Annotated in this window: 52 protein-coding genes, 1 rRNA gene, 3 pseudogenes and 2 riboswitches; of the genes and pseudogenes, 53 read left to right on the top strand and 3 right to left on the bottom strand. The window is 46.3% G+C overall.

Annotated features, from left to right (window positions below; translation table 11 throughout):
- Window positions 1-179: 179 nt before the first annotated feature.
- From pth to urtE, 10 genes and pseudogenes are all read left to right on the top strand, one after another.
- Entirely contained in the window at window positions 180-740 is a 561-nt protein-coding gene (gene pth, locus AC1DM9_RS30785; RefSeq protein WP_076271325.1) for an aminoacyl-tRNA hydrolase, read from the top strand.
- 63 nt (window positions 741-803) lie between these two features.
- Complete coding sequence (locus tag AC1DM9_RS30780) at window positions 804-1,034, top strand: anti-sigma-F factor Fin family protein (protein WP_339205871.1); 231 nt, start codon at window positions 804-806, stop codon at window positions 1,032-1,034.
- Window positions 1,035-1,143: 109 nt separating this feature from the next.
- Complete coding sequence (gene mfd, locus AC1DM9_RS30775) at window positions 1,144-4,671, top strand: transcription-repair coupling factor (protein ID WP_477583884.1); 3,528 nt, start codon at window positions 1,144-1,146, stop codon at window positions 4,669-4,671.
- Window positions 4,672-4,742: 71 nt separating this feature from the next.
- Window positions 4,743-5,798: a peptidylprolyl isomerase gene (locus AC1DM9_RS30770; RefSeq protein ID WP_477511753.1), complete on the top strand. Its 1,056-nt coding sequence runs from the start codon at window positions 4,743-4,745 to the stop codon at window positions 5,796-5,798.
- 116 nt (window positions 5,799-5,914) lie between these two features.
- A pseudogene (locus AC1DM9_RS30765) lies at window positions 5,915-6,373 on the top strand (TroA family protein); the annotation flags it as partial.
- Between the two features lie 326 nt (window positions 6,374-6,699).
- Entirely contained in the window at window positions 6,700-7,974 is a 1,275-nt protein-coding gene (urtA, locus tag AC1DM9_RS30760) for an urea ABC transporter substrate-binding protein (protein ID WP_076271283.1), read from the top strand.
- 129 nt (window positions 7,975-8,103) lie between these two features.
- Window positions 8,104-9,009, top strand: coding sequence for an urea ABC transporter permease subunit UrtB (gene urtB / locus AC1DM9_RS30755; RefSeq protein ID WP_339205875.1), 906 nt, complete (start codon window positions 8,104-8,106; stop codon window positions 9,007-9,009).
- 22 nt (window positions 9,010-9,031) lie between these two features.
- The gene (gene urtC / locus AC1DM9_RS30750; RefSeq protein WP_477583881.1) at window positions 9,032-10,114 is read left to right on the top strand and encodes an urea ABC transporter permease subunit UrtC; all 1,083 of its coding nucleotides are present in this window, start codon (window positions 9,032-9,034) and stop codon (window positions 10,112-10,114) included.
- The gene (gene urtD, locus AC1DM9_RS30745) at window positions 10,086-10,859 is read left to right on the top strand and encodes an urea ABC transporter ATP-binding protein UrtD (protein WP_339205878.1); all 774 of its coding nucleotides are present in this window, start codon (window positions 10,086-10,088) and stop codon (window positions 10,857-10,859) included. Before urtC ends, urtD begins: the two co-directional genes overlap by 29 nt.
- Window positions 10,837-11,532, top strand: a complete 696-nt coding sequence (urtE, locus tag AC1DM9_RS30740) for an urea ABC transporter ATP-binding subunit UrtE (RefSeq protein ID WP_477583878.1) — start codon at window positions 10,837-10,839, stop codon at window positions 11,530-11,532. The genes urtD and urtE overlap by 23 nt, the downstream gene beginning before the upstream one ends.
- 86 nt (window positions 11,533-11,618) lie before the next feature.
- Here urtE and AC1DM9_RS30735 read toward each other — a convergent pair whose 3' ends face one another.
- Both AC1DM9_RS30735 and AC1DM9_RS30730 read right to left on the bottom strand, forming a co-directional pair.
- Window positions 11,619-12,491, bottom strand: coding sequence for a phosphotransferase (locus AC1DM9_RS30735; protein ID WP_477583876.1), 873 nt, complete (start codon window positions 12,489-12,491; stop codon window positions 11,619-11,621).
- A 26-nt stretch (window positions 12,492-12,517) separates the two neighbouring features.
- Window positions 12,518-13,009: a hypothetical protein gene (locus tag AC1DM9_RS30730; protein WP_477583874.1), complete on the bottom strand. Its 492-nt coding sequence runs from the start codon at window positions 13,007-13,009 to the stop codon at window positions 12,518-12,520.
- 155 nt (window positions 13,010-13,164) lie between these two features.
- Here AC1DM9_RS30730 and AC1DM9_RS30725 point away from each other — a divergent pair, with 155 nt between their 5' ends.
- From AC1DM9_RS30725 to AC1DM9_RS30705, 5 genes and pseudogenes are all read left to right on the top strand, one after another.
- Window positions 13,165-14,037 (top strand): SPFH domain-containing protein, encoded by an 873-nt coding sequence (locus AC1DM9_RS30725; RefSeq protein WP_339205884.1) that lies wholly within the window; start codon window positions 13,165-13,167, stop codon window positions 14,035-14,037.
- 12 nt (window positions 14,038-14,049) lie between these two features.
- Window positions 14,050-14,235, top strand: a complete 186-nt coding sequence (locus AC1DM9_RS30720; RefSeq protein WP_076271291.1) for a type II toxin-antitoxin system antitoxin — start codon at window positions 14,050-14,052, stop codon at window positions 14,233-14,235.
- 343 nt (window positions 14,236-14,578) lie between these two features.
- Complete coding sequence (spoVT, locus tag AC1DM9_RS30715) at window positions 14,579-15,121, top strand: stage V sporulation protein T (RefSeq protein WP_054025813.1); 543 nt, start codon at window positions 14,579-14,581, stop codon at window positions 15,119-15,121.
- A 127-nt stretch (window positions 15,122-15,248) separates the two neighbouring features.
- Window positions 15,249-17,582, top strand: coding sequence for a polysaccharide biosynthesis protein (locus AC1DM9_RS30710; protein WP_477583871.1), 2,334 nt, complete (start codon window positions 15,249-15,251; stop codon window positions 17,580-17,582).
- Window positions 17,583-18,007: 425 nt separating this feature from the next.
- Window positions 18,008-19,206, top strand: a pseudogene (locus AC1DM9_RS30705) (IS256 family transposase).
- 20 nt (window positions 19,207-19,226) lie between these two features.
- Here AC1DM9_RS30705 and AC1DM9_RS30700 read toward each other — a convergent pair.
- The gene (locus AC1DM9_RS30700; RefSeq protein WP_477583869.1) at window positions 19,227-19,439 is read right to left on the bottom strand and encodes a hypothetical protein; all 213 of its coding nucleotides are present in this window, start codon (window positions 19,437-19,439) and stop codon (window positions 19,227-19,229) included.
- Window positions 19,440-20,456: 1,017 nt separating this feature from the next.
- Here AC1DM9_RS30700 and yabN point away from each other — a divergent pair.
- From yabN to AC1DM9_RS30510, 38 genes and pseudogenes are all read left to right on the top strand, one after another.
- A complete protein-coding gene (gene yabN, locus AC1DM9_RS30695) occupies window positions 20,457-21,953 on the top strand; it encodes a bifunctional methyltransferase/pyrophosphohydrolase YabN (protein WP_441885247.1) in 1,497 nt (498 codons plus the stop codon).
- A gap of 180 nt (window positions 21,954-22,133) precedes the next feature.
- Entirely contained in the window at window positions 22,134-22,406 is a 273-nt protein-coding gene (locus tag AC1DM9_RS30690; RefSeq protein ID WP_053373361.1) for an HU family DNA-binding protein, read from the top strand.
- A 3-nt stretch (window positions 22,407-22,409) separates the two neighbouring features.
- Window positions 22,410-22,700 (top strand): RNA-binding S4 domain-containing protein, encoded by a 291-nt coding sequence (locus AC1DM9_RS30685; protein ID WP_076271293.1) that lies wholly within the window; start codon window positions 22,410-22,412, stop codon window positions 22,698-22,700.
- A 130-nt stretch (window positions 22,701-22,830) separates the two neighbouring features.
- On the top strand, window positions 22,831-23,574 hold the full coding sequence (locus AC1DM9_RS30680) for a DUF7847 domain-containing protein (protein WP_477583867.1): 744 nt from the start codon (window positions 22,831-22,833) through the stop codon (window positions 23,572-23,574).
- 166 nt (window positions 23,575-23,740) lie between these two features.
- Complete coding sequence (yabP, locus tag AC1DM9_RS30675) at window positions 23,741-24,028, top strand: sporulation protein YabP (RefSeq protein WP_076271295.1); 288 nt, start codon at window positions 23,741-23,743, stop codon at window positions 24,026-24,028.
- Window positions 24,025-24,633, top strand: a complete 609-nt coding sequence (gene yabQ / locus AC1DM9_RS30670) for a spore cortex biosynthesis protein YabQ (protein WP_477583865.1) — start codon at window positions 24,025-24,027, stop codon at window positions 24,631-24,633. Before yabP ends, yabQ begins: the two co-directional genes overlap by 4 nt.
- An 8-nt stretch (window positions 24,634-24,641) precedes the next feature.
- Window positions 24,642-24,950, top strand: coding sequence for an FtsB family cell division protein (locus tag AC1DM9_RS30665; protein ID WP_076271297.1), 309 nt, complete (start codon window positions 24,642-24,644; stop codon window positions 24,948-24,950).
- A gap of 148 nt (window positions 24,951-25,098) precedes the next feature.
- Entirely contained in the window at window positions 25,099-25,617 is a 519-nt protein-coding gene (locus AC1DM9_RS30660) for a S1 domain-containing RNA-binding protein (protein WP_076271298.1), read from the top strand.
- A gap of 503 nt (window positions 25,618-26,120) precedes the next feature.
- A complete protein-coding gene (gene spoIIE, locus AC1DM9_RS30655) occupies window positions 26,121-28,613 on the top strand; it encodes a stage II sporulation protein E (protein ID WP_477583863.1) in 2,493 nt (830 codons plus the stop codon).
- Window positions 28,614-29,367: 754 nt separating this feature from the next.
- On the top strand, window positions 29,368-30,093 hold the full coding sequence (locus AC1DM9_RS30650; RefSeq protein ID WP_477551992.1) for a vWA domain-containing protein: 726 nt from the start codon (window positions 29,368-29,370) through the stop codon (window positions 30,091-30,093).
- A complete protein-coding gene (locus AC1DM9_RS30645) occupies window positions 30,077-31,000 on the top strand; it encodes a protein kinase domain-containing protein (RefSeq protein ID WP_477583861.1) in 924 nt (307 codons plus the stop codon). Before AC1DM9_RS30650 ends, AC1DM9_RS30645 begins: the two co-directional genes overlap by 17 nt.
- A gap of 39 nt (window positions 31,001-31,039) precedes the next feature.
- Entirely contained in the window at window positions 31,040-32,452 is a 1,413-nt protein-coding gene (tilS, locus tag AC1DM9_RS30640; RefSeq protein WP_477583859.1) for a tRNA lysidine(34) synthetase TilS, read from the top strand.
- A 49-nt stretch (window positions 32,453-32,501) separates the two neighbouring features.
- Window positions 32,502-33,041 carry a hypoxanthine phosphoribosyltransferase gene (gene hpt / locus AC1DM9_RS30635; protein WP_339205901.1) on the top strand — a complete coding sequence of 180 codons (540 nt, stop codon included), beginning with the start codon at window positions 32,502-32,504 and terminating at the stop codon, window positions 33,039-33,041.
- 98 nt (window positions 33,042-33,139) lie between these two features.
- A complete protein-coding gene (ftsH, locus tag AC1DM9_RS30630; protein ID WP_441912652.1) occupies window positions 33,140-35,137 on the top strand; it encodes an ATP-dependent zinc metalloprotease FtsH in 1,998 nt (665 codons plus the stop codon).
- Between the two features lie 345 nt (window positions 35,138-35,482).
- Window positions 35,483-36,538 (top strand): BMP family lipoprotein, encoded by a 1,056-nt coding sequence (locus AC1DM9_RS30625; RefSeq protein ID WP_441885233.1) that lies wholly within the window; start codon window positions 35,483-35,485, stop codon window positions 36,536-36,538.
- Window positions 36,539-36,700: 162 nt separating this feature from the next.
- Entirely contained in the window at window positions 36,701-38,245 is a 1,545-nt protein-coding gene (locus tag AC1DM9_RS30620; RefSeq protein ID WP_477583856.1) for an ABC transporter ATP-binding protein, read from the top strand.
- Between the two features lie 5 nt (window positions 38,246-38,250).
- Window positions 38,251-39,333 (top strand): ABC transporter permease, encoded by a 1,083-nt coding sequence (locus AC1DM9_RS30615; RefSeq protein ID WP_477583854.1) that lies wholly within the window; start codon window positions 38,251-38,253, stop codon window positions 39,331-39,333.
- 1 nt (window position 39,334) lies between these two features.
- Window positions 39,335-40,297 carry an ABC transporter permease gene (locus AC1DM9_RS30610; protein WP_076271308.1) on the top strand — a complete coding sequence of 321 codons (963 nt, stop codon included), beginning with the start codon at window positions 39,335-39,337 and terminating at the stop codon, window positions 40,295-40,297.
- A gap of 350 nt (window positions 40,298-40,647) precedes the next feature.
- Window positions 40,648-41,586, top strand: coding sequence for a quinolinate synthase NadA (nadA, locus tag AC1DM9_RS30605; protein ID WP_054025832.1), 939 nt, complete (start codon window positions 40,648-40,650; stop codon window positions 41,584-41,586).
- A 33-nt stretch (window positions 41,587-41,619) separates the two neighbouring features.
- Window positions 41,620-43,233 (top strand): L-aspartate oxidase, encoded by a 1,614-nt coding sequence (gene nadB, locus AC1DM9_RS30600; protein ID WP_477511780.1) that lies wholly within the window; start codon window positions 41,620-41,622, stop codon window positions 43,231-43,233.
- Window positions 43,226-44,110: a carboxylating nicotinate-nucleotide diphosphorylase gene (gene nadC / locus AC1DM9_RS30595; RefSeq protein ID WP_477511770.1), complete on the top strand. Its 885-nt coding sequence runs from the start codon at window positions 43,226-43,228 to the stop codon at window positions 44,108-44,110. Before nadB ends, nadC begins: the two co-directional genes overlap by 8 nt.
- On the top strand, window positions 44,107-44,880 hold the full coding sequence (locus AC1DM9_RS30590) for a type III pantothenate kinase (RefSeq protein WP_076271311.1): 774 nt from the start codon (window positions 44,107-44,109) through the stop codon (window positions 44,878-44,880). Before nadC ends, AC1DM9_RS30590 begins: the two co-directional genes overlap by 4 nt.
- On the top strand, window positions 44,880-45,788 hold the full coding sequence (gene hslO / locus AC1DM9_RS30585) for an Hsp33 family molecular chaperone HslO (RefSeq protein ID WP_477583852.1): 909 nt from the start codon (window positions 44,880-44,882) through the stop codon (window positions 45,786-45,788). Before AC1DM9_RS30590 ends, hslO begins: the two co-directional genes overlap by 1 nt.
- Before the next feature lie 17 nt (window positions 45,789-45,805).
- Window positions 45,806-46,798: a peptidylprolyl isomerase gene (locus AC1DM9_RS30580; RefSeq protein WP_477583850.1), complete on the top strand. Its 993-nt coding sequence runs from the start codon at window positions 45,806-45,808 to the stop codon at window positions 46,796-46,798.
- Window positions 46,799-46,925: 127 nt separating this feature from the next.
- Entirely contained in the window at window positions 46,926-47,864 is a 939-nt protein-coding gene (gene cysK, locus AC1DM9_RS30575) for a cysteine synthase A (protein WP_054025838.1), read from the top strand.
- A gap of 113 nt (window positions 47,865-47,977) precedes the next feature.
- Complete coding sequence (locus AC1DM9_RS30570; protein ID WP_477583847.1) at window positions 47,978-49,582, top strand: anthranilate synthase component I family protein; 1,605 nt, start codon at window positions 47,978-47,980, stop codon at window positions 49,580-49,582.
- Window positions 49,579-50,160 carry an aminodeoxychorismate/anthranilate synthase component II gene (gene pabA / locus AC1DM9_RS30565; protein ID WP_076271315.1) on the top strand — a complete coding sequence of 194 codons (582 nt, stop codon included), beginning with the start codon at window positions 49,579-49,581 and terminating at the stop codon, window positions 50,158-50,160. Before AC1DM9_RS30570 ends, pabA begins: the two co-directional genes overlap by 4 nt.
- The gene (pabC, locus tag AC1DM9_RS30560; RefSeq protein ID WP_477583845.1) at window positions 50,157-51,047 is read left to right on the top strand and encodes an aminodeoxychorismate lyase; all 891 of its coding nucleotides are present in this window, start codon (window positions 50,157-50,159) and stop codon (window positions 51,045-51,047) included. Before pabA ends, pabC begins: the two co-directional genes overlap by 4 nt.
- A 45-nt stretch (window positions 51,048-51,092) precedes the next feature.
- Complete coding sequence (gene folP, locus AC1DM9_RS30555) at window positions 51,093-51,941, top strand: dihydropteroate synthase (protein WP_441885219.1); 849 nt, start codon at window positions 51,093-51,095, stop codon at window positions 51,939-51,941.
- A 61-nt stretch (window positions 51,942-52,002) separates the two neighbouring features.
- Entirely contained in the window at window positions 52,003-52,389 is a 387-nt protein-coding gene (gene folB, locus AC1DM9_RS30550) for a dihydroneopterin aldolase (protein WP_339205914.1), read from the top strand.
- Complete coding sequence (gene folK, locus AC1DM9_RS30545; RefSeq protein ID WP_477551999.1) at window positions 52,364-52,921, top strand: 2-amino-4-hydroxy-6-hydroxymethyldihydropteridine diphosphokinase; 558 nt, start codon at window positions 52,364-52,366, stop codon at window positions 52,919-52,921. Before folB ends, folK begins: the two co-directional genes overlap by 26 nt.
- The gene (locus tag AC1DM9_RS30540) at window positions 52,873-53,085 is read left to right on the top strand and encodes a helix-turn-helix domain-containing protein (protein WP_054025845.1); all 213 of its coding nucleotides are present in this window, start codon (window positions 52,873-52,875) and stop codon (window positions 53,083-53,085) included. The genes folK and AC1DM9_RS30540 overlap by 49 nt, the downstream gene beginning before the upstream one ends.
- A 58-nt stretch (window positions 53,086-53,143) precedes the next feature.
- Window positions 53,144-53,310: pseudogene (locus tag AC1DM9_RS30535) on the top strand (tRNA-dihydrouridine synthase); the annotation flags it as partial.
- A gap of 11 nt (window positions 53,311-53,321) precedes the next feature.
- Window positions 53,322-53,531: a tRNA-dihydrouridine synthase gene (locus tag AC1DM9_RS30530; protein WP_477583895.1), complete on the top strand. Its 210-nt coding sequence runs from the start codon at window positions 53,322-53,324 to the stop codon at window positions 53,529-53,531.
- A gap of 314 nt (window positions 53,532-53,845) precedes the next feature.
- A complete protein-coding gene (gene greA / locus AC1DM9_RS30525; protein ID WP_076271320.1) occupies window positions 53,846-54,322 on the top strand; it encodes a transcription elongation factor GreA in 477 nt (158 codons plus the stop codon).
- A gap of 168 nt (window positions 54,323-54,490) precedes the next feature.
- Window positions 54,491-56,011 (top strand): lysine--tRNA ligase, encoded by a 1,521-nt coding sequence (gene lysS, locus AC1DM9_RS30520; RefSeq protein WP_477583893.1) that lies wholly within the window; start codon window positions 54,491-54,493, stop codon window positions 56,009-56,011.
- A 167-nt stretch (window positions 56,012-56,178) separates the two neighbouring features.
- Window positions 56,179-56,257: riboswitch (cyclic di-GMP riboswitch) on the top strand.
- 51 nt (window positions 56,258-56,308) lie between these two features.
- A riboswitch (cyclic di-GMP riboswitch) is annotated at window positions 56,309-56,387 on the top strand.
- Window positions 56,388-56,399: 12 nt separating this feature from the next.
- Window positions 56,400-57,209 carry a transglutaminase-like domain-containing protein gene (locus AC1DM9_RS30515; RefSeq protein WP_477511779.1) on the top strand — a complete coding sequence of 270 codons (810 nt, stop codon included), beginning with the start codon at window positions 56,400-56,402 and terminating at the stop codon, window positions 57,207-57,209.
- 316 nt (window positions 57,210-57,525) lie between these two features.
- Window positions 57,526-57,671, top strand: a 16S ribosomal RNA gene (locus tag AC1DM9_RS30510); the annotation flags it as partial.

Raw genomic sequence — 57,671 nt, 5'->3', positions numbered from 1 at the left:
CTTTTGAAAAATTACGTATACTACGCAGTACCGAGCATATTCAGGCGCCGTCCTTCATCAGGGCGGCGTTGTTTGCTTTTTAGGAAAAATAGAATGAAAGTTCTGACGCAGAACGGCTTCCGATGTTTACGCTTGTAATAGATTATGTTACATTTGTCCGTAAAGGAGTGGAGTGAGCAATGAGGTGGATTGCAGGACTTGGCAATCCCGGTGCTGCTTATCAAGGCACCCGGCATAATGTCGGATTTATGGTTATTGATGAGCTTGCAAGGCGCTGGGGCATTAGTGTAACGCAAAATAAATGCAAAGCATTAATCGGAGAAGGCAACGTACAAGGCACGAAGGTTGTCCTTATTAAGCCGATGACATATATGAATTTGTCTGGAGAGTCAGTAAGATCATTTCTAGATTACTTTAAGGCTGAGGTCCAGGATGGCTTAATCGTTTATGATGATTTGGATACGGAGATCGGCAAGCTTCGCCTTCGCTATCAAGGAAGTGCGGGCGGGCATAACGGAATCAAATCATTGATTCAGCATTTGGGCACGCAAACTTTTGACCGCGTTCGGATGGGCATTTCGCGCCCTCAGCCAGGCATGAACATTGCGGACTATGTGCTCTCCACTTTTCCGAAGAGCGAGCATGAGAAATTGTCTGCTATGGTTGCTGACGCATGTGATGCTATTGAATTTAGATTGAAGGCGCCTTTCGAGGAGACAATGGCAAAGTTTAACCGATAATCTGTTAGAAATTGATTATGAGGGCATACTGAAGGATATAACTACCCTTCAGGAGGCATACATATGGCAGTAAACTATATTTGTCGGCACTGCAGAACATCGATGGGGTCGCTTAGCGGGTCAAATATAACGGAGCATCAACTGGGCTTCCATTTCTTGACCCCCGAAGAACGCAGCGATATAATAGCGTATGACCCAAATGGGGATGTAACGGTAAAAGTGGTCTGTGATTATTGCCGCGAGGCGATTGATGCGAACCCAGAGCTTCATTTGGTAACTAGTCCTCTTCAATGACGGAAAGTGAATAGTATGAGCCTTAGCAGATGGCTGAGGCTTATTTTCAATGTACAGGGAGCGATCGTATCACTCTCCGATTGTGTAAAGAAACGGGGTGTCGCAAAAGTTGAAAGCTTTAATTAATGCTTTTGCCGCGGATACGGACGTTCAGTCCGTTATATCCGGTATTCGTAAAGGCATGCGTGAGCAGATGATATCTGGCCTCGCAGGCTCTTCCAGACAAGTGCTCATTGCAGCGCTGCGGGAGGATGTAGAGCGTCCTATGCTTGTTGTGACGCATAACATGTTCTCTGCGCAGAAGATTGCGGAGGACCTGCAGGAATGTCTTTCGTCAGAAAATGTATTATTATATCCCGCAAATGAGCTGGTAGCTGCAGAAGCGGCGATCTCGAGTCCTGAGACGCTTGCGCAGCGAATGGATGTGCTGATCAAGCTGTCCCAAGGCTATCGCGGGATTGTTGTCGTGCCCTTCTCCGGCGTTCGGCGCTATTTGCCTATAAGCAGTGTTATGGCTGAAGCGCAAGTTGAGGTTCAAGTTGGCCAGTCACTGCCGATAGATGCTTTTCTGCGGCAAATGACCGCTCTTGGCTATACACGGGCTGACCGTGTAGAATTGCGCGGCGATATGAGCGTGCGCGGCGGGATTGTTGACTTCTATCCGCTTACGGCTTCACAAGCGTACCGGATCGAGTGGTTTGGCGATGACGTTGATTCCATACGTACCTTCGATCCAGCGGATCAACGTTCTTTGGACCGCTTGGAATCTTATGTGGTTCCGCCATGCCAAGAGCTGCTCGCAGACGGATACCGTATGGAGACTGCGGCTAATCATGCGCAACGGCTGCTAGAGAAGCAGCTCGATAAGATGACGGATCGCACGGCTAAGGATCGACTTCGCACGGAGCTGGGCGGAGAGATTGAAAGGCTGCGTGAGCATGTTTATTTTCCGGAAATTTATAAATATATTTCGTTGTTATACCCAGAGCGTCAAACGATTCTTGACTATATGCCAGCTGACACGCTGCTCATACTAGACGAGCCAACGCGTTTAATAGAGACAGCGAAGCAATTGGAGCGGGATGAAGCGGAATGGTCCATGCATTTGCTGCAAAACGGCAAGTCGCTTCCGGATCTTGCTCTTGCCCGCGATACAGAGGAGATTTTGCATCACCGTCCGTTTCCAACGCTGTTCTTGTCCTTATTCTTAAGGCAAATCCCGCATTCGCAGCCGCAAAATATATTGAACATGACAAGCCGCTCGATGCAAAATTTTCATGGACAAATGAATGTGCTGAAGGCAGAAATGGAACGTTGGCGCAAGACGGGTGCCACAGTAATGATGCTTGCCGGCAATGCAGAGCGCATGGAACGCATGCGCCGAGTTCTTGACGACTATAGCATTGAGACGCCTACTCTGCTAGAAGGTAATTTGCAGTCCGGTTTTGAGCTGCCATCCTCTCACCTTGTCATTATTACTGAAGGCGAGATGTTCTCCCAAAAGCAGCGCAAAGCCCGGAAAATGGATAAAAAAGTTGATAATGCCGAGCGTATTAAGAGCTATACAGAGCTTAAGGTCGGCGACTATGTGGTTCACCATAACCATGGTATTGGCAAGTATGTTGGTATAGGTACGCTTGAAATAGCAGGTATTCATAAAGATTATTTGCATATTCTCTATGCTGGCGGCGATAAGCTGTCTGTTCCAATCGAGCAAGTGGATATGATTCAGAAGTACGTCGGCAATGAAGATAAAGAGCCTAAGGTCAATAAACTCGGCGGTAGTGAATGGACACGGGCGAAGAGCAAGGTAAAAGCATCCGTTCAGGATATTGCTGATGATTTGATCAAGCTGTATGCAGAGCGGCAGACGGCACCGGGGTACGCTTTTGGACAAGATACGTCGTATCAGAATGAGTTCGAAGCGATGTTCCCTTATGACGAGACGCGTGACCAGCTCAGAGCGATCGAAGAGATTAAGAAGGATATGGAGAAAACCCAGCCGATGGATAGGCTGTTATGCGGAGACGTCGGTTACGGAAAAACAGAGGTCGCCATTCGTGCTGCCTTCAAATCAGCAATGGACAGCAAACAGGTAGCGGTGCTAGTTCCGACGACTATTTTGGCGCAGCAGCATTATGAGACATTCCGCGAGCGTTTTGCGGGTTATCCGATTAACGTTCAGGTGCTCAGCCGTTTCCGTTCACGCAAGGAACAGAATGAAACGATGAAGGGCCTGAAGGCGGGAACGGTAGATGTCGTTATTGGGACGCATCGCCTGCTGTCGCAGGATATTATTTTCAAATCGCTCGGCCTTCTGATCGTGGATGAGGAACAACGTTTTGGCGTATCGCATAAGGAAAAGCTGAAGAAGCTTAAAACTAATGTCGACGTGCTTACGCTGACTGCGACACCGATTCCAAGAACGCTTCATATGTCGATGCTTGGCGTGCGGGACTTGTCTGTTATTGAAACGCCGCCGGAAAATCGTTTCCCTGTGCAAACCTATGTGGTGGAATACAGCCCGTCCCTCGTACGGGAGTCGATAGAGCGCGAGCTGGCACGTGGAGGCCAAGTCTATTACTTGTATAACCGTGTACAAGGCATCTACCAAATGGCGGAGCAAATCAATGCGCTTGTACCAGGTGCTAGAGTTGCGGTCGGCCATGGGCAAATGTCAGAGCAGGAGCTGGAGAAGACCATCCTTGATTTCCTCGATGGCGAATCCGATGTTCTGGTAAGCACCAGCATTATTGAGACAGGCGTCGATATTCCGAACGTGAATACGCTTATTGTGCATGATGCTGACAAAATGGGACTCTCTCAGCTGTATCAGCTGCGCGGACGCGTTGGTCGTTCGAATCGTATTGCATACGCGTATTTCACGTATCAACGGGATAAGGTGCTTACGGAGGTTGCGGAGAAGCGTCTGCAATCCATCAAAGAATTTACTGAGCTCGGATCAGGCTTCAAAATCGCAATGCGCGATCTATCGATTCGTGGAGCGGGCAACCTGCTTGGGGCGGAGCAGCATGGCTTTATTGCCTCGGTAGGCTTCGACATGTATTCGCAGATGCTGGCTGATGAGATCGCGAAGCGCAAAGCGGAGATGAGCGGCGAAGAAATCAAAGAAGAGAAGCCAGTTAGCATGCTTATTGATATTAGCGTAGATGCTTATTTGCCTTCGGATTACATTTATGACAGCATCCAAAAAATTGAGATCTATAAAAAAGTAGCTGCTATCCGAACGTTCGAAGAGGCAGATGATGTGATTGATGAGCTTGTGGATCGTTTTGGCGATTTACCGCAAGCGGTAAGCAATTTGCTCGCAGTGGCTAGATTAAAAGTATATGGCACGATGTATGGCATTGAACAGCTCAGCGGCAAAGGTGATGATCTGCTGCTTCGTTACGCAGCTAGCGAGAAGCTGAGGATTGACCGTAAGAAGGTGGATCAGCTTTGTCTGAAGCATGAGAACCGCTTTAAGCAGGGCAGCGAGCAGGAGCCAAACCCAAGTATTTTGCTGCGCGGCAAGGGATTGAATATGGAGCAGAAAATTCATATGATTGAACAATTTTTGCAAGCGTACAAGGATGTTCTCCTTTATAAAGACGAATTGCAAGATGCGACAACATAGACAAGATTCGCTTTATACGCCCCTTTTCTGATACAATACTATCAAGTTCTCAATATGAAAGGGGATTCAACATGTTACACAGTTCACGCAAATCGGCATGGCGCAAAGGCGCGCTGCTTATCGTGGCAGTCGTGCTGGTCTTGACGATGGCGGCATGCGGCGGCGCGAAGGAAACAGAAGTTGCAACCTATAAAGGCGGCAATGTGACAGACAAGGAATTCAACAAGTATTTGGATGTATTTACGGTTATGCAGCCAGCGTATGCGCAAGTTATTGAAATTCCGCAATTTAAGGAGCAGCTGCTCCAGCAGTATATTTCCTACAAAATTTTAAGCGGCCAGGCTTCTAAGGAAGACGTTAAAAAGGCTGAAACAGAAGTAAAAGAACAAATGAAGCAGTATAAAACGGCGCTTTCCCAAGATGCCGAATTGAAAGCTGCTGTAGATGCTAAGAAATTGAAAGACAAAGATATGGAAAACTATTTGCTTATGACTTCCAAGCTTGTAGCTCATATGAACGCTCAAGTAACTGAGGAAGAAATGAAAGCAGAATATGAAAAGAACGGTATTAACTATGCAACCGTTTCTGTTCGCCACATCTTGGTATCAACCAAAACAACGGATCCAACTACACAAGAAGAAAAAGAGATTCGCACGGATGCAGAAGCATTGGCTCGTGCTAAAGAAGTGAAAGACAAGCTAGCAGCAGGCGGAGACTGGGCTGCTCTTGCCAAACAATACTCCGACGATCCAGGCTCGAAGGACGCAGGCGGTCTATATGCGGACAAGAAGAATGGTCAATGGGTAGAAGAATTTAAACAAGCTGCTTATAAACAAGAGATTGGCGTTATTGGCGAGCCTGTGAAAACAGATTTTGGCTACCATGTTATCCTTGTTGAGAAACGTGATACGCCAGCATTTGATAAATTAACTGATGCAGATAAAGAATCAGTAAAAGGTACAGTTGCTTCTGAGAAAATGAACAAATATATGACAGACGAGCTTCCTAAGCAAGAAATCGTCATTAAGCTTCCAAAAGCAAGTGATACTCCTGCTAGCGATGCTCCTGCTGGTGAAGAAACGCCGGCTACGGATGCTCCAGCTACAGAAGCACCTGCAACGAAATAAGTGCAAAACAAACATGTCAGACCCTTTAACCATTCACCGGTTAAGGGGTCTTTTTCTGAAACTATGCTGAGTAAGGATGGATTGTATGCTGAACACAAATCAATATTTGCTGCGTGAAGCCAAAAGCGGGCCGCGAGAAGCTGAAAGGTGTTGTCGATGAAAATACGACAGTCGGCATTTTTGAGCTTACAGATAAAGGCGAAATATGGATGTTTGGCGAAAATTCGGGCAGATCGGGTCAAGCGGTATATAATGCACTGGGTCTAAAAATTCCTGAATCGATTAAAAAGCAAGTGGATGCCAACGACGGCTTTTTCCAGCTGTCTAAAGAAGCACTTCCTGAGTATTCGGCAGATTATATGTTTATGACCGTCTATGACCCGGAGAAGAAGGGTGAGGCGATTAAGCAGCTGACAGACTTAGCGGTTTGGAAAAGCTTAGACGCCGTGAAAAACAATCAATATTTTGAAAATGATTTTAATACATTCTATCGTTATGATCCCATTGCTATAAGCGGACAAGTCGATCTTATTGTAGACATGCTTATTGCAAGAGCAGAAGAAAATAAAAAATAATATATGAATTTAAACAAGTTAACCCAACTTGAGGCATTTGCCTTAGGTTGGGTTTTTTATGTGAATAAAAATGTCATACAATCAACCTTTCGCACATAAAAAAAGTAAATCGACAAACAAGTGTCATTATACCTAACATAAATGCGAATAAATTGCCCCTAATTGACCATTTTTAAGTATGAATGTATCCCTTGAAAAAATTAGTGTTAACTATATTGACATTAACTTAATTCCCAATCTATAATAAAAGCACGAACAATGGAAGTTAAATCCATGTAAATGTTCGGAAATATAGAGACAAATATGAAGCGATGGGGAGTGGGAAGATGAAAAAGAGAATGTTTTATTCATTTGGCCTTATGTTTGTAGCTTTAACGATCGTATTGACAGGTTGTGGCGCAAACAACAACAAACCAGCATCTACGAATGGGGAAACAGATAAACCTACGAATGCTGCCAATGCCGGATCGGGAGCAGACGGGGAAATAAAAGTGGGAATATTGCACTCACAGAGCGGCACCATGGCAATTAGCGAGGTATCGGTTATCGATGCTGAAATGATGGCTATCGATGAAATTAATGCTGCAGGCGGTGTTTTAGGTAAAAAGATTGTACCTGTACTTGAAGACGGCGCTTCCGATTGGCCGACCTTCGCTGAGAAGGCGCGCAAGCTTATTTCTGAAGATAAAGTGGCTACCGTATTTGGTGGATGGACTTCCGCAAGCCGGAAAGCAATGAAGCCGGTATTCGAAGAGTTAAATGGCCTGCTGTGGTATCCGGTGCAATATGAAGGTCTTGAATCTTCTCCGAATATTTTTTATACAGGCGCTACGACAAACCAACAAATCGTTCCATCTGTTTCGTGGCTGCTTGAAAACCGCGGCAAGAAATTTTACTTACTCGGATCGGACTATGTATTCCCTCGTACCGCAAACCTCGTAATAAAAGAACAGTTGAAGGCTGAAGGCGGCGAACTGGTTGGAGAAGAATACACGCCGCTAGGCCATACAGATTACAGCACGCTAATCAGCAAGATCAAAGAAGCTAAACCAGATGTCGTATACAACACGCTTAACGGCGACAGCAACGTTGCGTTCTTCAAGCAATTGAAGGATGCAGGCATTACAGCTAAAGATTTGACTACTTTGTCAGTATCGGTTGCAGAAGAAGAGATCCGCGGTATTGGCGTCGATGTGCTGGAAGGCCATTTGGCGGCGTGGAACTATTATCAAACAACGGATACGCCAGCTAACAAAACGTTCGTCGAAAACTACAAAAAGAAATACGGTGATGAGCGTGTAACGGCGGACCCTATCGAAGCCGGCTATACAGCGGTCTACTTGTGGGCAAAGGCGGTCGAGAAAGCAGGCTCCACGGACGTAGACAAAGTAAAGGAAGCAGCCAAAGAGCTGGAGTGGGATGCTCCAGAAGGAAAAGTGAAAATCGACGGCGCTACTCAGCATATTTATAAAACGGTTCGTATTGGCGAAGTGCAAGCGGACGGCCAATTCAAGGAGCTGTGGAACTCAGGTGAAGCGGTTAAGCCGGATCCGTATCTCAAAGGCTACGACTGGGCAGCTAGCATTCAACCAACGCAATAATCCATAAGCAAACAATGGTCTAATACACAGCAATTAATGGGGGAGTATTCGATCGCTTCGAATGCTCCCTTCTGCTTTTTTTGTGACAGAGGAAGGCGACAGCCGTTTACGCTAGAGAGGAGCGGTCATATGGAAGTGTTTCTGCTGCAGCTATTTAATGGTTTAAGCATCAGCTCCATTTTATTGCTGGTTGCTTTGGGGCTTGCGATTACGTTTGGCTTGATGAAGGTCATCAATATGGCGCATGGTGAGTTAATTATGATCGGTGCGTACTCCACGTATTTGACGCAAAATGTGTTTCATGATTATTTGCCGAAATCGATGTTTGATTGGTATTTTGTATTGGCTATTCCGGTCAGCTTTATCGTTGCATTTATCATTGGTCTCATTCTCGAGATGTCGCTGATTCGCTTTCTATATGGACGGCCGCTTGATAGCTTGCTCGCCACTTGGGGTGTGGGTCTCGTGCTGCAGCAGCTAGCAAGATCTATTTTTGGGGCGCCAAACGTTGCAGTCACAAGCCCGGCATGGCTAAATGGCGGCTTGAAGATTATGGATGGAACATTGCTTCCTTACAAAAGGTTATTCATCATCGGACTCGTCATCGCTTGTTTAGTTGCTATGTATTTTTATATTTACCGCAGCCATGAAGGCAGAAGGATGCGGGCAGTGATGCAAAATCGCGATATGGCTGCATGCCTTGGCGTTTCGACAAGACGAGTGGATGCGATGACCTTCGCTATCGGCTCGGGTATTGCCGGCATTGCCGGCTGTGCGTTAACGCTGCTTGGTCCTATCGGTCCGTCCCTTGGCACTTATTATATCGTTGATGCCTTTATGGTCGTCGTGCTTGGCGGAGTCGGCAAGCTGGTTGGGACGGTGCTCGGGGCAACAGGGATTGGAATGTTTAATACGTTGTTTGAGTATTGGACGAATGCTTCGCTTGGCAAGGTGCTAGTGTTTGTCTGTATAGTTGCTTTCCTCCAATGGAAGCCTATGGGACTCGTTGCCATGCGTTCGCGGTCGCTTGACTAGGGAAAAGAAAGGTGGAACGCTTATGCGCTTGCAAAAGTTTACTCCTGCGCGGATATGGATCTTAATTGGCTATGCGGCAGCAGCGGCAGCACTCTTCTCCGCTCCGCTATTTGTAAGTGATTTTCGGCTCAATTTGTTAGCGAAATTTCTAGCCTTTGCCATAGTAGCATTAGGGCTTGATCTGATATGGGGCTACACTGGCATTTTAAGTTTAGGGCATGGCATTTTCTTTGGCTTAGGCGCCTACGCTATGGCGATGTATTTGAAGCTGGAGGCAAGCGGAGGAAGGCCGCCGGATTTCATGGGCTGGAGCGGTCTTAAGGAGCTTCCTCTTTTCTGGCAGCCATTTCAGAGCTTCTGGTTTGCGGTAGCGATGGGAATTGCCATACCTGCGCTGCTCGCGCTTGTGCTTGGTTACGTCACGTTCCGCAACCGAATTCGCGGCGTTTACTTCACGATCTTGACGCAAGCGCTCGTTATTATTACGACGACACTGCTCATTGGTCAGCAAGCTTTTACAGGCGGTACAAATGGGATAACAGGCTACTCCACCGTACTGGGCTTCTCTATAGGTTCTCCTGAGACGAAGCGCGTGCTTTACTATATTACCGTCATTGCTCTCATTGCTATCTTCGTCTTTTGCCGCTACGTTATCGGCAGCCGCTTCGGAAAGGTGCTTCGCGCGATTCGCGATGGCGAGAACCGGGTACGGTTCATCGGCTACAATCCGGCAATTTATCAAATGGTCGTATTTACGATTTCTGCTGGCATTGCAGGTATAGCGGGCATGCTGTTTGTACTCCACGTCGGTATTATTTCACCGTCGATGCTCGGAATTGTGCCTTCGATTGAAATGGTTCTTTGGGTAGCGATTGGCGGACGTGGAACGCTGGTTGGAGCCGCACTCGGCGCTATCCTCATGAACTGGGCTAAAAGTGAGTTCAGTACCGCTTATCCGCAGGGCTGGTTATTCTTTATGGGGCTGCTGTTTGTGGTCGTGGTCGTATTTATGCCTAAAGGTGTTGCTGGCTTAGTTGGCCAATTGAAATTACGCAAAAAAAGGAGGGAGCCGAAGCATGAAGGAGTCCGCAATCCTGCTGTGTGATGATGTGACTGTTGAGTTCGATGGCTTTAAAGCGGTCCAAGGCATGAACCTAAAGCTTGAGAAAGGGGAGCTTCGTTTCCTCATTGGGCCAAATGGAGCCGGCAAAACGACAATTCTGGATGTGATTTGTGGGAAAGTAAGGCCTACAGCGGGACGTGTCACATTCGGGAAGGTAGATATAACGAAAAAGAAAGAGCATCAAATTGCTGAGCTTGGCATCGGTCGTAAATTTCAAGCTCCTTCGATATTCCCTTCGATGACGGTTGCTGAGAATTTGGAAATCGCGATGCGTCAGAAACGTACCGTGTTCGCGACGTTGTTTGCAAAGATGGTCGAGGATGAGCGGGCTAAAATTGACGGGCAGCTCGTTATGATTGGTTTGCAGAAAAAATCGAGCTGGCGGGCAGGCGGTCTGTCGCATGGAGAGAAGCAGTGGCTCGAAATTGGCATGATGCTGCTCCAAGAGCCGGAAATATTGCTGCTCGATGAGCCGGTGGCGGGGATGACCGATAAGGAGACGGATAAAACGGGTGAGCTTCTCCACCAGATAGCCCGTATGCGGTCGATTGTAGTCGTGGAGCATGATATGGAGTTTGTTCGTAATTTTGCGAGCAAGGTTACCGTTATGCATGAAGGGAAGCTGCTAAAAGAAGGCTCGATGGATGAAATTCAACGAGATGACCGCGTGGCGGAAGTGTACTTGGGGAAAAGGCGGGATGCCGATGTTAGCCGTTCAACAGCTTGAGGCTGGTTATGGTGAAAGCATTATTTTACGTGATGTGTCGCTGAAAGTGAAGCAAGGGCAGGTTGTATGTCTGCTCGGGCGGAATGGCGTAGGCAAAACAACGCTTATGAAAAGCATTATGGGGCTGCTGAAGGCGCGAGAGGGTTCTGTTACTTATAATGGCTCGGATTTAACGAAGAAAGCGCCGGGACTTCGGGCTAAAAGCGGAATCGGCTATGTACCGCAAGGACGCGAAATATTTGCTCAGCTATCCGTTTATGAAAATTTGCTGCTTGGCCTTGAGGCTTCAAAGTCGAAATTATCTTCTGTTCCAGAAGAGGCTATTGCAAAGTTTCCTGTGCTGCCGGCAATGTATACGCGCCGCGGCGGCGATCTCAGCGGCGGACAGCAGCAGCAGCTTGCCTTCGCGAGGGCGTTAGCTTCAAGGCCTCAAGTATTGCTGCTTGATGAGCCTTGTGAGGGGATTCAGCCCTCCATTGTCGATGATATTAGGGATGTTATTCGCTCAATTAAAGCGGATGGCAAGACGGCTATTTTGCTGGTGGAGCAAAGCCTGGATTTCGTGAAGAGTGTAGGAGACTACTTCTACGTGCTGGAAAAAGGGGCGATTGCGTGGGAGGGCGGCTTGGAGTCGCTGGATGATGAGGTCATACGCAAATATTTGACGGTATAAAGCGAATGATGAGCAAAAAGCGCCTTTATGAGAGGCGCTTTTTGCTTTGTGTTGTTAGAGCTGTTTTTGAGCTGTGATGTAGTGGTTTATTCATTGCTTATTAAGGACTGCCAGTAACGCCATGCTTGTAAGTAATCGTCTATATCGTGAGGGTGATGCTTGAGGCAAATGCCTAAGCGGTAATAGAGCTGAATGATCACTTCTTCAATTAGCCTTGGTTGATCCGCATCCGATTGATTAAGCATAACGAATGCAGGCATTAACGTCTCTATGCTCAAGTCATCAGGTGAGGAACAGAATGCATAAAGCAAGTCATAGAGCGGAGGTCCGATTATTGGTGAAGGATCGATAACGCCAATTAACTCGTTATGACTAAAGATGAAGTTGTGAACACCGCAGTCGCCGTGAAGCAAAAATTTCCCCTGAGATTCGCTCATCGTTGCTTTCTTTAAAAGTGATTTTACAAGGGTATGATCCTCTAATGGCAAGCGGTCGCCGATATAACTTCGAGCGTAATCGACTTTCTCCTCCATAAATTCTCGCCAAGTATTGTGGGGATTCTCCAGCCAATCTCCCCATTTCTGTGAGGGTGAGCAGCTTATGTAATGCTGAATAAGTCCGTTCACTAAAGCCTTCAACCATTGCTCCTTAGAGCCGCCAATATAATCGGTTGAACCCTTGAGAAATGTATAAACGATATATGTTTTATCTGGAGCGGTGTAAGTAAGCTTAGGCAACAGAGGAGCATCTGGATATGTTTTTTTATATTGTTCAACTAAAGAAAGTGCATCTGGCTGATCAAGCTTTAGCACATATTTGGGTGATTCATCAACTTTAATGAGATATACAAGACCTTCCGTCGTTCCGTCCATTTGTTTATGGATTTCGGACTGTTTTTCAATGGCACCTATATGCCGAAGAGTTTCGATGATTTCCTGCACGCCGTTCTTTATTTTCATGTAAATCCCCCTGTATATGGAATGCTTTATGCTTCATCTGGTGAAGTGCTTTTATATTTCTCAGTCCAGCTTTTACGCCACTCTTGATAAGACATTCCTTGAATATCTTCTAAACTTTTGCCGTCTATAGACCAATACCCGCCGTCTGTAGTGTCTCCGTATGGAAATGAAGTTCCTCCTATAGGCTGACCATCAGCCAAATAAACAAAAACATCTACTTTCCCTTTGCTCAGCGGATGGTTCGTTACGGTAAATTTCTGTATATGAATCGTTTTTCCAATATAATCGGAGGGGTTCACGCGCTGCGACCCCCAGTACATCATATAGGGCAATACTGATAATTTCTGTTCGGTAAGCTCATAGCTCTCAACTTGCCCTTCTTTTGAGCTGATTCGATATCCTTTTTCTTCAAGATAGCTTTGAGAAATGGATTGCTCTGACGTTGTTTTGGTTTCTCCTGTACAACCGATCGACAAGGAAAGCAGAAATAGGATTAATAAATATTTCAATGTATTCATCCCTTCTTAATCTCTTTGCTTTTTGTGACGAAGCGGCAGCTCCCTTTGTTGCAAAAAGATGTTGGATGTAAAAAGAAATAATTGCTTATATATGTAAAAAGTGATATCATATTTATATCAAAACAATATAGAAAAAGATGAAGGAGTGGGGTTTAATGAACGAGAAGAAAGCCTGGTATGTTAGCGGATACATGGCATTGCTGTTTTCGGTAGTTGCTGCTGCTGGCGGTATTTTTCTAACGATATCGGAAGCATCCAAGGACAGCGGGTCTGGGGTAATTATTGGTGTTGGCGCTTTTTTAATTTTGCTGTCCGTCATTTGTTTATCCTCTCTTACGATCGTGCAGCCGAATGAGGCGAAGGTGGTTACGTTTTTTGGAACGTATATGGGCTCTGTGCTGGAAAGCGGCTTATGGATGGTTCTTCCACTTACGAACAAGGTTAATATTTCACTTAAAGTACGCAATTTCAATAGCCAAACACTAAAGGTGAATGATGCGGAAGGAAATCCGGTGGAGATTGGTGCGGTTGTTGTATTTAAAGTAATGGATACGGCAAGAGCGAGCTTCGACGTTGATAATTATGAGCGTTTTGTAGAAATTCAAAGCGAGACGGCGATACGTCACATTGCCGCGCAATATCCTTACGATGTTTTCTCTTCAGACGCGGCTTCCTCACTTAGAGGCAATGCGGATGAGGTAGCGGCGGAGCTAGGCAACGAGCTGCAAAACCGTCTTGCAGTTGCCGGCGTAAAGGTGCTTGAGACTCGCTTGACTCATTTGGCGTATGCTCAAGAAATCGCTAGTGCAATGCTTCAAAGGCAGCAGGCGATTGCGATTGTAGCGGCACGTTCCAAAATTGTTGAAGGTGCAGTTGGTATGGTAGATATGGCACTGCGGCAGTTGGAGGAAAACGGGATTAGCTTGGATGCCGAACGGAGAGCGGCGATGGTGAACAATTTAATGGTGGCGATTGTATCTGATCGCGCTGCAACTCCAGTCATTAATACAGGAACTCTTTACGGCTAGAGGCTGATTATTATGGCTAAAGAAAAGAAAGCATTTCCGCTTCGTTTGGATCCCGATATCCATCGTGCTCTTGAGCAATGGGCCGCAGACGAATTCCGCAGCGTCAACGGGCACATTGAGTTTTTGCTCAGAGAAGCGCTTGGCAAAGCAGGCAGGCTCAAAAAAACGAATCAGATGGACAATAATGAAGGTAAATAATATTGAGGAAAAGGGCGGTTATCGATTCAAATCGATAACTGCCTTTTTTAATCCATAAACAATTAAAAAGCATTTGCTTCTCATGCAAGCAAAAGGGATAAATGGGGAATGCTGAAAACGAGCTCGGGGAAGCGTAAAACGAAGGCTGGACGATACGTCGACGGCCTTTTTCACAAAGAGATGGAACGTTTGGCTTGAACTGTAGTCCGTGCATAAGAAATTGGGAGCGGATGAATACTATGGTCAGATTCAAAATCTTTTGAAGGAAGTTTCTTCTTCGTTATAAACAAGCTGCAAGAATCCAGTCGATTCAAAATCCTCTAGGAAAGCGGGGCAACAAGAAATGAAAGCAACTGGAATTGTACGTCGCATCGATGATCTCGGGCGTGTCGTCATTCCGAAGGAGATCCGCCGTACACTGCGTATTCGCGAGGGAGACCCTCTAGAAATATTTGTAGATCGTGATGGCGAAGTTATTTTGAAAAAATATTCTCCTATCGGTGAGCTTGGCGACTTCGCTAAGGAATATGCGGAATCGTTATTTGAGGGAACAAATCATGTTACATTGATCACGGACCGGGATACCATAATTGCTGTAGCTGGAGCTTCCAAGAAAGAACTGCTTGATAAGCAGGTAGGCACTGTTCTGGAGAGCTGTATGGAAAATCGCAAGACGCTTGCTGAAGCAAATGGCGGTGCCTTTGAAATTGTGAAGGATACGCAGGAAACTTACAGCTCCTTCGTTATTGCACCGATCATTGCGGGTGGCGACCCCATTGGAACAGTCGTGCTGCTTAGCAAGGATGAATCAGTAAAAATGTCTACTATGGAAACAAAAATGGCTGAGACGGCAGCGGGCTTTTTGGCAAAACAGATGGAGCAATAGTAAGAAATGTGGCTATAACAGCTTCTTTGATCGAGAAACACTCGATTGGGGAAGCTTTTTCCACGTTTACGATTGTGAGGTATAATAGATACCAATATAAATCGTGCGATAGGCAGGAGTGAACGGGATGAACCGCAAGCCGGGGGAAAATGGGCAATCGGCGGAAATGCTGGGGCAGGCGGGTAAGCGAAAAACAAGCGTGGGAGTGGTCGAAGCAGGCCAAGCTGAGGCTGAACTTACGGAGAGCCAAGAGCGACCTTTTGCCGGCGAACAGTCGGTAGCTAAAGCAGCAGAAACTGCAGTTGAAGGACGGGTTCAAGTAGAACGAAGCTCGAAGCAGCATCTCATGAATGGTGTTGCGCTCATGGCGGGTGCGGCGCTGCTGTCAAAGTTGATTGGTGTTTTTCAAAAAATACCGCTGCAAAATCTAGCTGGGGACCGCGTGTTTGGCATTTACAACGCCGTGTATCCGTTTTATCAGCTGGCAGCTGTTCTAGCAACTGCGGGATTGCCAACGGCCGTTTCGCTTCTCATTGCAGAGAGGCTGCGCAAGGGAGATGATGCAGAAGGCGTCAGGCGAACGTTATACGCTGCGCTTTTGCTGCTAGGTGTGACGGGTATTATTTCGTTTGGCTTGATGTGGGGTGGAGCGAATCAAGTAGCAGGTTGGATTGGCGATGCGGAGACGGCTGGTGCAGTGCGCTCGGTCTCGTTTGCGCTGCTGCTTGCTCCATTCGTTGCTGCGTTAAGAGGATATGTGCAGGGAATCGGACAAATGGGATTGTCTGCCGCCTCACAAGTTGTTGAGCAAATGATTCGTGTAGGCGTAATGCTGCTAGTGCTTGCATTAAGCTGGTCCGCTGGATGGGCAGATGCATCTGTAGCGTCTGGTGTGATGAGCGGTTCGGCATTCGGAGCTTGCGCATCGCTTTTGCTGCTGGCTATATATTTATGGCGCAGACGCAGCGGGGAGCGGCTTAATCGAATGGCAGGGGCAATACGAGCAGAGATGAGAAAGCTTGCCGTTATTGCACTGCCTGTCGCGCTTGGCGCGGTGGTTGTTCCTGTTCTTGGCGTTGTGGATGCCTTTATGGTTCCTCGCTTATTGCAGGAAGGAGGGGCTTCGGAAGCGGCGGCAATGACATCGTTTGGCGTGTACAGCCGAGCGCAGCCGCTTGTGCAGCTTGTTGTTATGGTAGCTGGAGCGGCGGCAGCGGCACTCGTACCAAGCATTGCGTTAGCACGTATGCGGGGTGCATACGGACAGCTTCGAGTACAGCTCTCGCTTGCAGAGCGGGCGGCTTGGGCAATCGGCGCTGCAGCAGCCATCGGCTTGGCGCTGCTCGCGGAACCGCTCAATATGATGCTGTATTCGGATACTCAAGGCACATTTGCTTTCGCTTTGGTTGGCTGCACTGCTCTTGCGGGCAGTGTGAATGCGGTGACGGCACCTGTGCTTCAAGGATTGGGCGCTGTACGTATTCCAGCTATTCTGCTGCTGGTTGCAGCGCTGCTTAAAGGCGTTATTAACGCTGTGCTTGTACCTACGTATGGCATTGAAGGCGCAGCCATCGCAGGCGTCGCGGCGCTAAGCGTGGCGGCTTTGCTTGGGATTATTGCAGTGCGGTATGCAGCGGCGGGTTCTGGAGCGTCGCTAGCTGGCGGACGAGCGGGAGTGGAAGGGCGTGTGAAGCCGCGCGAGCGAGTGGTTGGTGAGAGGGTAGTGCGAGAGCGGGTGTCTGAGGAAGAGCAGGGACGAGTGCAAGAGCAGGAGCGAGTGCAAGGGCGAGAGCAAGAGCAAGGGCAGGAGCGAGTTCATGGGCGAGTGCTCGAGGATGAGGGAGAGAACGGGCAGGAGCAAATGCTGAAGGAAGAGCAGGGCCGAGTGCAAGTGCAAGAGCAAGGGCAGGAGCAAGTGCATTGGCAAGTGCAAGAACGAGTGCTCGAGGAAGAGGGAGAGCACGGGCAGGAGCAATTGCTGAAGGAAGAGCAGGGCCGAGTGCGAGAGCAGGGGCAGGGGCGAGTGCAGGGCCGAGTGCAAGAGCAAGGGCAAGAGCAAGGGCAAGGGCAGGAGCAAGAGCAAGAGCAAGAGCAGGAGCAAGAGTGGGAGCAGGAGCGAGTGCATGGGCGAGAGCAAGAACGAGTGCTCGAGGAAGAGGGACGTCAGCCGTCGCATGGGCGTGCGGCGGCGGGCACGGTCTTTGCGCTCGCGGTCATGGCCGCGGCGCTTGTTATCGCCGAGCGAGCGCTGAGCGCAGCGCTTGGCGGGCTGCCGCCTAGGGCGGCAGCAACTGCGCTTGCGCTGACGTGCGTTGCCGTCGGCGCTTGCGCCTTTGGCGTCGCAGCTTTGCGTGGCGGCGCTATCAGCGCGCGCGAATTGCGCGCGTTGCCGGGCGGCGCGGTGCTGGCCGCCCGTTTGCAGCGCTGGCGGCTTATTCCGCCAGCGAAAGATGAGCGCTAGCGCCGCAAGTTGGCGGCGGTGAGCGCTTGTAAAGCAAGTGTTTTTCATGGAGTAATATGTAAAACGCCAGTTGTCTGAGCTGCACAGGTTATCTCGTGTAGATTATTAGGGTTTTCTCTAAAGTTGAGAAAACCTAAGCATCTTTTCAGCACAATCATTGCTGTGCGGCATCGCTTGCCTCGATTGAACATGTAATCTCTCAACGTGATGAATCCACAGATCTGTTTCTGAACATTCCGCACTTCTGCTGCCCAATGGCAGAAAGCGCTACAAGATAAGACTAATATCTAAGCTTATTTGTGCAATATTGAACATTCCGAGGTGACGTACAATAGTTTGTGTACCAAGTTTTGGAGTCTATTCAAAACACAAAAAAGTAGGGTATCCTCGGGATTGCTGAGATCACCAAGAAGGAGCCCTACTCGATGAATACTATACCCGAAAATGCATTCAATGATCTACTTGAAAATACTGTTACAAAACTGCTACAAGAAAAACTAGAGCTGCTTTTGCGAGAAGAGATTAAAAATTACATGAAAGTGGAGCAGCCCCACTTGCGCAATACTCGTAATGGTAACTACAAACGAACGTTCCAAACGAGATACGGAATAATCAACGAACTTCATGTGCCACGAGATCGCAAAGGATCATTTCAAACACGTTTATTTCAGCCCTATCAGCGTAGGGAAGGCTGGCTAGAGGAAGCCATTATTCACATGTACAAAGGCGGAATGAGCACAAGAGAAGTCGCTAAATTCGTAGAGAGCATGTTTGGAACACACTACTCGCCGACAACCATTAGTAATATTACTCAAACGGTTATGGAAGACATCGAACAGTGGCAGAATCGTCCGCTAGAGAAGCGTTACTCCGTTATCTATTTAGATGGTCTCTATGTCAAACTCAAGCGCAACACGGTCAGCAGTGAGGCCGTTTATTTAGTCATGGGAATTGACGAGAACGGAACTCGCCAAATTCTAGGCTTTTATGTCGGTGGACACGAAAGCTCTAATGGCTGGCGAGAGGTGCTTAAAGACCTGAAGCAACGTGGTGCAACGGATGTGCTCTCGGGGTCTTTGACGGTTTACCAGGCTTGGAAGAAGCGTTTCGCGAAATTTACCCTAAAGCCGACGTCCAGCATTGCGTCGTTCATAAGGTACGAGCTACTTTTCCAAAAATTCGTGTGTCGGATAAAACCGAGTTTCTGGAAGATTTAAAGCAAGTATACACGGCAATCGATGGAGACGTCGCACGCGCTGTATTTGAGAATTTTAAAGAGAAATGGAGCAAGCAGTACCCTAAAGAGGTGAAATCCTGGGAAGTGCAGCTCCCAACGCTTTTAACTTTTTACAAATACCCAACGTTGACATGGCCCGCCATCTACACAACCAATCCCATTGAACGTATGAATAAGGAACTTCGTAAACGGTTGAAACCTATGAATAGCCTAACGAATATTGAAGCTGCGGAGAAGATTATTTACTTACAAGCACTCGACTACAATGAAAAATGGTGTGGCAGAGCCATACGCGGGTTTGTAGATGCCGATACAAAGGCTTCATTTGAAGAGATGTACACCAAGCGATATGGAAAGGCCTTACCCGAACAACCAATAATGGTCTAATGTTCCGATGGATAATCTTACTACACAAACTTCTTGACGCTACCCATTCCGAAGTAAATAGAACTAAATTCTATTCCTATTTCCGACCATTCCGCACTTCTGCTGCCCATTGGCAGAAAGCGCTGCAAAATAAGACTAATATCTAGGCTTATTTGTGGAATATTGATCATTCTGAAGCAAATAGAACTAAATTCTAGTCCTATTTCCGACCATTCCGCACTTCTGCTGCCCATTGGCAGAAAGCGCTGCGAAATAAGACTAATATCTAAGCTTATTTGTGGGATATTGATTATTCTGAAGCAAATAGAACTAAATTTTAGTCCTATTTTCGACCCTTCCGCACTTCTGCTGCCCATTGGCAGAAAGCGCAACAAGATAAGACTAATATCTAGACTTATTTGTGGAATATTGATCATTCCGAAGCAAATAGAACTAAATTCTAGTCCTATTTCCGATCATTCCGCACTTCTGCTGCCCAATGGCAGAAAGCGCTACAAGATAAGACTAATATCTAGGCTTATTTGTGGAATATTGATCATTCTGAAGCAAATAGAACTAAATTCTAGTCCTATCTACGACCATTCCGCACCTCTGATGCCCGTTGGCAGAAAGCGTCGCAAAATAAGACTAATATCTGGACTTACTTGTGCAATTTTGGTCATTTTGAAGAAAATAGATCTAGTTTCTAGATCTATAACAATCTCTAGGAATCTAGCAATTATGAGCAGAATTAGTAGAGGTTATTGCATAATCATTACATATTTTTATAAATAATTCTGTTAAATAGGTTAGTTCCACAGGTAATAAACCTGGTCACCAGCTCATTTATTCTGATCAACAACTCTCTCAATTGATGAACTATTTTTGATAGATATATGTCATTGAGATTAAACTATCCGCTATACCMATATCCCATATTGTTTCCTACGAATTGACTATTTCAACTATGAACATCCAGTGTGATATGCTAATCGCAAGCATTTTTTACGGCTATATTGAAGTTTATGTCAAATTGGTTCATTATTGATTTTTGAGCAAAAATAAACGATGATTAGTCGTGTTTTTATGTATGTGCGCTCGTTTTCGAACTTATTTTCGAATGCATACGAGCTCTTTACCGAACACACTTCCGAGCTCGTTTCAATCCCTATAAACGACCCCAAAAGTCTTTTTGCAAGCCGCGGGCATTATAGCTACTCCATCAAATTTCGACCATAATACGAATGAATAGTTAAGGAGGCTTTACCACTATGGCAACCCCATATCTTACTGTTGTTGGGCTCGGCTCAGGTGATCCTGACCAAATGACGCTTGGCGTATGGCGCAGGCTGCAAGCAGCGAAGAAAATTTTTGTCCGTACGGCTGAGCATCCTGCAATGTCGATGCTTCTGGAAATCGGTATGGAATATACCTCATTTGATACTTTGTATGAGCAGCATGACTCCTTTCCGGATGTGTACAAGGCAATAGCGGAGGCGCTTATTTCCGAAGCGAAAAGCATGAGCACAAGCGTGGACGAGCCTATTATTTATGCGGTTCCCGGGCACCCAATGGTGGCTGAACGCACGGTTCAGCTGCTGCGTGAGCAATGTCCGGAAGCGGGTATTGAGCTGCAAATTATCGGCGGTGAAAGCTTCCTTGATCAAGCTTTTATTAGTCTTGGAATCGATCCAATAGAAGGTTTTGCGCTGCTTGATGCTGCTGAATTACAGCCGTCTTTGTTGCAGCCGCAGTTGCATACTCTGATTGGACAGGTGTATGATGCCTTCACGGCATCTGATGTTAAGCTTGCGCTTATGGAGCGTTATCCCGATGACTACGAGGTTGTGGTAGGGCATGCTCTTGGTGTTGCTTCCCAGCAGCAGATCATTCGCGTTCCGCTATACGAGCTTGATCGCACACCTGGTTACGGTAATTTATCGTTGATTTGGGTACCGCGCTCTGATGATGCAGCGCTTCGCAATCGTTCCTTTGAGCGATTGCATGAGATTGTATCTATTCTTCGCAGCCCTGAAGGTTGTCCTTGGGATCAGGAGCAGACGCATCAGTCTATCCGTAAAAATTTTATCGAAGAGCTGTATGAAGCGCTTGAAGCCATCGATAATGATGATCCGGATGCCATGCAGGAGGAATTTGGCGATGTTATCCTGCAAGTGATGCTTCATAGCCAAATGGAAGAAGAGACTGGCGCATTTTCCGTCTATGATGTGATACAATCACTTAACGAGAAGCTTATTTTCCGCCATCCGCATGTATTTGGGGACGTTGATGCGAGCAATTCGGAAGAGGCGCTGGTTAACTGGGAACAAATGAAGGCTGAGGAAAAACGGATTAAAGGAACCGATGTTTCGCGTACATCGGTGCTGGATGGCATTCCGCCAGATCTGCCAGCACTCATGAAAGCCTACAAGCTTCAGAAAAAAGCGGCTAAGGTAGGTTTTGATTGGGACGAGCTTGGTCCAGTGCTTGCCAAGATTGAAGAGGAGCTTGCAGAGCTGCGCGCAGCGATAACCTCGCAATCGGAAGAGGAGCAGGCATCTGAGCTTGGAGATTTGCTGTTTGCAGTCGTCAATGCCTCGCGCTTCATCCACGCTGATCCGGAAGAGGCGCTTTCCCGCACGAACAAAAAATTCCGCAGTAGATTTGAGTATATTGAGGAACAGCTTCGTATAAGCGGTAAAAATTTTGACCAGACTGATTTAACAGAAATGGATCGTTGGTGGGAAGAGGCAAAACGTCAATCCTAGCTTGCAATTCGTCATGAATCGCCTTTATTCCGCAACAAACGCAAAAAAATTTCAAATAGCGGCAGGATTTATTTGCTACAAGGCAGAATAAGTATTCTTCGTGAGAGTAAAAATGGGAAGCAAAGGCGGCGCCACAAGCGTCGACCACAAATAATGGTTAAAAATTAGGAGGATTTTATAATGAACAAAACAGACTTGATCAACAACATTGCAGAAAAAAGCGGTTTGACTAAACGTGACGTAGAAGCAGTACTTAACGGCTTCTTGGGCGAAGTAACAGATGCACTTGCTGGTGGCGATAAAGTACAATTGATCGGCTTCGGTACTTTTGAAACTCGCAAACGTGCTGGACGCACTGGCCGCAACCCGCAAACAGGTGCTCCAATCGAAATTTCTGAAGCAAAAGTTCCTGCATTCAAAGCAGGCAACAAGTTGAAAGAAGCTATCCAATAATCTATGCGATTAGATAAATTTCTTAAGGTATCCCGGCTGATCAAACGCCGTACCGTTGCGAAGGATGTATCCGAGCAAGGTCGCGTATGGATCAACGGCCGCGAAGCGAAAGCTAGCAGCGCCGTCAAAGTCGGTGATGAGCTCCAAATCCAGTTCGGTCAAAAAATCGTAACCGTTCGCGTTGAGCGAATTGCGGAGACGACCCGTAAGGATGAAGCCGGAGAGCTGTATACCTTGGTGAAAGAAGAGCAACGCCAGCGCGAGAATACGCTCGACTGGGAAGTACCGCAATAACAACAAGGCTGCCTACAAGCATAATACTTGCAGGCAGTCTTTTTTTATGCCCAATAAGTAGCTTCTAAATTTTACGAGATTCCCTGTTTCAACATCATAAATTATGTTTATATACTCGGAGGACTATTCGATGAATCATCTGCAGCTGCCCATTCCCGAGTATCGGCGAAAGGGTTTTTCATTGCTTGCGCATGCTTGTGCTCTCTATTTCAAAAACATTGTACCCATTCTATTTTTAACAGCGATAATTACGATTCCGGTTGAGGCTATTAAAAATTATTACTATTTTGAACCGGAAGACGGCTTTATTTATATGCCCGCCAACAGCATGGACAGTGTGACCAGTTTATTTTTCCTATGTGTCATCACGCCGATGATTATCTATTACATACTTGGTAAAATGACGGGGAATAGCAGTGGCATTGTGCAGCCCATTCTGTGGGGGCTTCGCAAATGGCTGCGCATGATTGTGTATACTTTTCTACACGGCGTCATTGTAATTGCGGGATTTATCGTATTTATTGTTCCGGGTTTCTTGTTTGCTGTATGGCTGATGCTGATGCCTATAATTGTTTCTATTGCTGATACATCGCGGATAAATCCGATGACAGTTAGCCGTGATTTGGCACGCGGGCGTTATTTCAAGCTTGTAGGCTATGCGATTGGCGGATACGTTATGGTCATAGTGCTTACCAGCATTATCGTTTTTATTTTCTCTCTCTTTGTGAATCAATCATGGATAACCGCGACGATATTTGATTTATGCTATAGCCTATTCAACCAGTTGGTAACCATTGTACTATTGCTAGTTTTTCTACAGGTATATACAGAAAGAAACGACGACGCGCTGAATGCTATGAATCAAGCAGATTAGGTTCTAATTCTCGTCCACGCCCCATAAGCTAGTCTTAACATATAAGACAGGATAAGCTTTACGCCTATGCCCTTCTTATATTTGAACGCGAAACGTATGCTGCGCCGCACTAGCTCGGCTGTAGCCGTTTACGCCAAGACATGTTAACGAAGCGGAGGACGAGTCTATGGTTGACCAAGGCAAGGGGCAGAAGCGTCAGGAAGTCAAAATGCTAAATCGCAAGCTGCTGGAGCTTACCGGAGTCGTAAACGTAGAGAGCTTTGACAGCGAAGAGTTTTTACTCGAAACAGAGCTTGGCTTCTTGGAGGTTAAGGGCCAAAATTTGCATATGAAGCTTCTTAGCCTTGAACAGGGAATGGTAACTATTGAAGGACTCGTCCATTCGCTCGCCTATATGGACAGCAACAATTCCTCCTCTAAATCCAAAGGGTTGTTCGGGAAGCTATTTAAGTGACGCTTAATATGCAATGGTTAACAATGGCGGTCATGCTATTATCAGGCCTTGGCATGGGAACAGTATTCGACGGCTACCGAGTCGTGACGAATGAGCTCAAGCTTCCGCGCTGGTGGCTTCCGGTGCTTGATATCGTTTACTGGATGGCAGCGGCATTGATCGTCTTTCGGGTACTGTACGCTAGCAACAATGGCGAGGTGCGAGCGTACGTTTTTATCGGACTGGCTATTGGGATGGTCATCTATTATTTCTTTTTTAGCAGAATCGTTATTCAAGTCGTAAAATGGATCATCGGAGCCGTTCGCAAACTAATCCAAATTTTTCTAAAATGCCTGGATATTCTTATCGTTAAGCCGATTTTACTGCTCTATAAGTTGGTAAAGGTAATTTTGGCATTTGGGTCTGCGCTCACTATTTTCACTCTAAAAATTGTGATACAATTAGTCCGTCCATTTTGGAAATTGTTTGTTTGGATGGCAGGTCCAGTCATTCGTCCGCTTGGACGGTGGCTATCGCGCTACGCTGCCAAATGGCAATTAGTTGGCAAGCTGAGAGGATTTGGACAACGAATAGCTCGATTGTGGAGCAAATGGTTTAGGAGGTAACACCGCTCATGGCAAAAGCAGCTGAGAATAAAACGCCAGGGAATGCTGGCACAAAACGCCGGTTCAAACTATGGATGATGTTCATCGTGCTATTTATGGGCTGGGCGGGGTATACAATTTTTGGCCAAATGCAGCAGAAGAACGCAACAGGTTTGAAGCTGACTACAATTCAAGATAAGCTTGATGTTACCACCAAAGAAACCGAGGAGCTTAAACGTCAAATTGAACGATTAAACGACCCAGAATATATCGAACAGCTAGCAACAAAAGAGCAGGGCATGGTAAAGAAGGGCGAGCAGCAAATTTTCAGTGACTAATTAGGGCGTCAATTCGGGTGAACGTCTGTTGACCTTACTTGAACGGTTCGGTTATAATCACGTTAATAGCGTTTTCGCAAAACTTTTAGCATATGCTTATGAATTCAGTTTTGCTTCGCATAACTTTTAGGGAGGAACATTTTATTTTATGGCAATTGAAGTGGGCGCTAAGTTAGAAGGAAAAGTGACAGGCATTACGCATTTTGGGGCATTTGTCGACTTGTCGGGAGGTGTCACGGGTCTTGTTCACATTTCGGAAATTGCTGATAATTACGTCAAAGACGTGAAGGATCACCTGAAGATCGACGATGTCGTGAAAGTCAAAGTGATCAACGTGGACAAAGACGGAAAGATCGGGCTTTCCATTAAGCAAGCCATTGACCGGCCAGAAGGCCAACCAGCGCCACAACAACGCGAGCGTCACAGCGGAGGCGGCGGTGGAAGCACTGGCGGTAGTGGTGGTGGTGGCGAACGTTTCAACCGCGGTGGCGGTGGTGGTGGCGGCGGACGTCCCTTCAACAAGCAATCGGCTGGCAGACCGGCATACGGTAAACCGTCATTCGAGGATAAAGTGTCACGGTTCCTGAAAGACAGCGAAGAGCGCATCTCCTCTTTGAAGAAGAATACGGAGGGCAAACGCGGCGGACGCGGTGCCAAGCGAGTATAAGCTGAATCGTCATAACATTATACATGAAGCAGAACCTAACCGGTTCTGCTTTTTTTGCGTCCAGCTGCTCAATATTCCCCGCGATAATGAGTAAGCGTATACAGGTTGCTGTCGAAGCAGGACAATAAGACTGCGTATATGCTGGTGAATGTTTGGACGAGCCTCTAATTGTCACGGTCAATGTCGTTTGTAAAGCGCGCAGAATCGTAAAAAAAATACTTTTCTCTAATCCTCCATCATTCCCGACACATTACAACCTCGATTCGCCATCATTTCGAAAGGACACAACACATATTTTGTTGTCGGACCTGTGTGATTTGGTTGGGCAGGAGGCATTGAAATCCCATACGGGATATATGTTTGACATTGAAATGACAATGACCGCAATGCCATTTATTTTTGTCGGAAAAAATTTACAATTCAGTTGCTTTAACTGACAAACTTTATGCGGACAACCTCCTATAATGAAAAACACATTACATTCGGAATGGTGGTGTCTGCTCATGGAAAAGGAAAACGCGGTTGTGCTTCCAGGTATGAAACGGTTAGGACTAGCTCAGACGATGTTGCAGAAAGGTCGGGAATGGGCGGCTGCAAGGCGGTTCATTCAAGTCATTTTAGCAAAAAAGTGGACGTTTCTACTCGTAGGTGTAGCTTTCTTGCTCGGAAGAGCGGTTATACTCGAATCGCTGATGCCGTTTGCCATTGCTTATTTCGCCGTTATTTACTTTATGAGAAGGGATATTTACCCGTGGGTAGCGATATCCTTAGTAGCCGGGAGCTGGTTTGCAGCTGATCCTGCCCCGATGTGGATTGCGATGGAGATTGCTGTACTCTTTCTTTTCCTAAAGGGATTAGAAACCTACGAGAAGGCAGAACTGTCGTCGGCGCCCATTCTAGTGTTCGCATCAACGTTAATGGTGCAAATGTTCAGCGTGTTTATAGGGGACGAGCTGAGCTGGTACAATTTCATGCTCGTTGTGGTGGAGGCAGCACTTGGTTTTGTGCTCACATTAGTATTCATACAAGCGATACCAGTGCTTACGATGACCAAAAAATCAGCTTCTCTCAAAAACGAGGAAATCATTTGTTTAATGATTTTGCTTGCGTCGGTTATGACGGGGGCGGTTGGATGGGTGTTTTACGGAATGTCGGTAGAGCATGTGATGTCACGTTATATGCTGCTCCTCTTTGCTTTAGCAGGGGGTGCGCCGCTTGGCGCTTCGGTCGGTGTAGTTGCAGGACTCATTCTAAGCTTGGCTGATTTTGGTGCAGTCGTTCAAATGAGCTTACTCGCTTTTGCGGGCTTGCTGGCTGGTCTGCTGCGTGATGGCGGCAAAATGGCAGCGGCATTCGGAATGTTGCTTGGAACATCGATTTTATCCATATATGTAGGAAGTCAGGCTGATGTTATGAGCTCAACCTGGGAGTCGGTAGCAGCCGCAACGCTGCTTATGCTGACGCCGCGTATTATGGTCCGCACGATATCACGGTATGTGCCGGGTACGAATGAGCATGCCAAATCGCAGCATGATTACGCCAAGCGGGTACGTGAGGTGACTGCGGACCGCGTATCACAGTACTCAGAAGTGTTCCGTCAGCTGTCAAAGAGCTTTGGCCAACTCAATAGCAGCGTTACGACGGTTAAAAGGGAGGATGAGATCAGCCATTTTATGAATGCGGTTGCTGAGCGCAGCTGTGCCAGCTGCCATCGGCAAAATGCTTGTTGGGAGGACAAGTTCTTTCATACGTACAAAATGATGACCGATATGATGACGGTTGTAGAGGAGAAACGGATTCCGTCCCCTAAGGAAATACCGCGGGCTTGGTCGGCGCATTGCGTGAAATCGTCACAGGTTCTTGTGGATATGAGCCAGCAGTACGAGCTATATCAAAATAATATGCACTGGAAGAAGCAAATATGCGACTCCCGTCAGCTTGTAGCGGATCAATTGCAGGGTGTATCGCAGGTAATGGAGGATTTGGCGAAAGAAATTAAAAGGGAGGGACAAACGCTTCATCTGCAGGAGGAGCAAATTCGAGAGGCGGTGGAAGGACTCGGTTTATCCGTACAGGGGATTGATATTGTGAGCTTAGAGGAGGGGAATGTGGATATAGAGGTGTATCATACGTTTGGACAAGGCTATGATGAGTGCCGAAAAATAATCGCACCGCTGCTTAGTGATATTTTGGGAGAGCATATTGCAGTGAAGTCGGAGCACTCCCCAACGAGAAGCGGTGAGCCGTCCCTGGTCGCGTTTGGTTCAGCCAAGCAGTACGAGGTGGAGACGGGCATAGCTGGTGCAGCTAAAGGAGGAGATCTGCTGTCTGGCGACAGCTTTAGTATGGTGGAGCTTGGAAATGGCAAGTTTGCAGTTGCGATCAGCGATGGTATGGGCAATGGTGAGCGTGCGCGTCAGGAAAGCAGCGCGGCATTGTCGATTCTGCAGCAGCTGCTGCAGTCAGGCATGGATGAGAAGCTGGCCGTGAAGTCAGTTAACTCGGTGCTCTTATTGCGCTCATCTGATGAAGTATTTGCTACCGTCGATTTAGCGATCGTTGATTTGTATACGGCGCAAACGACGTTTATGAAAATAGGATCAACGCCAAGCTTTATTAAACGAGGAAATGAGGTTATTCCGATAACAGCGAACAATTTGCCGATTGGCATTCTTCAAGATATTGACGTCGACTTCGTGTCGATGCAAATGCAATCGGGCGACACGCTAGTCATGATGAGTGACGGCATTTATGATGCGCCGGGCCTTGCGGTTAATAAAGAGCTCTGGATGAAGCGAATTATTAGCGAGCTGGCGACAGATGATCCGCAGGAAATGGCGGATGCGCTGCTTGAGAAGGTGGTTCGTCATCATAATGGAGAGATTATTGATGATATGACCGTGCTTGTAGCGCGTATCGATAAGCATTTGCCGGAATGGGCATCTTTCCGTTTTCCGGGTGTGACGCGTATGGAGCGTCCAAGGACGGTGAGCTGAGTATAGAAATAAAATATGGACTGTGAAATCATTTATAAATTTAAAACAATGATGAATGGATACTTGAACGGTGAGCTTGTATCTATGATATTCATTGGGCAAGCAGTAGCCTATTTTGTTGTCGGCTGACTCACGCTGACAGGAAATGGGCTATTGTTATTGTTTGTTACATAATAGCGAGCGTATAGTACATAAAAGCTTTAACGTAACAAAGACATGACATGCTCTGTTGAATTGACCCGCGAAGCGGAATTCACACTAATATTAATACATACACGTAGATTTTATTTTTGAAACATCAATTTGTTGCTGCATTCATTTATCACTCAATTACGACCGATGAAAGATAAAGGGGCATATGAAGTTTAGTAATTCTCAACTGTGGTACATAGTAAATGCTCAAATAAAATAGTTATACATATTGCTATGAATATCAAACCTATTTTCAATGAGTGGACAGATGTGCCTTATTAATACAAGTAATATTGGTTTGTTATATGTGTAAATATCAATTTTTAACTAGTCTAGCTGTTTATCCCTCTCAAAAAAGGCAAAGCTAATAGAAAGGCAAAGGGCCAAGCCTATGCTTACGAAGCTGCGTTTGATTCTCAAACGCTAAGCCTATGCATACGATGCCGTGTTTGTTTCTCAAACACTTGGCTCATGCTTACGATGCCGTGTTTGTTTCTCAAACACTTGGCTCGTGCTTACGATGCTGTGTTTGTTTCTCAAACACTTGAGGAGGGTAATCATTATGAAGCAAATATTGTTGATTACAGATGGATGCTCTAATGTGGGTCTAAGTCCAGTCATAGCGGCTGCACATGCACAATCGGAAGGAATTTCAGTAAATGTAGTAGGCGTACTCGATCATGGCGATGTAGGTGAGCTTGGCGCGGCTGAGATTGATGAGATTGCGCGTGCGGGCGGCGGTCTAAGCAGGATGGTAAATATGCGTCAGCTGTCGCAGACGGTACAGATGATGACTCGGAAGACTGTTGTGCAGACGATTCAATTAGCAGTTCAGAAGGAATTGAAGCAGGTGCTTGGCAACGGCTCAATCGAAGCATTGTCACCGGAGAAGCGTGGCGATGTTGTACGTGTTATCGACGAGCTGGGGGAGACATCAAATTTACGAGTGGCGCTTCTTATTGATGCCAGCGCCAGCATGAAGCCAAAGCTGGCGGCTGTGGAGGAGGCTATACGCGATTTAATGCTCAGCCTGCAAGCGAGACAAGGAAAAAGTGAAATCTCGGTATTTCATTTCCCAGGCTCAAGACATGGGGATGACTGTTTGATGGATTTGAGCTGGACGAGTCACTTGAATGGTGTTCACGCCATCTTTCCGAAACTGCAAATGGGCGGAACCACGCCGACGGGCCCTGCGATTATGCATGTCATTGATTTTTATCGCCAGGGCGATTATGGTAGACAGAGCAGAGACGAAACGGATGGGATGATGAGTGACTACGTCGTTTAAAGTTGATCTTCGCCGTGGCATGGTGGTGGTTGGCAAGTGGAAACAAGGGCGTTACCGGATAGAGAGGTTGCTTGGAGAGGGCGCAAACGGTAAAGTATATCTCGTACAGCGTGATCGCAGCTGGTATGCGATGAAGCTCGGTTTAGATGCACTCGATCTGCAATCGGAGATCAATGTGCTGCAGTCGATCGCCAAGCAGAAGCAATACGGGCAGGAATCCTTTTTGTTCGACGTAGATGATTTGTACGGTCCGGATGGAAAGGAATATCCTTTTTATATTATGCGCTATGTACTGGGATCTAAGCTGGACGATTACCTAAAGCAGCACGGCTCGGAGTGGTTTCCGTTAGTTGGCTTGAATCTGCTGGGCAAGCTGACGAAGCTGCACCAAGCAGGATGGGTGTTCGGCGACTTAAAGGTGGAAAATGTGCTCGTTGCCGATTATGGTCATGTTGAGCTGGTTGATTTCGGCGGGGTGACTGCAGCAGGCAAAGCCGTTCGCCAATTTACTGAAATTTATGATCGGGGCTACTGGAATGAAGGCTCGCGATCTGCTGATCCGAGTTACGATTTGTTCTCGTTTGGTGTGCTTTGCATACAGCTGCATGAACCAAAACGGCTTCATCAGTTGACGGTGGAGCTATTGCCGCAAAATCGCTCAGCTGTGGAGCTCATCCAGATAGCTCAATCCAGTTCGGTATTAAAGCCAGTTGCCGGATGGCTGCGTAAAGCTTTTGCAGGACAGTATTCGGATGCGGGTGAGGCTTCAGCGGCTTGGCGTTTACTGATGCATAGACGAGACACGCATAGACCCTCTGCTACACCAGGGTGGTTAAAGGGGCTTGCTGCCCTTTCAGCGGTCTTGCTTGGAACGTCGGTTTACTGGCTCATACGCAATGTGCTGTAGCGGCAGCACGCAACGGGAAATGAAGGTGAGGTACAACCTATGAATCTGCGAAACGAGCTTGAGAAAACAGCTGCAGACCGCAGGCTTTGGTCGAGAGGGGATTGTATTGTTGTAGCAGTGTCCGGAGGTCCGGATTCAATGGCGCTGCTGCATATGCTGTCTGCTGTAGCGAAGAGCAATGAAATCTCCATTATTGCAGCTCATGTGAATCACGGCTTTCGAGTAGAGGAGTCGGCGCATGAGCTGATTGTCGTTAAGCAATTTGCGGAGCAGCTAGGGGTCATTTGTGAGACGGTAACGTTCGACATGCCGTCTTATATAGAAGAAACCCGAATGAATGGACAAGCTGCCTCACGCGAGAGGCGGTACGGCTTTTTGCATGAAATCGCGACCCGATATGGAGCTTCGCGTATCGCGCTCGCCCATCATGCAGATGATCAGGCGGAAACCGTCCTTATGCGCGTCATTCGTGGGACAGGCTTAACTGGTTTGGCGGGAATTCTCAGTAAAAGAAGAGAAAAAAACGTGGAACTTATCAGGCCGCTGCTTCGTATGAACAAGTCAGACCTTCTGCGTTACTGCGAAGAACACCAAATTCCTTACTGCACGGACAGCAGTAACAAGGAACGCCATTATTTCCGAAACATCATTCGGTTAGATATTTTACCGTATTTATCAAAGCATAATCCGCACATATCCCAATCCCTTCAACGACTTGCTGAAGTAGCGGGAGCGGAAGACGAATGGATGGAGAAACAAACCGAAGCGTTATTAGCGCAGCTCGTTACGTTATCCCCCAATGAATGCGCGATAAGCTGCGACGATTTGCATGGTCTCCACGTCGCTTTACAAAGGAGATTGATTAAACTAATATTAAGTTATCTTTCTAAGGAAACGGAAAAGATATCTTTCGAGCAGATTGAGACGATGAGGCTTGCTGCTTCCACTCATGCGCCTGCAACTTGGCGAATCGATGCTGGTGCCGGCATTTGCTGCGCTCGTGAATATGATAGAATGCGGTGGATTCAAGTGCCACAGCATGTATCCAAAGAAGCGAGTGTCTATTTGTGCGAGGTGGGAAGGGATAAAGCTAGCCTGGCGATCGAGCAATGCGGGTGGACATTTGAGTTTGCTTATACATCAGCGTTAGAAAGTTGTAAGCCTGCATCGCGTTATGAAGCCTGCTTTGATGCGTCGGAACTAACGTATCCGCTCGTTGTTCGAAATCGGAAGCCGGGAGACAGAATTCAGGTTTTAGGATTAAATGGTTCGAAAAAAGTGCAAGATATGTTCGTTGACGAGAAAGTTGCTCCGCTGAAGAGAGAGCTGTATCCATTGCTGTTTGATGGGTCAGGTAAATTACTCTGGATTCCGGGCATTCGCAGATCAAGCCATGCGCTTACGGATGTACACACAAAAGACGTGTTATTCATAAGGGCAGGCAACGAATAAGAAGCACTGGTACACTCATAAACATAGTTAAGCGTAGGGGGATTTACACTTGCAGAACGATATTCAAGAAGTATTGTACGACGCGCAGCAAATTGGTGAGAAGGTTAAGGAACTTGGTGCAACACTGAGTAAAGATTTTAATGGGCGTAATCCGCTCGTTATTTGTGTTTTGAAAGGCGCGTTTATTTTCATGGCTGATTTGGTTAAGGAAATTACAGTGCCGCTTGAAATTGATTTTATGGCTGTATCTAGCTACGGACAATCCACGAAATCATCTGGCGTTGTCAAAATTATTAAAGACCTCGATGTATCTGTCGAAGGCCGAGATGTTCTAATCGTTGAAGATATTATCGACAGCGGATTGACGCTTAGTTACCTAATTGACGTGCTAGAGCGTCGCAATGCGAAGTCTGTTACAGTTGTAACTTTGTTCGATAAGCCTGCTCGCCGTACAGTTGAATTGGAAGCAGACTATAAAGGCTTTACACTGCCTGATGAGTTTGTTGTCGGTTATGGACTGGATTATGCAGAGAAATATCGTAATCTCCCTTATATTGGTATTTTGAAGCCGCAAGTTTATCAAAAATAATTGCGATTCACCCGTACATGCCCTTCTCCGTACACCTCTATTGTTATGGAAAGTCATGATATGGTAAAATATTTTAAGCGTCTGAGAGGAGGTTGGGGATGAATCGGATCATCCGTAATACTGGTTTTTATTTAATTATCTTTTTGGTGACCGTTGGGATTTTTCAATTTATCAGCAGCCAAAATAACACGACCGTTGGATTGCGTTACGATGAACTCGTTGCAGCAATTGAGTCAGGGAATGTTAAAGAGTTAAGTGTTAAGTACGAGAACCAATCTTATTTTGTTTCCGGAAAATATAAAGTGAAACCTGCGGATGCAGAAAACGATCAATTCGTATCAAGGACCGGCGTTAGCGCTGAGCCTAAGATCGCTGAATGGTCGAAGCAGTATGGATTCGCTTATGAGACGAAGGAAATGGATCAGCCAAGCATTTGGCTTACATTCCTTACCTCCATTATTCCGTTTGTCATCATCTTTGTCCTGTTCTTCTTCTTGATGAATCAAGCTCAGGGCGGCGGCGGCAAAGTTATGAACTTTGGCAAGAGCAAAGCGCGGCTATACGATAATGAGAAGAAGCGGATTACATTCGAAGATGTCGCAGGCGCAGACGAGGAGAAGCAAGAGCTCGTTGAGGTTGTAGACTTCTTGAAGGACCCGCGGAAATTCAATTTAGTAGGCGCTCGTATACCGAAGGGCGTATTGCTTGTTGGTCCTCCGGGTACAGGTAAAACATTGCTTGCACGTGCAGTAGCAGGCGAAGCGGGCGTGCCGTTCTTCAGCATTTCCGGTTCTGATTTTGTAGAGATGTTTGTCGGTGTCGGTGCATCCCGTGTACGCGACTTGTTTGAGAACGCGAAGAAAAATGCTCCTTGTATCATCTTTATCGATGAGATTGATGCGGTAGGTCGTCAACGTGGCGCTGGTCTAGGCGGCGGACATGATGAACGTGAGCAAACGCTCAACCAATTGCTCGTTGAAATGGATGGCTTTGGTGCTAACGAAGGTATTATTATTATTGCAGCAACAAACCGTCCGGATATCCTTGATCCAGCGCTTCTGCGTCCAGGCCGTTTTGACCGTCAAATTACGGTTGACCGTCCAGACCTTAAGGGCCGTGAAGCGGTGCTTAAAGTACATGCGCGCAATAAGCCGTTATCCAAGGATGTTAAGCTTGAAGTTATCGCAAGACGTACAACAGGCTTTAGTGGTGCTGATTTAGAAAACTTACTTAATGAAGCAGCGCTCTTAGCTGCCCGTCGTAATAAGAAAGATATCGCCATGGTTGAAGTTGATGATGCGATTGACCGAATCATTGTTGGTACGGAGAAGAAAAGCCGTGTTGTCAGTGATCGTGAGAAACGTATTGTTGCTTACCATGAAGCAGGCCATACGATTGCAGGTTTCTTCTTGGAGCATGCGGATATGGTGCATAAGGTTACGATTATTCCTCGCGGACGTGCTGGCGGATATGTCATCATGCTTCCAAAAGAAGATCGTATGCTTGTAACGAAACAGGAGCTTCTGGACAAAATCACTGGTTTGCTTGCAGGCCGTGTAGCAGAGGAACTGTTTATTGGTGAAATTGGTACAGGTGCATATAGCGACTTTAAACAAGCGACAGGCATCGTACGCAGTATGATTATGGAATACGGTATGAGTGATAAGCTTGGACCGATGCAATTCGGCAGTTCACAAGGCCAAGTATTCCTTGGACGTGATATTGGACATGAGCAGAACTACTCTGATGCCATTGCATACGAGATAGATCAAGAAATGCAATCCATTATTACAGGCTGTTATGATCGTGCGAAGAAGCTATTAACAGAGAAGAGCAAAGAAATGCATTTGATTGCTCAAACGCTGCTTAATGAAGAAACGCTCGAAATGGATCAAATCAAACGTTTGGTTGAGACTGGTACTTTGGAAGGCGGTCCTTCTACTGATGCAGTCGAAACAAATGAGCCGACAACCGAGCCTATTATTGAGACGGTTGGAGACGTAAAGGTGCGCATCCAAACTCGTGATCAGGACGAAGCGAAAGCTCCGAACCTTGAGAAACGTGATCTAACAGAAGATCCAGATAAGAACGAATAGTATTTTATGGATATTTGTTAACGATAGTCGCTTTGCTACTTGTATAGAGTAGCGGGCGACTATTTTTTTCTTTATTAATGTTCGGATTTAGCCTATAATACGTGTATAAACCTCAGATGAAAAACAGAAATGCTCACATGGAGGTTTTGTCTATATTGGTCATACGTTACATAGATGTTACATGATGACGGTCATAACGTTTTTATGTCACTTAAACTGACATAAGTTATTGACGTTTATTTTTTTGTAACTATAATGAAATAATAGCGACCAGTATCAGCAAGAATAAGAATGTAACAGGGGTTGCCAAGCTACACAAAAATTAGAGCAGGGGAGAAAACACGCATGAAAAAGACATTTAGCTTTATGCTTGTAATGATGATCGCGTTGACACTAGTGTTGTCAGCTTGCGGTGGCAAGAAAAACAACGAGGGTGGCACGAACGGAGATAAAGGTACTACGCCTGCTGTTGAAAACGATGGTACTGGAAAAGGCAAAAAAATTGGTATGGTTACTGATGTTGGCGGCGTACACGATAAATCCTTTAACCAAAGCGCATGGGAAGCTCTTCAGAAAGTAAGTGCTGAGACTGGTGCGGAAACGAAGTTCTTGGAAAGTAAAGGCGAAGCAGACATGGAGCCGAACCTAAACAGCTTCGTTAAAGAAGGATATGACCTTACTTGGGGTATCGGTTTCTTGTTTAATGATGCACTAAGCAAAGTGGCTAAAGAAAATCCAGATGCTAAGCTAGCAGTAATTGACAGCGTAGTTGAAGCGCCAAACGTTGCTTCTATTACTTTCGCTGAAAACGAAGGATCTTTCCTTGTTGGTGTCGTTGCAGGTTTGATGACAAAAACAAATAAAGTTGGATTCGTTGGCGGTATGGAGATTCCGGTTATCAAGAAATTCGAAGCAGGCTTCAAAGCAGGTGTTGCTGCAGTTAAACCGGATGTAAAAGTTGAAGTTAACTATGCAGGTGACTTCGGTAAACCTGACCTTGGTAAATTGGCTGCATCAACAATGTACGATGGCGGTGCTGATATTATTTTCCACGCTGCTGGCGCTACAGGCAATGGTGTGTTCAATGAAGGTAAAGCGCGTAAAGACAATGGTGAAAACGTTTGGGTTATTGGTGTAGATAAGGACCAATCACTTGAGTTCGGTGATGAAATTACACTAACGTCCATGATGAAGGGCGTTGAAACTGCTGTTCATAAAGTATCCAAAGATCTACTCGCTGGAACATGGGCTGGCGGAACTGTACAAGAGCTAGGTTTGAAAGACGATGCAGTAGGCTTGCCAGAAACATCTAAGAAAAACGTTCCAGCTGATGTTCTTGCTGAAGTAGAGAAATACAAAGCAAAAATCGTTAGCGGCGAAATTAAAGTACCTACTGAATAGTTTTCTCCATTCAATGGTATCCTTTGATTGAGGATCGTTTGTTGATGAATCAGACAAGACCGGCTTCGGCCGGTCTTTGTTCTTTGTTGGGATAAGTAAGTGCTTTTAATGTCAAATTTTTTATGCATATTGAAGCAGTAAAAACCGGGGAGATGATGAGGAATGGACCGGAGCAAGGCGGCTGTACAGTTAAAGGGAATTACAAAGCGGTTTCCCGGATTGGTAGCTAACGATTCCATAAATTTTGAATTGAAGAAAGGTCAGATTCATGCGCTGCTTGGCGAGAATGGCGCAGGAAAATCGACCTTAATGAACATTGTGTTCGGACTATATCAACCGGACGAGGGCGAGATTTGGGTTAATGGTGAGAAAACAGTCATTGAGGGTGCCTCTAAAGCAATTGACCTTGGCATCGGAATGGTTCATCAACATTTCAAACTCGTACAGCCTTTTACCGTTGCAGAAAATATTGTGCTTGGCAATGAGCCTGTCAAAGGTATGAAAATCGACTACAAGCTCGCTAATGAGAAGGTTCGGGCGATATCCGAACGTTATGGTCTGAATGTAGACCCTCAGGCGCGAATTAAAGATATTACAGTAGGCATGCAGCAGCGTGTTGAAATTTTGAAAACGTTGTACCGCGGCGCCGAAATCGTTATTTTTGATGAGCCGACAGCTGTTTTGACGGTGCAGGAAATTGAGGAGCTAATCGAAATCATTCGCAACCTGGCTGCTGAAGGAAAGTCGATTATTATCATTACGCATAAATTGAAAGAAGTAATGGCTCTTGCAGATGCTGTAACCGTTATTCGACGCGGCAAGGTTATCAAGACAGTAACTACAGATGAGACGAATGAGCAGCAGCTTGCGGAATTAATGGTCGGCAGGGACGTATCCTTCGAGGTGAAGAAGACGAAGAACGAGCCTGGCGAAGTTATTTTATCTGTGGATGGATTGCAGATGAAAGGTGATCAAGGCAAAAATGTACTGGATGGTACGAGCTTCAACATTCGTGCAGGAGAGATTTTTGGCATAGCCGGTGTTGATGGCAATGGGCAAAGCGAGCTCATTTACGCTATAACAGGTATGCGCAAGCTGGACAGCGGCAGCGTTAAGCTGAATGGCAAGGATATGACGAATCATTCTCCGCGCCAAATATCGGTTGCGGGAGTAGGGCATATACCAGAGGATCGGCATAAGCATGGGCTGGTGCTAGATTTCTCAGTTAGTGAAAATATGATTTTGAATACGTATTTTGAGCCGGAATTCGGCCGTTCCATGTTTATTGATTACAACAGCATGGACAAGCTGTCTGAAAAGCTTGTTAACGAATTTGATGTTCGCTCATCAGGTATTCATACGCATGCTCGTCAGTTGTCTGGAGGAAACCAGCAGAAGGCTATTATCGCACGGGAGCTTCATAAAGATCCTGATTTGTTAATTGCGGTTCAGCCTACACGCGGTCTCGACATCGGCGCGATCGAATTTGTGCACAAGCGGTTGGTACAAGCTCGTAACGAAGGAAAAGCGATTTTACTCGTATCATTTGAGCTTGATGAGCTGTATGCACTGTCCGATCGAATTGCGGTCATGTATGAAGGCAAGCTAATGGGTGAGGTTGATGCTGAGCAAAGAGATGATCAGCAGCTTGGACTTATGATGGCTGGTAACAAAATAGCTGTACCTGCATCAGAGGGGAGAGGATAGCGTATATGGAAACCTTGAAAAAAATATTTAATAAATCGTCTATCCTTATTCCAATTGTGTCAATCATTCTTGGATTTGTGGTTGGCGCCATTGCCATGCTTGCTGGAGGGTACGATCCGATTCTAGCGTACACTTCTTTAATCAATAAGCTGTTTAGCACTCCTTACAATATGGGAGAAGCGGTTCGAGCAATTACACCATTGATCTTTACAGGTTTAGCCGTTTCCTTTGCTTTCCGTACAGGTCTATTCAATATCGGTGTTGAGGGACAATTTGTAATGGGCATGACTGGCGCGACAATCGTAGGCGTGCTGCTTGACCTGCCATGGTATATACATGCGCCTCTAGCTGTAATTACGGGTGCTGTATTCGGTGGCCTATGGGCGGGTATTGCTGGTTACTTGAAAGCGAAGCGTGGAGTAAATGAAGTTATTTCATCCATCATGCTGAATTGGATCGCATTGTTCCTCTCCAATTTTATCATTGCGAAGTTTCTTGTTGAGAAAGGCCAGCAGAAGTCGATGCCGGTTCATGAATCAGCTATGGTGAAAATTGATTGGCTTATTAAATTGACAGACAACGCTCGTATGCACTGGGGTACGATCGTTGCGCTCATTTGTATCGTTGTATTTTATTTCGTGTTATGGCGTACGAAACAAGGCTATGAGCTTCGTGCTGTTGGACATAATCCGGATGCAGCGTTATATGCGGGTATGAACGTTAACGTAACGATGGTTAAGTCGATGTTTATAAGCGGCGTATTCGCTGGTCTGGGCGGCGTGTTTGAAATTTTAGGCGTGTTCGGCAACCAGACCGTTATGGCCGCTTCTCCGGGCTATGGGTTTGATGGTATTGCGGTAGCGCTCCTTGGCGGCAATACGCCGATTGGTGTATTCCTTGGTGCAATCTTATTCGGTGGACTCAGCTACGGTTCAGCAGGCATGAGCTTTGGTGCGGGTGTTCCTCCTGAGGTCGTGCGTATCGTAATCGGCGCCGTTATTTTCTTCGTTGCTTCGCATGGATTGGTGAAGTGGTTCTTAAAGCCTTTTCTAAATAAACGTGCAAGCAAGCGGAAGGAGGCGGTGTAGGATGAACGTGCTAGACATCATTGGACAACTTATTAATACAACGCTCGTGTTCTCCACCGCACTCATTTTTACAGCGCTTGGCGGTATGTACTCAGAGCGCTCAGGTGTTGTGAACATCGGACTAGAGGGCTTGATGGTTTCAGGGGCGTTCGCCGCGGCAGTTGCAACGGAGTATGCGATACAAGCTGGGTTAGGCAGTGCTTCACCGTGGATTGGATTTATAGCTGCAGCTATTTATGGTACGTTATTTGCTTTATTGCATGCGATATCAACGATCACGTTCCGTGCGGATCAAACCGTCGTCGGTGTCGTTATTAACATTCTATCGCTTGGCTTAGCGCTTTACCTAACCAAAAGCATTTATGATGGATCAGGTCAAACGCCGCTTTTGGCTAATGTGTTCCACAAAGTGAAAATACCTTATTTATCTGATATTCCGTTGCTCGGGAAAGCTATTTTCACCGCGTATCCGACGACGTATATTGTCCTAGCTATCGCAGTAATCAGTTATTTCGTCTTGTTCCATACGCCATTTGGCTTGCGTCTGCGTGCGGTGGGCGAACATCCGAGCTCTGCGGATACCGTTGGTATTAGCGTAACGAAATACCGTTATATCGGCGTATTGCTCAGCGGCGCGCTTGCAGGCCTTGGCGGTGCGACAATTACGTTGACGACGACTAGCAGCTTTGCGCATAATACGATTTCTGGGCAAGGATTTATTGCGCTCGCAGCACTGATTTTCGGCAAATGGAATCCGCTTGGCGTTGTAGGAGCAGCAATGTTCTTCGGTCTAGCTCAGGCGCTTAGAAGCTTTGCACAGCGCTTTGAATTCTCGCAGCATATTCCAGTTGAATTTTTCTACATGCTGCCGTACGTTTTGACATTGATCGTTTTGGCAGGAGCTGTTGGTCGTTCAAATGCGCCCTCAGCACTTGGTCAACCTTACGATCCAGCAAAAAGATAATTCAATATGGTCTCTCTCCATCGCGGAGAGAGACTTTTTTTATTTCGTTGCTAATACAAGTGATGACGGAGGTCGCGATTATATAGTAAAAAAGGTTCATTTACGAAGAATGTGAGTGAGATACAGCGATCAAAATAATTTATTTTAAATTGCTGCCTTAAAAAGGCCTTTAACGCATTGACAGTAGCATCTACCGCGTGTAAATTAAAACTTAATCAAATGAATTTATCCCTTTTGGTTTAAACTATAGGTAAGCGACTTTCTAAGTTTGTGCATCAATTCACAAAGTTCAGCTTGCCGTATAACGGAATGGGTTATCGCCCATCCCTCATAAGAGGAGAGGATCTACTGTGGAAGCACTGGCACTGGAACGCAAGGCGGAGCAAAACCGAGAGCTGCGTGAACGGTTGTTACAGTTGAAGAAAGAACGGAATGCTATCATTTTAGCTCATTATTATCAACGTGATGAAATTCAAGAGGTAGCTGATTTCCGTGGAGATTCCTTCCTGCTTGCGCAGAAGGCTGCACAAACGGATGCTGAAGTTATTGTTTTTTGCGGCGTTCACTTTATGGGTGAGAGCGCAAAAATTTTGGCTCCTAATAAAACCGTTATCATTCCCGACGAGCGTGCGGGCTGTCCGATGGCCGACATGGTAAGTGTTGATGGCTTGCGTAAGCTGAAAGCGCAGCACCCGAATGCAAAGGTCGTTACTTACATTAACTCGTCTGCTGAGATCAAAGCGGAGACTGATATTTGCTGCACATCGGCAAATGCGGTTAAAGTTGTCAATTCGGTTGAAGGCGACGAGATCATCTGGGTACCAGATAAGAACCTAGGCCACTATGTGCAGCAGAATACCGATAAGAAAATGATTATCTGGGAAGGTTACTGCAATACGCACGATATGCTGACGGTTAAAGACGTAGAAGAAATGAAAGCGAAATATCCTAATGCGCAATTCGTTGTGCATCCGGAATGTCGTCCTGAAGTCGTTGAGCTAGGCGACTTTGTAGGCAGTACAACCGCTATTATTAAATATTGTAAAGAATCAGATTGCCAAGAATTTATCGTGGGAACAGAAGATGGCACTGGCTATCAGCTTCGTTTAGACAGCCCAGGTAAAACTTTTCATTTTGCATCTAAATATTTGGTGTGCCCTAACATGAAAGTAAATAATTTGAAGAAACTAGTGAAATGCTTGGAAACGATGCAGCCTCAAATCTACGTACCGCCACATGTTGCAGATCAAGCCCGTTTATCCTTGGAGCGCATGCTACTCGTGAAGTAGTATGCGCTGCTTCTACGCTTGGAGGAGCCAATGATGATTCCTAGATATTTAGTCGATGTGCAGTTAAGTGAGCTGCCTGTTATAGAAAAAGATGTGATTGTAATTGGGGCCGGCATTGCCGGTCTTTTTACCGCTATACGAGCAAGTGAAAACAATTCTGTCCTCATGATTACGAAAAAATCGCTGCTCGACAGCAATACGCGTTATGCGCAGGGCGGTATCGCTGCGGTTATTTCGGATGAGGATTCGCCGGCTTACCATAGACAAGATACACTCGTAGCGGGTGCAGGCTTATGTTCTAATGAAGCGGTTGATGTACTCGTTCATGAGGGACCCAAAGGTGTTCGCAGCTTAATAAAGATGGGGACGCAATTCGATCTGGAGAATGGCGAGTTTGCGCTTACGAAGGAAGGAGCGCATAGCCAGCGGCGTATTTTGCATGCTAACGGGGATGCTACTGGTTTCGAGATCGTACGAGCATTGTCCGAAACGGCTATTGCCAATCCTAAGATCGAAGTTTGGGACGACCATTTTGTTATTGATTTGGTTACACAGGACGGCGAATGCTGTGGTGTCATTGTACAGAAGCCAAGCGGTGCGCGGTTGTTTGTAAGAGGCAAAGCCGTCATTTTAAGCTCAGGCGGGGCTGGCCAGTTGTACCGTTACACGACAAATCCTGAGGTTGCCACAGGAGACGGCATTGCGATGGCTTATCGAGCAGGGGCATACATACAGGATGTCGAGTTTATTCAGTTCCACCCTACCTCTCTATGTTATCCAGGCGCGCCAAGGTTTTTGATATCAGAGGCTGTGCGCGGCGAAGGGGCGTATCTTCGTAATATTAAAGGAGAGCGCTTCATGGAACGCTACCATGAGCAGCTGGAGCTGGCACCGCGTGATGTTGTGGCGAGAGCCATCGTCAGTGAAATGGAAGAGACGAAATCGACCTTCGTTTATATTGATATTACACATGAATCACCGGAAATGGTAAAGCACCGTTTTCCTACTATATATGAATATTGCTTAAAATACGGCCTCGATTTGACGTCGGACTGGATTCCGGTTGCGCCAGCTATGCATTATATGATGGGCGGAGTGAAAACCGACCTAAATGGGGAAACGAATATAAAGCGTTTATTCGCTTGCGGCGAAGTATCCTCAACAGGTGTACACGGCGCTAATCGATTAGCGAGCAATTCGCTATCCGAGGCCATTGTATTTGGCAGAAGAATTGTAAAACGAATCGATGAGCTTCCGAGTCTTACGATTCAGCCTAATATTAGTAATGAGATAGAACGGAGCAGTACATCAATCCAAGCTGTCGTAGAAAGACGGCTTAAGCTGCAAAAGATTATGGTCCGTTACGCTGGCTTGCGCCGCGATGCAAGTGGTCTTATGAAGGGTCTTGAGGAATTGAAACGGCAGTTGCCTATCTATCAATCCGTTCTGACGGGGCGTGAGGAATACGAATTTGCTAATCTGCTCACCTGTGCCCTGCTGACTACGGAAGCTGCACTCTCTCGGGAGGAAAGCCGTGGAGCGCATTTCCGTGAGGATTTCCCGGTACGCGATGATGCAATGTGGAGAAAGCATACGGTGTTACACCGTCTATATGGATTGACGGAGGAGCGAATAGAGGATGTTTGAATGGATGGCAGGCGGTTATAATGCGGCAGTGCGTGAGCAAATTCGCGGATGGCTTGCAGAGGATATAGGCAGTGGGGATATTACGACCGAAACGACGATTCCAAGGGACTCGCGTTCCAAAGCCGTTATTCATGTGAAGGAAAGCGGTATAATTGCAGGGCTTCCGATTGCGAAGCTCGTATTTGAGGTTGTTGATTCGTCACTTGTCTTTGATTCCAAAGTACAGGATGGCGAGTATGTAAACAAGGGTACGATTATCGCCACCGTAGAGGGCAGTACGCATAGCCTATTAACCGGAGAGCGACTTGCGCTTAACTTAATGCAACGGCTGTCTGGCATTGCGACTAAGACACGTTCTTTCATCGATGCGCTTGAAGGATTGCCGGTTCGGCTTGTCGATACTCGCAAGACAACCCCAGGCCATCGGATGCTGGAGAAGTATGCAGTGCGTGTGGGGGGCGGCGCTAACCACCGATTTGGTTTATACGATGCAGTTATGATTAAAGATAACCATATTAAAGGCTCTGGCGGCATTCGTGCTGCGGTTGAAGCTGCGCGCAGTAAAATTCCACACACAATGAAGATTGAAGTAGAGACAGAATCGTTAGCGCAAGTGGACGAAGCACTTGCTTGTGGCGCAGACATTATTATGCTGGACAATATGTCTACAGATTTGATGAAGGAATGTGTAGCTCGAATTAAAGCAGCTTCTCCTCACGTTATCGTAGAAGCATCTGGCGGTGTCTCTTTAGAAACCGTTAAAGGTATCGCAGCTAGCGGCGTTGATGTCATTTCGGTAGGCGGATTGACTTATTCCTTCCATGCGCTCGATATTAGCTTGGATTTGAATGAGAAGAAGGGTGGGGAGTCGCTTTGATCCTCGTCATTGATGTTGGAAATACGAATATTGTGCTAGGTATCTATAAAGGAAAAGAACTTTTGCACCATTGGCGGCTGAGCACCAATCGTTCTGCTACAGTAGATGAATACGGCATTAACATTCATAATCTGTTTCATTATGCGGGCGTGAAGCTGGAACAAATGGAAGGCGTCATTATTTCATCGGTTGTTCCACCGTTGATGCGGACACTCGAGCAGCTTTGTCTCAAATATTTGCGTAAAGTTCCCCTAGTCGTAGGGCCTGGCGTCAAAACCGGATTAAACATCCGCTATGAGAATCCGCGTGAGGTTGGGGCTGATCGGATCGTCAATTCGGTGGCGGGCATCGTAAAATACGGCTCACCGCTTATTGTTGTTGATTTCGGTACAGCAACGACCTTTGACTATATTGATGAAGGCGGCAATTACTTGGGCGGTGCCATTGTTCCGGGGATCGGCATTTCTACCGAAGCGCTTTATCAGCGCGCCGCTAAGCTGCCGCGTATTGAGCTTGTGAAGCCGAAAAGTGTCATTGGACGCAATCCTGTAACATCGATGCAGGCTGGCATTATTTTTGGATACGCAGGACAGGTTGACGGTATTGTTAAACGGATACGCACAGAATTTGGTGTCACACCACGTGTAATCGCAACCGGCGGCTTAGCTGAGTTAATCGCTGCTGAATCGGAAACGATAGAAGAGGTTGATCCGCTGCTCACACTTGAAGGATTGAGAATTATATATGAACGCAATCAGGAGGGATTTTGATGGAAAATCAGCTGAAGGACGTGCTGGTGCGAGGGACGGCATGGAATGGCAAGATTCGAGTGTTCGCGGCTCGCACGACTCAGCTTGTTGAAGAGCTTCGCCAAAGGCATGGTACATATCCAACGGCTACAGCAGCGTTAGGGCGTACATTAACAGCAGGTGCTATTATGGGCGCTATGCTGAAAGGGCAAGAAAAACTGACGATTCAAGTAAAGGGCGACGGTCCAATCGGCCAGATCGTTGTTGATGCCAATGCAGACGGAGAGGTTCGCGGATACGTTGATCATCCTGAAGTTCATTTGGCAAGCAACGCAATGGGTAAGCTTGACGTAGCCGGAGCTGTTGGACGCACTGGTTATCTTCATATTACAAAGGATTTAGGGATGAAGGAACCATACCGTGGCAGTATTCCGATTGTATCGGGTGAACTCGGCGAGGATTTCACATACTATTTCGCGGTGTCCGAACAGACGCCTTCGGCGGTTGGTCTTGGCGTCTTGGTAGATACGGATAACTCGGTGCTGCATGCCGGCGGGTTTATCGTTCAGCTTATGCCTGGTTTGACGGACGATGAGATTACAAAACTGGAGCAAGCGGTTGGAACGATGCCGCCTGTAACGACCTTGCTTGATCAAGGAGAGTCACCGGAGGGGCTGCTGCGCCGGATTGTAGGGGAAGATGGTGACCTTCACATTCACGATACGATGGACTTGAAGTTTCAATGCTTCTGTTCCTCCGAGCGTGTAGAGCAGACACTTCTCAGTTTAGGTGAGCATGAGCTGCAACAAATTATTGATGAAGATGGAAAAGCGGAAGTCGTTTGCCAATTTTGCAACGAAGCGTATACATTTGAACGGGCTCAGCTAAAGCTGCTGCTTGAACAAGCGAAACCAAAGCCGATCCAATAATCGGAGGCATTAGGGCAATGAGGAAATACGAGGTGCTGAAGGCCGTTGTCATCCTTCAAGCCGTATGCATGGTGGTATTATCGGTAGTCGTCGTAATTAGAGTGTGGCCGGGTCATGATCGACAGCTGGATAATCAGCAGCCAACGAATGTCGGCAGTGGGGAAGAAACGGCTGAACCGAGCAAGCCAGGCCAAACACCAACAAATCAATCGGATGGTAGTCGTGTTATCGCTAAAGTGGGCAAGGAAAACATTACGCTTGCAGATTTGGAAGGTGAGCTTCATTCGCAATATGGAGCTGCCGTTCTGCGCACGTTAATGGTTCATAAAGCGATTGATTTAGAAGCTGCAGCCTCTGAGCTAAGCATACTTGCAGAAGAGCAAAGCCGTGAGCTTGATAAAATGATTGAAGGCTACGATAGTGAAGAACGTTTTTTTGAAGTCATGCAAGAGCAATTAGGCATGAGCCGGGAACAGGTGTTGGAGGACTTGCATTACCGCTTGCTTCTGGAGAAAATTGTCGTGCGAAGCATTCATGTTTCAGATGAAGAGGTTGAACGCTATATAACCGATCATCCTGAGGAATTTGATGAGAAAATGCAGCTGCATCTGCAATGGATTATAACGGAGACGATGAAGGAAGCTAAATCCGTGATGGGGCTTTTATCGGATGGCGAGGATTTTGCTGAGATGGCACATTCCTATTCCATTGATTCTTTTACAGCAGATACAGGCGGTGATCTCGGCTTGATTGATAAAGATGACCCATTCTATAACCGCGAAATGATGGAAACAGCCAGTCGTTTGCGGGTAGCTGAAATTGCTGGTCCGATTAAGGTAGATGGGGGTTATGCGGTTATTCGTCTTATCGAGCGCCAAATGACAACGAATATGTCGGGCGGCAGGCTGCAAGATACCGTACGCAAGCAGCTGGCGCTTGAACGTGCAGACTCATTTACCAAAATTGAGGATAAGCTGCTAGAGAAATATGATGCTGTGAAAACAGAATAGCTTTGCCCGGTGCTGCGTTTTCATTGGAGCGTTAAAGTCACTATTGACAACGGATGCAAGAGATTGTTAAGATGTAATTAGTGAAAATACCAACTGAATTAGTCGGAATAAGGAGGCAGTTATTTCCATGGCCAAAATTGTACAAAGTGTTCTAGATCTTATCGGTGACACTCCGCTTGTTCGTTTAAACCGTCTCGTGCCTGAGGGCAGTGCAGAAGTTTATGTGAAACTTGAATATCAAAATCCAGGTGCAAGTGTAAAAGACCGTATTGCAATCAGTATGATTGAGGTAGCTGAGCAAGAGGGAATCATAAAACCAGGCGATACTATTATTGAGCCTACTAGTGGAAATACAGGAATTGGACTAGCACTTGTAGCAGCTGCAAAAGGCTATAAGGCTATTCTTGTTATGCCTGAAACGATGAGTATTGAGCGTCGCAACCTGCTTCGCGCTTACGGTGCAGAGCTTGTATTGACGCCGGGTTCTGAGGGTATGAACGGTGCTGTTCGCAAAGCGGAAGAACTAGCTGCTGAGAACACGAACTACTTCCTGCCGCAACAATTCAAAAACCAAGCAAACGTTAAGGTTCACCGCGAAACGACAGGTCCTGAGATCGTCGAAGCGATCAATTCCCTTGATGGTAAGCTTGATGCGTTCGTTGCCGGTATCGGAACTGGCGGAACGATTTCAGGTACTGGTGAAGTGCTTAAGAAAAACTTCGACGGTATTAAAATTTACGCGGTAGAGCCTGCTGCTTCACCGATCCTCTCTGGCGGCAAACCAGGTGCTCACAAAATTCAAGGTATCGGCGCAAACTTTGTTCCTGATATTTTGAACCGTGATATCTACGACGCTGTCATTACAATTGAGAACGAAGATGCGTTTGAATACGCTCGTCGTGCAGCGAAAGAAGAAGGCATTCTTTGCGGAATTTCCTCTGGCGCAGCGATCTATGCGGCATTGCAAGTTGCGAAAGAGCTTGGCGAAGGAAAACGTGTTGTTGCGATTGTTCCAAGCAACGGCGAACGCTACCTTTCCACACCGCTGTTCAACTTCGAAAACTAATTTTTACTGCCTATATCGAACAGCCTTTCATTCCTCGGAATGGAAGGCTTTCTTTTTACTTAGCTATTCTGTATACTGAGCAAAATAAGTCAAGTATTCGGGGGTTGAAGGTGATGATCACCGCGATAGAGCAATGGACTCGGTGGCACGCCGAACAGAAATATACGACGCTGCCATTCGTTAAAGAATTACCCTTTGAGTTCGGTAATCGGGCGAACGTAACGTCATGGGAAGAAGTATGGCAGGACGCTTCGCCGCATGCTTTTGTACTAGAAAGCGGCAAGGACGGACGATATACGTATTTGGGATTGCATCCTGACGGGGTTATCCGTGGAAAAGGGGTGCAAGCAGAGTCGATACAATTCCATTCGCTAGAGGAGCAAAGCAAGCGCCGCTGGGAAGGTAAGCCGCTTGAGGTTGTGAGAGAATGGATGAGCGGTTTGCTGGGGCCGAAGCTTGAGAATGGGCCTAAGTGGGTTGGCGGCTGTATCGGATTCTGGGGTTACGATGTCATCCGTTCGATCGAACGATTACCGGTGCTAGCCGAGGATAATCAGGATATTCCCGATTATTTATTCATGCAAATGAATGAGATATGGATAATCGACCATGAGCAATCAAAAGTGTATTGTGCTGTCCATTCAAAAGTAGATCAAGATGCGGATCAAGAGGAGCTGCGTGCTGCTTATGACCGTGCTTCATCTAGAGCGGAAGGGATGACCGACTACTGGTTAACCTGGTTTGATGAAGAGCGTGCCCAGGCGAAGGCGATATCGCTTCGAGCAGAACGTCAGCGCTTGTTGACAGACGATTTACTGCAATTGGATGTGGATTCGATTACTGGCATCACATCGCCTTTCTCGAAGCAAGCATACATGGACGCTGTTCGCAGCATTCAGCGATATATTGAGCAGGGTGACGTTTTTCAAGTGAATTTGTCCGTTCGTCAGAGCAAAGCGATTGCGGCTGCGCCGGAAGAGCTTTATGAATGGATTCGACTAGTTAACCCATCGCCATATATGGGGTTTCTGCGTTGTCCTGATTTTCAGATTGTATCTGCATCCCCTGAACTTCTCGTTGAGCTCAATGATAACAAGCTGATCACAAGACCGATAGCTGGAACGCGTAGACGCGGGCGAACGGAGGAAGAGGATCGGCGCCTGGCTGACGAACTTCTCACGAATGAGAAGGAGCGGGCGGAGCATATTATGCTCGTTGACTTGGAGCGGAACGATCTTGGGCGGATTTCAACCTATGGTACGGTTAAGGTCGAAGAGTTTATGGTTATTGAACAATATTCGCATGTTATGCATCTTGTTTCTCAGGTAGTAGGACAGCTTGCAAACGGAAAAGATGCTTACGATGTTATATCGGCTACCTTCCCCGGAGGAACGATTACAGGTGCTCCAAAAATTCGCACAATGGAAATCATAGAAGAGCTTGAACCGACACGTAGAGGACCGTATACGGGCTCGCTTGGATGGATTGACTACAGCGGGGATATGGAATTTAATATTATTATTAGAACAATGGTGCTTCAGGAAGGCGTTGTTCATATTCAAGCGGGAGCAGGCATCGTTATTGATTCTGAGCCGGAGCGGGAATATAAAGAATCGCTAAACAAGGCGAAGGCATTATGGAAGGCCATTCAGTACAGCGAACGGTTTGCAGCAGTCGATTTGGCAGCGGAAACGGAAAAAGGGGGAGCCTTAACATGATACTTGTCATCGATAATTATGATTCATTTACGTACAATTTAGTACAGTATTTGGGTGAGCTTGGGGAAGATATTACGGTAAAAAGAAATGACGAAATAGATTTAGCCGGGATCGAAGCATTAGCGCCCGATCATATTCTAATATCACCAGGTCCGTGTTCACCGAATGAAGCGGGCATTAGTTTATCTCTAATCGAGCATTTCAAAGGTAAAATCCCGATTTTTGGCGTATGTCTTGGTCATCAATCGATCGGACAAGCATTTGGCGGGGAAGTGGTACGTGCGGAGAAGCTGATGCACGGCAAAACGTCTGCCATTTATCATCAAGGAAAATCTGTGTTTGAAGGTTTGCCATCACCTTTTACCGCTACTCGCTATCATTCTCTTATCGTACGCCGTGAAACGCTGCCTGATTGCTTGGAAATAACAGCGGAAACCGATGAAGGAGAAATTATGGGTTTGCGTCATAAGGAATATGCAATTGAAGGGGTGCAATTTCACCCTGAGTCCATTATAACGGAGCATGGCTTGACGATGCTTCGTAATTTCTTGCAAAATCGGACGGGCGCAGTGCGATGAAGGTCGAACTGAACGGCTCCGTAATGGATGCGAGCGAAGCCGTGATCTCAGTTTATGATCACGGCTTTTTGTACGGTATAGGTTTGTTCGAGACTTTCCGCACCTATGAGGGGAAGCCTTACTTACTAGACAGGCATATGAAGCGGTTATGCTCAGGCTGTGATCAGCTAGGAATTCAGTACTCGCTTAATATGGAGGAGCTGCGCAGCTCCGTTAACGAGCTTCTTGAGGCGAATGAATTAAAAGATGGCTATATAAGACTAACCGTCAGTGCAGGCGAAGCTGAGCTAGGGTTGCCGACAGGAGATTATGAACAGCCGAATGTGTTAATGCTTGTAAAGGCTTTGCCGCCGGTTAATGATGCGGTTCATATGCGCGGACGGGAGCTGCGGCTTTTGCAGACAAGGAGGAATACGCCTGAGGGTGAGGTTCGCTTTAAGTCTCTCCATTATATGAACAATATTATTGCTAAGCGAGAGCTGCTTGCCAGTGGTGCTGCGCCTGGGGCCGAGGGTCTTATGCTCAGCCGAGAAGGATGGTTGGCGGAGGGAATCGTGAGCAACTTGTTTTTTGCTAAGGACAATGTTGTATATACGCCTGAACTGGCCACCGGCATATTGCCGGGCATTACGCGCGAGCGAGTTCTGGAGCTGGCTGGCAGTGCAGGGTATGAAACGAAAGAGGGCCTTTATAGCTTGGAGAAGCTGCAAACGGCCGATGAGATTTGGCTCACCAATTCCATTCAGGAGCTCGTTCCTGTTACTCTGTTATCAGAAGCTGGCGGGGTGAGTAGAGTTATCGGCAACGGTCAAGCAGGGTCTATTACGAAGCAATTGCTTACTCTTTACCGACAGACGACAATTGACGGTGATGCTGGAGCTATCTAAGCTCTGTAATCATGTAACATTAAGAAGAAGGATGGCGGTCTAACAATGGATCAACAACCAAATTTCTATAAAAGAGCATATGAGTTTGGCAGCGGAACGAGGCTGGAGCTAGGCGGGCGTACGTTGATTATGGGCATTTTGAATGCGACACCTGATTCTTTCTCGGACGGCGGGAGCTATACGAGTGTTGATGCGGCTCTTGCCCGTGCGAAAGCGATGGTGGAGGAAGGCGCTGATATTATTGATATTGGCGGTGAATCGACACGTCCAGGATTTGAACCGGTGGGAGTGGAGGAAGAGCTGCGGCGTATCCTTCCTGTTATTCAGGCATTGCGTAAGGCGCTGCCGCACATTCCTTTATCCATCGATACATACAAAGCTGAGACTGCGCGGCACGCGCTAGAGGCGGGCGCTCATATCATTAATGACATTTGGGGGCTTAAGGGCGACCCTAATATGGCCGCAGTTGCAGCTGAATATGCTTGTCCTGTCATCATCAATCATAACCGCCATGCGAGAGACTATAATGATTTTGTTCCCGATGTACTTGCAGATTTGCAGGGCAGTGTAAGCATTGCGCGAACGGCTGGCATCGCTGAAGATCAAATCTGGCTAGATCCAGGTATTGGTTTTGCCAAAACCTATGAGGATAATCTGGAGCTGCTTGGCCGTCTATCCGAGCTRCATGCACTTGGATATCCGGTTCTGCTTGGCACCTCGCGTAAACGTTTCATTAAGCAGACGCTGAATCTGCCTGTTGATGAGCTTGTTGAGGGAACGGCTGCTACGGTTGCTCTTGGCATTGCGCACGGCTGCCAAATCGTACGTGTGCATGATGTGCGTGCAATTAAGCGTACCGCACTTATGACGGACGCCATTTTATATCGACATTAATTGTGTTGTTGAATGCCATTTCTTATTTTAAATAAGGTACATCGTTAGGAGAGTGACTATAATGGATAAAATGCTGATCAAAGGGATGAGGTTTTACGGCTACCACGGCGTATTTCCTGAAGAAAACAAGCTAGGCCAGAAATATTATGTGGATGTTGAGCTCAATATGGATTTGGAGCAAGCGGCGTTAACCGATGATTTGAACAGTACGGTGAATTATGCAGAAATCCACGCTCTCACGAAAACGATTGTAGAGGGCCCTCCGTTTAAGCTTATCGAAGCTTTAACAGGTCACATTGCATCGCAAGTACTGGAAGTTTATACTATGGTAAATGAAGTGACGGTTCGAGTAACGAAGCCAAACCCGCCGTTTGATATCCATTTTGACGGAGTAACGGTAGAACTGCGCAGAAAGCGGGACAATGATGGACGAACAATTCCCGCTTGATGGCGCACAGGCAGAGGCATATATTGCTTTAGGATCTAACATGGGAAACCGTGAGCAACTGCTGCTGGAAGCGATTAGCCTCATCGATGCGCACCCGAGCATCGTGGTAAGCAGAGTGTCAGGCATGTATGAGACTGATCCGGTAGGCTACACAGAGCAACCGCCCTTTATCAATATGGCATTAGCTGTACGAACGACACTATCTCCATTAATGCTTTTGCGTCAGCTTTTGGAGTACGAGCAGCAGCTCGGTAGAGTTCGACAAATTCGTTGGGGACCGAGAACCATTGACCTTGATCTGCTCCTATACGATAATGTCAGAATGGATCAAGAGGAATTAACTTTGCCGCATCCGCGTATGATGGAGCGGTCGTTCGTTCTCGTTCCGCTGCATGATGTTTTGGATCAAACACATCGGCTGCAGTCCGAGGTAAGCGCAGTATCTGAAGCAGCGCTTCTGGATGGAAAGGAAGGCATTACGTTATGGAAAACAATCAATTGGCGCAGCGCGTCAGAGCCTTTCGAAAGCTGAAGGGCTATACTCAGCAGGAGCTGGCCAAGGAGCTTGGCGTATCGGTGGCCGTTCTTGGCTCATTGGAGCGAGGAACAAGAAAGACGGATACGAAGTTATTAAATCATATCGCTAAGACGCTCGGAATCAGCTATGAGGAATTAATGTCTGATAACCGTGAATAGTGCTGTCTGGTACACAAGACATGAACAATAAGCAGTTAGAAGAGGAGGAAGGAGTGACATGCTGAAAATCGGTGGCATCGAAATGAAGAACAGAGTGGTGCTAGCGCCGATGGCAAGCGTGTGCTATCCTGCCTTTGATTAATTGCCAAGGAGTTTGGAACGGGTCTTGTATGTGCGGAGATGGTAAGCGACAAGGCCATTTTGCATGGTAGTATACGGGTAAGGCTAATTGGGACATTATAAAGGATGTCAAAGTAGCGGTATCGATTCCCGTAATTGGGAATGGCGACGTTTTCTCACCAGAGGATGCAAAAAGGCTGCTCGAACATACAGGCCGTGATCCGATGGTAGCGATTTTGGAAAACTACGTCCACTCGCTTGGAGAGGACGAAGAATTCCAAGCTGTCAGTGCTGTTCCAGCAAAGAAGCGGGTTCTGCAGAAGTAGGCGCTTACTAAAATACAAATAGATCGGTTATGCGATTTACCCTGTAACGGGAGCGAGCCGACACCATTCGACAAAAGCCGCTATCATGCGGCTTCTGCTCTACATTTCAGAAATGAAACGGTTTCAATGGGTCGTCTGGCTTTGATTGACATTCAGGGTAACTTTGCAATATAATCGTGCAATATAATCTAACGAAGACATCAAGAGCGCTTCAAACAACAGTTGGTATGAGGAATAAGAAGCGTAATATATTAGGTAACAGTGAATTCATACAAGGTATGAAAAATTAGTCACATGACAGGAGAATCGGAAAGATGAACGATAAGCAAATCATTCTGACTCAAGAAGGGCTGCGAAAGCTCGAAGATGAATTAGAGAACCTAAAGTCGGTCAAGCGTCGTGAAGTAGCTGAACGTATTAAAGTAGCAATTGGCTATGGTGATATAAGCGAAAACTCGGAATATGAAGATGCGAAGAATGAGCAAGCATTTATCGAAGGCCGCGTTCTTACCCTTGAGAAAATGTTGCGCAATGCGCGTATTATAAATAATGACGATATTGATATTGATACCGTGAGCATCGGTTCGATCGTAACGGTTGAGGATATGGAGTATGGCGACACAATGGATTATTCCATTGTTGGTACAGCGGAAGCCGATCCTTTGCAAAACAAGATTTCAAATGAAAGCCCGGTTGGTAAAGCGATTCTAGGCAAGAAAAAAGGCACCGTTGTTGAAGTTAGCGTACCAGTCGGCATTATTCAATACAAAATTCTCGATATCAAAAAATAATGTTTGCTATGAGCGGTTCAAAAAGCTTCCTTGTAGGAAGCTTTTTGAACGTTTAAAATATAAGAACGTATATTACAGGTCTATACATTGCTTATATTTTATTGCGAAACGAGATTTTGCTGCATGAATCCGGTGACAGCTGCTTGCTTTTGCCGAATGATCAAGGAGATGAAAGAAGTGGAACAAGAAAACAATGAACAGCAGGAGCTAAGTGAGCTCTTGCAAATTCGCAGAAACAAATTGGACGAGCTTAGAGGGTTAGGTGTGGATCCATTTGGCCGAAAGTTCGAACGCACTCATAACGCCGAAGATATTGTACAAGCCTATGAAGGGCTTAGCAAAGAAGAAATAGAAGAAAAAGCGGTTGAAGTGCGTATTGCTGGCCGTATTATGCAGAAACGCGGTATGGGCAAAGCGGGTTTTGCTACGATTCAAGATTTGAGCGGCAAGGTTCAAATTTATGTTCGTAAAGATTCCGTTGAAGAGCATAAGTTTGCAGCTTTTGATTTGCTAGATATCGGTGACATCATTGGCGTAGTAGGCGTTGTATTCAAAACGAATACAGGCGAAGTCTCTGTCAAAGCACGTGATATTGAAGTTTTGACAAAGTCGCTTCTTCCATTGCCTGATAAATATCATGGCTTGAAAGACGTAGAGCTTCGTTATCGTCAGCGTTATGTTGACCTTATCGTGAATCCCGACGTCCAACAAACCTTTATTACTCGTTCCAAAATCATTCAATCCATGCGTCGCTACCTAGATTCCCGCGGGTATTTAGAAGTAGAAACACCAACGCTGCATTCCATTGCAGGCGGTGCTGCAGCACGCCCTTTCGAAACGCATCATAATGCGCTGGACATGCAGCTCTACATGCGTATTGCAATCGAGCTTCATTTGAAGCGACTGATTGTAGGCGGATTGGAGAAAGTATATGAGATCGGCCGTGTATACCGGAATGAGGGGATTTCGACTCGCCACAATCCAGAGTTTACAATGATTGAGCTTTACGAGGCTTATGCTGATTACAAGGATATTATGGCATTGACAGAGAATGTCATCGCACATATTGCGCAAGAGGTTCTTGGAACAACGAAAATCACTTATCAAGGCCAAGAGATTGATTTGACACCTCAGTGGCGTCGCGTCAGCATGGTTGAGCTTGTCAAAGAAACGACTGGCGTAGATTTCGGCGTGGAAATGAGCGACGAGGAAGCCCATCGTTTGGCGAAAGAACACAAAGTTGCCGTTGATCCGCATATGACATTTGGTCATATTCTCAACGCTTTCTTTGAACAGTTCGGTGAGCACACGCTTATTCAGCCAACCTTTGTTACAGGACATCCGGTTGCTATTTCGCCGCTTGCTAAGAAGAGCGAAGCAGATCCACGCTTCACCGATCGTTTTGAGCTATTCATCGTAGCACGTGAGCATGCTAATGCATTTACGGAGCTTAACGATCCGATTGATCAGCGTGAGCGTTTCGAGTCGCAGCTTGTTGAGCGTGAGCATGGAAATGACGAGGCGCATGAGATGGATGAAGACTTTATCCGCGCTCTGGAATACGGCATGCCGCCAACAGGCGGACTAGGAATCGGTATCGACCGATTGATCATGCTTCTAACAGATGCTCCATCTATTCGTGATGTACTGTTGTTCCCTCATATGAGAGATCAGCGTTCTGCTGAATAAGAAAGAAACAAGGAACCGTTTGGCTTTTAGCAGCCAATGGTTCTTTTTTTTCTAATATCGAGAATTTGCAACAACAATCCTTAAAAACATTCAAATTATGATTGATATTGTAGTACAATCTATTGATTTGCTAGATTCATATGGTAGAATAGAACTAATAAAGCGCTACACGATAACGGCAAACCTATYGAAAGGTAGGGACGCAAAGCTAAAGGGCCTTCCGTATGATGGCAGCCAGCTACCGAATGAACAGGCTTTTTTTTGTTTGTATAGGGGAAATTCATCACAAAGCGCTTCACACGATAATGGCAAACCTATCGAAAGGTAGGGACGCAAAGCTAAAGGGCCTTCCGTAAGATGGCAGCCAGCTACCGAAGGGAGTATATTCATGCGTAAATTTATGTTAGTCATCGCAGCTTTTGTTCTTTTTGCATCCATCCATGTAACGGTCGTTCAGGCAAATGAAGCGGACTCTTCTGATTGGCTCAATACGGGGAATTTAGATAAAGGTGTTGTCTCCGTACAATATGCAGTGAACACTAAAGTGAAAACGAAGCTTATGATCGCAAAAGGCGCATCAAACTATACATATAATCTAACCGGCGGAAAAACAGCTGAGAAGTTTCCATTGCAGCTTGGCAATGGCGAATATACGATATCTGTTCTAGAGAATACAACAGGCAACAAATACAAACTGGCGAAGAAAGAAACCGTGACGCTTGATTTGAAAGACAACAAGGTTTTGTACTTGAATTCCATCCAGAACATTGACTGGTCGAATGCGAGCAGCGCCATCGTCAAGGCAAAAGAATTAGCGAGCAATAAAAAAACGGATATGGAGAAAGTAAAGGCAATCTACGAGTATATTATTACGAATGTAAGTTATGATAATCAATTAGCTGCTAATCTGTCAGTTGATTACCTCCCCAATATTGATCGCACATTTAAATCGAGAAAGGATATCTGCTACGGATACGCTTCATTGTTTGCGGCAATGCTGCGGAGCGTGGATATCCCTACGAAGCTCTTGATGGGACAATCTACTTATGTGGATGTTTATCATGCTTGGAACGAAGTGTACTTGGATGGGAAATGGGTTACGATTGATACGACTGTTGATGCGGGTCTAAAGAAGGGCAAGAAAAAGTATGAGCTTATCAAGGATGCAGCTCAATATACAGTTACAAAAACATATTAGAAGTCATACGAGCTTGCGGAAATCGCAGAGCTCGTTTTTTTATGTCTTTCTTCAATATAGGTGCGGAGGAAGCGAAGCAACGATTACGCAATTAGAAGGCAAATAGGAGTGTTGAAAACTTTTTCGTAAATAATGAAAAAAACACTTGCAATGCTATATACGCCTATGATATATTATCTAGGTCGCCAACGAGATACACGGTCGACAAGAGAGAAAAGATTGCTCTTTGAAAACTGAACAACGAGTAATAACTGCCTCGCAAATCCTTCGGGATAAGCGAAAAAAGCGATAAAAAGTAATGAGCATTTCAAACACCAATTTGGAGAGTTTGATCCTGGCTCAGGACGAACGCTGGCGGCGTGCCTAATACATGCAAGTCGAGCGGAGTTGATGAGGTGCTTGCACCTCTGATACTTAGCGGCGGACGGGTGAGTAACACGTGGGTAACCTGCCTATAAGACT

The organism is Paenibacillus sp. 01T431 (assembly GCF_056398625.1).
The sequence above is the reverse complement of the archived record's forward strand: the minus strand, read 5'-3'. Positions and strand labels throughout refer to the sequence as shown.

Bases quoted from the DNA above. Each gene is read 5' to 3' on its own strand.
- folB (WP_339205914.1), top strand. From the start codon at position 52,003: ATGGATAAAATGCTGATCAAAGGGATGAGGTTTTACGGCTACCACGGC.
- AC1DM9_RS30690 (WP_053373361.1), top strand. From the start codon at position 22,134: ATGAACAAAACAGACTTGATCAACAACATTGCAGAAAAAAGCGGTTTG.
- urtA (WP_076271283.1), top strand. From the start codon at position 6,700: ATGAAAAAGAGAATGTTTTATTCATTTGGCCTTATGTTTGTAGCTTTA.
- spoVT (WP_054025813.1), top strand. From the start codon at position 14,579: ATGAAAGCAACTGGAATTGTACGTCGCATCGATGATCTCGGGCGTGTC.
- AC1DM9_RS30700 (WP_477583869.1), bottom strand. From the start codon at position 19,439: ATGGGCAGCAGAAGTGCGGAATGGTCGGAAATAGGACTAGAATTTAGT.
- AC1DM9_RS30770 (WP_477511753.1), top strand. From the start codon at position 4,743: ATGTTACACAGTTCACGCAAATCGGCATGGCGCAAAGGCGCGCTGCTT.
- pth (WP_076271325.1), top strand. From the start codon at position 180: ATGAGGTGGATTGCAGGACTTGGCAATCCCGGTGCTGCTTATCAAGGC.
- AC1DM9_RS30650 (WP_477551992.1), top strand. From the start codon at position 29,368: ATGAAGCAAATATTGTTGATTACAGATGGATGCTCTAATGTGGGTCTA.
- AC1DM9_RS30660 (WP_076271298.1), top strand. From the start codon at position 25,099: ATGGCAATTGAAGTGGGCGCTAAGTTAGAAGGAAAAGTGACAGGCATT.
- spoIIE (WP_477583863.1), top strand. From the start codon at position 26,121: ATGGAAAAGGAAAACGCGGTTGTGCTTCCAGGTATGAAACGGTTAGGA.
- greA (WP_076271320.1), top strand. From the start codon at position 53,846: ATGAACGATAAGCAAATCATTCTGACTCAAGAAGGGCTGCGAAAGCTC.
- nadC (WP_477511770.1), top strand. From the start codon at position 43,226: ATGTTTGAATGGATGGCAGGCGGTTATAATGCGGCAGTGCGTGAGCAA.
- AC1DM9_RS30665 (WP_076271297.1), top strand. From the start codon at position 24,642: ATGGCAAAAGCAGCTGAGAATAAAACGCCAGGGAATGCTGGCACAAAA.
- AC1DM9_RS30710 (WP_477583871.1), top strand. From the start codon at position 15,249: ATGAACCGCAAGCCGGGGGAAAATGGGCAATCGGCGGAAATGCTGGGG.
- pabC (WP_477583845.1), top strand. From the start codon at position 50,157: ATGAAGGTCGAACTGAACGGCTCCGTAATGGATGCGAGCGAAGCCGTG.
- lysS (WP_477583893.1), top strand. From the start codon at position 54,491: ATGAAAGAAGTGGAACAAGAAAACAATGAACAGCAGGAGCTAAGTGAG.
- AC1DM9_RS30625 (WP_441885233.1), top strand. From the start codon at position 35,483: ATGAAAAAGACATTTAGCTTTATGCTTGTAATGATGATCGCGTTGACA.
- urtB (WP_339205875.1), top strand. From the start codon at position 8,104: ATGGAAGTGTTTCTGCTGCAGCTATTTAATGGTTTAAGCATCAGCTCC.
- AC1DM9_RS30610 (WP_076271308.1), top strand. From the start codon at position 39,335: ATGAACGTGCTAGACATCATTGGACAACTTATTAATACAACGCTCGTG.
- AC1DM9_RS30620 (WP_477583856.1), top strand. From the start codon at position 36,701: ATGGACCGGAGCAAGGCGGCTGTACAGTTAAAGGGAATTACAAAGCGG.
- cysK (WP_054025838.1), top strand. From the start codon at position 46,926: ATGGCCAAAATTGTACAAAGTGTTCTAGATCTTATCGGTGACACTCCG.
- AC1DM9_RS30540 (WP_054025845.1), top strand. From the start codon at position 52,873: ATGGAAAACAATCAATTGGCGCAGCGCGTCAGAGCCTTTCGAAAGCTG.
- AC1DM9_RS30580 (WP_477583850.1), top strand. From the start codon at position 45,806: ATGAGGAAATACGAGGTGCTGAAGGCCGTTGTCATCCTTCAAGCCGTA.
- pabA (WP_076271315.1), top strand. From the start codon at position 49,579: ATGATACTTGTCATCGATAATTATGATTCATTTACGTACAATTTAGTA.
- AC1DM9_RS30515 (WP_477511779.1), top strand. From the start codon at position 56,400: ATGCGTAAATTTATGTTAGTCATCGCAGCTTTTGTTCTTTTTGCATCC.
- tilS (WP_477583859.1), top strand. From the start codon at position 31,040: ATGAATCTGCGAAACGAGCTTGAGAAAACAGCTGCAGACCGCAGGCTT.
- AC1DM9_RS30720 (WP_076271291.1), top strand. From the start codon at position 14,050: ATGGCTAAAGAAAAGAAAGCATTTCCGCTTCGTTTGGATCCCGATATC.
- AC1DM9_RS30685 (WP_076271293.1), top strand. From the start codon at position 22,410: ATGCGATTAGATAAATTTCTTAAGGTATCCCGGCTGATCAAACGCCGT.
- AC1DM9_RS30615 (WP_477583854.1), top strand. From the start codon at position 38,251: ATGGAAACCTTGAAAAAAATATTTAATAAATCGTCTATCCTTATTCCA.
- AC1DM9_RS30730 (WP_477583874.1), bottom strand. From the start codon at position 13,009: ATGAATACATTGAAATATTTATTAATCCTATTTCTGCTTTCCTTGTCG.
- urtE (WP_477583878.1), top strand. From the start codon at position 10,837: ATGTTAGCCGTTCAACAGCTTGAGGCTGGTTATGGTGAAAGCATTATT.
- AC1DM9_RS30570 (WP_477583847.1), top strand. From the start codon at position 47,978: ATGATCACCGCGATAGAGCAATGGACTCGGTGGCACGCCGAACAGAAA.
- ftsH (WP_441912652.1), top strand. From the start codon at position 33,140: ATGAATCGGATCATCCGTAATACTGGTTTTTATTTAATTATCTTTTTG.
- nadB (WP_477511780.1), top strand. From the start codon at position 41,620: ATGATTCCTAGATATTTAGTCGATGTGCAGTTAAGTGAGCTGCCTGTT.
- yabN (WP_441885247.1), top strand. From the start codon at position 20,457: ATGGCAACCCCATATCTTACTGTTGTTGGGCTCGGCTCAGGTGATCCT.
- AC1DM9_RS30780 (WP_339205871.1), top strand. From the start codon at position 804: ATGGCAGTAAACTATATTTGTCGGCACTGCAGAACATCGATGGGGTCG.
- AC1DM9_RS30725 (WP_339205884.1), top strand. From the start codon at position 13,165: ATGAACGAGAAGAAAGCCTGGTATGTTAGCGGATACATGGCATTGCTG.
- AC1DM9_RS30735 (WP_477583876.1), bottom strand. From the start codon at position 12,491: ATGAAAATAAAGAACGGCGTGCAGGAAATCATCGAAACTCTTCGGCAT.
- urtC (WP_477583881.1), top strand. From the start codon at position 9,032: ATGCGCTTGCAAAAGTTTACTCCTGCGCGGATATGGATCTTAATTGGC.
- urtD (WP_339205878.1), top strand. From the start codon at position 10,086: ATGAAGGAGTCCGCAATCCTGCTGTGTGATGATGTGACTGTTGAGTTC.
- folK (WP_477551999.1), top strand. From the start codon at position 52,364: ATGATGGACGAACAATTCCCGCTTGATGGCGCACAGGCAGAGGCATAT.
- hslO (WP_477583852.1), top strand. From the start codon at position 44,880: ATGGAAAATCAGCTGAAGGACGTGCTGGTGCGAGGGACGGCATGGAAT.
- AC1DM9_RS30680 (WP_477583867.1), top strand. From the start codon at position 22,831: ATGAATCATCTGCAGCTGCCCATTCCCGAGTATCGGCGAAAGGGTTTT.
- yabP (WP_076271295.1), top strand. From the start codon at position 23,741: ATGGTTGACCAAGGCAAGGGGCAGAAGCGTCAGGAAGTCAAAATGCTA.